We start from the raw sequence: 54905 nt of genomic DNA, 5'->3' as shown, positions 1-54905 counted from the left end.
GACGGCTGACGCGAAGTCGATCGCACAGGCGGTGGAGGCCCTGCAGAAGGCGAAGCGCCCGGTGCTGGTGATCGGTGCAGGCGCCAACCGCAAGATGACCAGCAAGATGCTGGGCGAATTCGTCGAGAAGACCGGAATTCCTTTCCTCACCACGCAGCTCGGCAAAGGCGTGATCGACGAGCGCCATCCGCGCTTCCTGGGCTGCGCGGCGCTGTCCTCGGGCGATTTCGTTCACCGCGCGATCGAGGACGCCGACTGCATCGTCAATATCGGCCACGACGTGATCGAGAAACCGCCGTTCTTCATGCATAACGACGGTACGCGGAACGACCGCGTGGTGATCCACGTCTCGACCAAGACCGCGGAAGTCGATCCGGTCTATTTCCCGCACATCGAGGTGATCGGCGATATCGCCAACGCCGTATGGCAGATCAAGGAAGCCATCGCGCCGTCGGCGAAATGGAACTTCGATGCCATGCTCGGCTATCGCCAGGCCGAAGTGGAGCATACTGAAAAGCTGGCTGCCGACGAGCGCTTCCCGATCTTCCCGGCGCATCTCGTGAAGCAGGTTCGCAGCGCCTTGCCTGACGATGCGATCGTCTGCCTCGACAACGGCGTCTACAAATTGTGGTTTGCCCGCGGCTATTGCGCGTCCAAGCCCAATACCGTGCTGCTCGACAATGCGCTGGCATCGATGGGAGCAGGGCTGCCGTCTGCCATGGCCAGCGCGATGGTCTATCCGCACCGCAAGATCTTCGCGGTCTGCGGCGACGGCGGCTTCATGATGAACAGCCAGGAGATGGAAACGGCGGTTCGCCTGGGCCTCAACCTCACCGTGCTGATCCTGAACGACAATGCCTATGGCATGATTCGCTGGAAGCAGGCCAACATGGGCTTTGCCGATTTCGGGCTGACTTACGGCAACCCCGACTTCGTGAAATATGCAGAGAGCTATGGCGCCAGCGGCCACAGGGTGGAGAGCGCGGCCCATCTCAAGACACTGCTGGCCCACTGCCGCGATACACCGGGCGTCCATGTGATAGATTGCCCGGTCGACTATTCGGAAAACGATCGCATCCTGAACAGCGAGATCAGGGAGCTTTCGCTGGCCCTCTGAATGAAAACGGGAAGGCAGGGCGCGCGCCTGCCTTCCCGCAGCGTGGCTTTTTCCCGATCAGCAGTCTTCGAGCAGCAGAAGTTCGATCTCCACGGTCAGGCTGGGCGGCGGACCTGCCCGGTGGTCGGCTTCGGTCACCACCGCGTCCGCCACCAGGTGGCCGGAAATGGTGAATTCATGGTCGGGCAGAGCCGCGATCAGGTTCTCTCCGTCCTCGATGGCGTCCTCGCCCGCGAAAGTCAGCGCCACCGTATGGCGAGAGCCGGCGAAAGTGGCGCTTGTCCAGGGGCGTTCGGCGTGGCGCAGGAACTCGGCGCGGGAACCGGCGAGTTTGAGCAGGGCCGCAATCAAGGGCAGCCATGGTCCGCGCGCCGCATAGCGCTGCGCACCGTCGCCCAGGGCCTGTCGAGCCGATGCGAGCATCGCGCGGTCATGGGCAAAATTAACGTGCATGTGGGCTCTCCAGGTAAGTCGTCATGAAAAGTCGGATGCGTGCCGCGGTCCCGGCGCGGGGCCGGCGCCCGTTGCGTAAATCGCCGACGAATCGCGGATCGTGTGCAGCGAGGCGCCCGAACTTGGTCCACGGCATCCGGGTGAGGCGCAGGAAGCGCTCTATCTGGCGTAAAAGCATGGAACTTTGGGCTCCGGTGAGTGAGATTCGCGACTCGTGTTCCTAATATGTTCCAACCGAATGGGGCTTGTCTAGGAAATTTCCTACGACTAGGATTACATTATGGAAAACGCCGAAATTCGCCGCCGTTTGCTGGAACTTGCCGAGGAACGCGGTGCGAGCCTCTCGTCCCTGTCGCGAATGATCGGAAAAAATACCACTTATCTTCAGCAATTTATAAGAAAAGGCAGTCCGAGGAAGCTGGAGGAGGGGGATCGCGGCCAGCTTGCACGGTTCTTCGGAGTGGACGAATCGGAATTCGGGAAATCGAAGGAAAAATCCTACGTAAGCGACCGAAATTCCTACGCCGGTGATTGGGTGGACGTTCCGCGTCTTTCGATCGGCGCCTCCGCGGGGCCGGGCGCCTTGCCGGACGGGGAGGACGTGTTCGGAACGATCCGTTTCTCCCCCCGCTGGCTGCGTTCGATGGGGCTGCGCCCGGAAATGCTGTCGGCCATCGTGGTCAGCGGCGATTCGATGGAGCCGGTGCTGCGCGATGGCGACGAGATCCTCGTGGACCGCGACTGGCGGCCGCTGCGGGACGGCATCCATGTCGTCCGACTCGACGATACGGTGCTGGTGAAGCGACTGGAGGCCGGGCGGGCCGGACGCATCGCCTTGTTGAGCGATAATCCGGCCTATCGGCCTATCGAATGCGATCTCCAGGAAATCGAGGTGATCGGCCGCGTCGTGTGGAAGGGCGGGCGAATCTGAACGGCTCGCAGGCCTGACGGGGAGGGGCGCAAGGTTGCATTCCTCCCGGCTTGCGGCCATTTCCGCAGCCATGACCCAAACCAGCGAGAAGCCTCAGGAACAGTCGATGCGTGTCGGCATCATTCCCGTCACGCCGCTCCAGCAGAACTGTTCACTGCTGTGGTGCACCAGGACCATGCGCGGTGCCTTCGTCGATCCGGGAGGAGACCTTTCCAAGCTGCGGCAGGCTCTGGAAAAGACCGGGGTGACGCTGGAGAAGATACTCGTCACCCATGGCCATCTCGATCACTGCGGCATGGCGGGAATCTTCGCGAAGGAAATGGGCGTCCCGATCGAGGGGCCTCACGAAGAGGATCGGTTCTGGATATCCAAACTGGACGACGACGGTCCGCGCTGGAACATGGAAGCCGAGACGTTCGAGCCCGATCGCTGGCTCGAAGACGGCGACAGGGTGACCGTGGGCGAGCTGGAACTGGATGTCGTCCATTGCCCGGGGCACACGCCGGGGCACATCGTGTTCCATCATGCACCCAGCAAGTTCGCGATGGTGGGGGACGTGCTGTTCAAGGGCGGCATCGGCCGGTGGGATTTCCCGCGCGGCAATCTTCAGGATCTGGTCGAATCGATCACCGCGAAGCTCTGGCCGCTGGGTGACGAAGTGACGTTCGTCCCGGGCCACGGACCTATCAGCACGTTCGGAGACGAGCGGGCGAGCAATCCCTATGTCGGCGACGCGGCGCTGGAGCACGGCTTGCCGGGCTGAGGGCTGTGCCATTCCTCACGCTATTATAGGAGGGCGGTGCCGGTGCACCGCCCCTTTTCGTTTTAGAACCACCCCAGGGCGATCAGCACGGCCACGGCGGACAGTCCGGCCAAGGTGAGGACGGTTACGAGAACGCCGACCATGCGCAGCGGGTTGGGCCTGTCGATGTCCATGCCCAGGCCATGGGACACGCGGCCCAGCATGAAGAGCGAGCCGACGATGGCCAGCCAGATGCCGCCCTTTCCGGTCATTTCGATCGCTGCGGCCAGGATCAGCACGAAAGGCGTGCTTTCCACGAAATTGAGCTGCGCCCGCATGCGCCGCGCGAGAGGATCGTGGCCTCCGTCGCCGAACAGCACCTTTTCCCGCATGCGCATCTGGCCGATACGCGCTATATGCCAGAAGGTAATCACGCCGGCCGCGGCCGCGAGGCACAAAGTTGTCTGCAGAATCATGGTTCGAATTCCCCCTAGGTGGATTTCACGTTCATGCTGCGGGGAGGAACGGGTTGCAACTCGTGCGAAATCGGTTATAGGCGCGCCTTCGCAAGCCGCCGGTCCGCGAACACGGTTTCCGGCGGCCTTTTTGACATTCAATTCCAGGAACAGGTGCCGAAATGGCTGTCCCTAAAAGAAAAACGTCCCCGTCCCGCCGGGGCATGCGCCGCAGCCACGATGCTCTGCAGGTCGAAGCATTCCACGAATGCCCGAACTGCGGCGAACTGAAGCGCCCGCACAACCTCTGCAACGCTTGCGGCCACTACAACGGTCGTGAGATCGTCGCGGTCGAAGCTTAAGACCAAGACGATTTTCGGAGGTTGCCCATGAGTTTGCCGCGTATCGCTGTCGATGCGATGGGCGGCGACGAGGGCGTGCGCGTCATGATTGAAGGCGCTGCTCTCGCGCGCCGTCGTCACGATCGCTTCAAGTTCCTGTTGGTCGGTGACGAGCCGCGGATCAAGGCCGCGCTCGAAAGTCATCCGAATCTCAGGGCAAGTTCCGAGATATTGCACACTGAAGGCGTCATCAGTGGCGAGGATAAGCCCAGCCAGGCATTGCGCCGGGCCAAGGGCACCTCGATGGGACGCGCTATCGAGGCGGTGAAGGCGGGTGACGCCGGAGCCGCCGTCAGTGCCGGCAATACCGGCGCTTTGATGGCGATTTCCAAGCTCGCGTTGCGCACGATGCCCGGCATCGATCGCCCGGCGCTGGCTGCCCTGCTGCCGACTCTGGAAGATCATGACCTGGTCATGCTCGATCTCGGCGCCAATGCCGAGTGCGATGCGCGCAATCTCGTGCAGTTCGCGATCATGGGCGCTGCCTATGCCCGCGTCGCCACGGGCCGCGAGCACCCGCGCGTGCGCCTGCTGAACATCGGCACCGAGGAAACCAAGGGCACCGAAGACTTGCGCGACGCTGCGGCGATGCTCAAGGCCTCGGCCGCCGACCTGTCGATCTCGTTCGACGGTTTCACCGAAGCCGACAAGCTCGGCCGCGGGGACATGGACGTCGTCGTGACCGACGGTTTTTCGGGCAATGTCGCGCTCAAGGCTGTCGAAGGCACGGCGCGCTTCGTGGCAGACTTGCTGCGCCGCGGCTTTTCGAGTTCGCTGCGCTCGAAGATCGGTTTCCTGATCTCGAAGCCGGCCACCGAGCTGCTCAAGCATCACCTCGATCCCAACAATCATAACGGCGCGGTTTTCCTGGGCCTCAACGGCATCGTGGTGAAAAGCCACGGCGGTGCGAACGCCGCAGGCGTCGCCAATGCCGTGGCGGTTACCGCGCGCCTCCTGGAGGAAAACGTGACCGAGCGGATTTCCGCGGACCTTGCCCGTCTGGGCGGGACGTCCCTGCGCAAGCCTCGCGTCCAGGAAGAGAGTGCCTGATGATTCGTTCGGTTCTCGTCGGTACGGGTTCGGCCCTGCCGCGACGCGCGGTCAGCAATGCCGAACTCGCCGAGCGCGTCGACACCAGCGACGAATGGATCGTCGAGCGTACCGGCATTTCCAATCGCCACATCGCCGCGCCTGACGAAACGACCTCTAGCCTGGCCACCGATGCGGCCCGCAAGGCCATCGAGGCGGCCGGCTTCGAGGCTTCGTCGATCGACCTGATCGTGCTGGCCACGGCCACCCCTGACCAGACGTTCCCGGCCACGGCCACGATCGTCCAGAACAACCTCGGCTGCCGCGGCGGAATCGCTTTCGACGTTGCCGCCGTCTGCTCCGGTTTCCTCTACGCAGTGGGCGTTGCCGATTCGATGCTCCGCACCGGCATGGCCAAGCGGGCACTCGTCATCGGTTCGGAAACCTTCAGCCGCATTCTCGACTGGGAAGATCGCACCACTTGCGTTCTTTTTGGAGACGGCGCCGGGGCGATCGTTCTCGAAGCGCAGGAGCAGGGCGAAGAGGGTTCGCGCGGTATCCTGGCGACGCGGCTTCATGCCGATGGCGCGCACAACGAACTGCTCTATGTCGATGGCGGTCCCTCGACGACCGGCACCGTGGGCAAGTTGCGCATGAAGGGCCGTGAGGTCTTCCGGCACGCTGTTGTGAACCTGGCCGAAGTTCTCAAGGAAGTCCTTGAGGAAACAGGACATTCTCCTTCCGATATCGATTGGCTGGTGCCGCATCAGGCCAATGCCCGCATCCTCGATGCGACGGCGCGCAAGCTCAATCTGCCGGCCGAAAAGGTCGTGATGACGGTGGGCCAGCACGCCAATACTTCAGCTGCCTCGGTGCCTCTGGCGCTCGACCAGGCCGTTCGCGACGGCCGCATCGTGCAGGGCGATCTTGTCGTCCTCGAAGCGATGGGCGGCGGTTTCACCTGGGGCGCAAGCGTCGTTCGGATCTGATTCGGTGCTCCGTTATGGAGGATCGGGTGAACTGATGTGGGGGAGCATTGCTTTTCCCGCATTTTTTCATAATATTGTCCGGGGGGTTGTCGCACGGAGGGGATGCGGGACTTATGCGCTCCACGGACACATTGACGAGGGCCGAAATCGCTGAAGCCATCCACAGGAAGCTGGGATTGTCCAGATCCGAGTCGCTTGCGATGGTCGAAGCTATACTGCAGCATATGTCGGAAGCCCTTTCGGAGGGCGAAAATGTCAAGATTTCCGGGTTCGGGACTTTCCTGCTTCGCGACAAGGGCGAACGGATCGGCCGTAATCCGAAAACCGGCGTGGAGGTGCCGATTACGCCTCGCCGGGTCATGACATTCCGGGCCAGTCAGATGCTGAAGGACCGCATTACCGACTGATCCGGTTCCGGCATCACGTTGGTTATACGGAGAATTCTGCCATGACTGCGATCGAAGCGAACCGTCCGGAAGCGACCATCGTCAATGATGGAGCGTCCGGGACGGGGGTCTTCAACGACGGCAAGGCGCACGATGCGCTGCGCACGATCGGTGAAGTGACGAAGGCATTGGGCATTCGCCAGCATGTCCTGCGTTACTGGGAAGAGCAGTTTCCTGCCCTTCAACCGATCAAGCGCAGCGGCAATCGTCGCTATTACCGGCCGGAAGACGTCCTGCTGATCGCCGAGATCGACCGACTGGTCAATCGCGAGGGCTATACCTTGCGCGGTGCGCGCATGGCTCTTGAGGAGCCGGCATCGGTGGAGACCGGCGCCGTGAGTGATCGACTCGCGGAGGCGGCGCCTGCAGGCGCGTCCGATTCCTTCATTCAGGAACTGCTCGGAATTCGCCTTCGACTGGCACGGGCGCTGGCCGCGGCCTGACAGGGCCGAGGCGGTACGCCGCGTTCCGGCTTAATCCAGCGCGCTGGGCCCCAGTTCGGGGTCGAGGTCGCGTGGGCGGGTGAGATGCACCAGCCGGCCTGTGCCTTCGGCGATCTCGTCCCAGGATTCGATGTCCAGTTCCACCACGGCATAAGCGGCGGTGGGAAATTTTTCCTCGACCACATCGCGCATCGGGCTGCTGCCGTCGTCCGGCACGAGATCGAAGATCAGGTCTTCGAGGCCCGGATTGTGCCCTATCAGCATGATCGAGCGCGGATCGCCCGCCTGTTCGCGCAGGAGGTCGATCAAGGTGGCGGAACTGGCAAGGTAAATCCGGCGATCCCAGGTGATCGGCGGCATTTCGCCCGCGGCTTCTCCGGCCAATTCGATCGTCTGGGTGACGCGAACGGCGGGGGAGGCGAGGATGCGCTTCCAGCCCACGGCGTGGTCGCGGATGTGCAGGCCGATCAGGGCGGCGCCCTTGCGGCCGCGCCCGTTGAGCGGGCGGTCGAAGTCCCGGAGGCGGGCATCGTGCCAGTCCGATTTGGCGTGTCTTAGGATTCCGAGGGTTTTCATCGAGGCTTTCGGTTCGCTGATCGGTCAAATGGGCGGTTGGCTGGGCGGGGCTTCGGCGGTGCCGGCTGCCTCGTCTGGTTTTTCGCTCCCCCCGGAACTGCTCCCTGCTGAACTGTTCTCTCCTGAACCATTCCAGCTCACGCGTTGCAAGGCTTCCTCCAGCGAAATGCGGAGCACCGGCGTGCCGGCCGGGAAGGCGCTGAGCAGCCGCGAGGGGAATGCCGAAGACAATACCACGAAGTGCCCGCGGTCGCCGCGGCTGCGGATGAGCCGGCCGAAAGCCTGGGCCAGCTTGGCGCGGATCAGGCTGTCGTCATAGGAGGAGCCGCCGCCGGCCAGCCGGCGCGCGCGGTGCAGGATGGTCGGGCGCGGCCAGGGAACCTGTTCCATGATGACCAGTCGCAGCGATTCTCCGGGAACGTCCACTCCGTCGCGCAGGGCATCGGTGCCCAGCAGCGAAGCGGCCGGATCGTCGCGGAAGATGTCGACCAGGGTGCCGGTGTCGATCGGATCGACGTGCTGCGCATAGAGCGGCAGGCCCGCGCGGGCGAGTCGATCGGCGATGCGGCCGTAGACAGCGCGCAGGCGCCGGATCGCCGTGAACAATCCGAGCACGCCGCCGCCCGCCGATTCGATCAGCCGCGCATAGGCCCCGGCCAGCGCCGGAATATCGCCGCGCGGGATATCGTTGACGATCAGCACTTCGGCCTGTGCGGCATAGTCGAACGGGCTGAGATGCTCCGAAAGCCGGGGCGCCACTTCGATATGGGCGGCGCCGGAACGGGCGATGGCCTTGTCCCAGCTCTCGCCGTCGCGCAGCGTCGCCGAAGTCATGACGACGCCGTGGGCCGGTTCCAGCACGACGCTGGCGAAGGGCTTCATCGGGTCCAGCCAATGGCGATGAATGCCGACGTCGTATTCGCGCGCCTCGGAACGATCGAGGGCGAGCCAATCGACGAATTCGGGATCGGCGGGTCCATTGAGGCGGCCCAGCATGGATTCCCAGGCGAGCAACAAGTCGACGCGCCAGGACAGGGACTGGCGCGCGCCTTCGATCCGGGCGCGGCCCTGGCCGTCCAGCCAGTCAGGTCCGTCCTCCAGCAGGGCTTCAAGGCGCAGCCCTAACCGGACGAGGGGCTGGCGCAGTTCGCCGAGCGCCTCGCGCGCTGCCTCGGTCACTTCCGCGAAGGCGCCCTCCAGCCCCGCCGCTTCGGTTTCGAGGCCGTAGCCGGCCTCCTGTCCGCCGCTTTCGTCGCGCGCGTAGACGGTGGCGCGTACCGCCGCGAGCAGTTCCTCGATCGGACCGGAAGGCTCACCTTCGGTCAGGCGCTGCATCCAGCCGTCGCCGGGAAGCGCTTCGGCGGCGGCGCGCGCGGCCTCGATCGCCTTGGCGCCGGCTTCATCGTAGCTGGCGACATCGGCGAGACGGGCGGAGAGGCCGCGCCGTCTGCCGCGCGAGGCTTTCTCGGGACCGATCACCCAGCGGCGCAGTTCGATGGCTTCGCTGCCGGTGAGGGCTGCCGCGAAAGTCGAGTCGGCGGCGTCGAAGACGTGATGGCCTTCGTCGAAGACGATGCGCGTGGGACGCGCGGCGTGATCGCGCCCGCGTGCGGCGTTGATCATGACCAGCGCGTGGTTGCCGATCACCAGGTCCGCCCCGGCGCTGGCGCGCGCGGCGCGCTCGATGAAGCATTTGCGATAATGCGGGCAGCCCGCATAGACGCATTCCCCGCGGCGGTCGGTGAGCGCGGTGATGCCGCGTTGGCGGAACAGCGTGCCGAGCCAGCCCGGCAGGTCGCCGCCGATCATGTCGCCGTCCTGGGTATAGGCGGCCCAGCGCGCCACGAGCTGCGCGAGAATCGCCGCGCGGCCGGCGAAACCGCCTTGCAGCGCATCTTCCAGATTGAGCAGGCAGAGGTAGTTCTCGCGCCCCTTGCGCACGACGACGGGCCGCGAGCCGTCCGCGCGCCGGTCCGGCCAGGCGCGGCGGCTTTCCTTGCGAAGTTGGCGCTGCAGGGCCTTGGTGTAAGTGGAAACCCAAGTGGTGCCGCCCGACAAGCCGCTCCAGAGCGAAGCCGGCGCGAGATAGCCGAGCGTCTTGCCGATGCCGGTTCCGGCCTGGGCCAGGAGGACGTGCGGCCGGCCCGAGGACTGGCGCGGGGCGAAGGCGGCGGCGGCCTCGGCAGCATAGGCCTGCTGGGTCGGTCTCTGCTCCGCGTCGCTGCCGGTCAGCTCCGCAAGGCGTTGCAGCACTTCGCCGCGTTCCAGCGTGACTTGCCGGGGCTGGGGCAGTTCCGGGCTCTCCTCCCATTCGGGCAGGCGCGTGAAGAGCCAGCGTTCGGCGCGCTCGGGCCGGGCGACACGCGGGTTGAGCAGGGTAGCCCAGGGCCAGCGCATGCGGGTGAGCGATTGCAGTGCGGTCCAGGCGCCTTCGCGCTCGGGCCAGTGGGGACTCTCGCAAATGTCGAGCAGGGCGCCGGCCGCTTCCTGAAGCAGGCGCGGCACGTCGGCATCGTCCTTCGGTTCTGCGAGGCCAAGCGCATGGGCAAGGCCCTTGGGCGTCGGCACCACGAACCGGGCCGGGTGCATGAAGGCGTAGAGTTCCAGCAGGTCGAGCCCCGAGAGATCGGGATAGCCGAGACGCGTGGCGATGAGCGGAGCGTTGAGAATCAGCAGCGGCGTGTCCGCCGCCGACATGACCGCCTCGCCCTTGGAAACGGGACGCGTTCTGCCGGCTCCGTCGCGCATCCAGGAACCGCCATGGCTGGCGTGAAGGGCGGGGAGGGGCAGGGCGGCCATGGTGATCGTCTTAGGCAAGGCGCGGACAAAAGGGAAACCTCTGAACCTGCCCCGCGGTCGAAAACCCGGCGCTCCGGCAGGAAAATACATCAAGATACATTTTAGCGTCTTGCGAAGATCGATTTAAGATATATCTTGTGGCCATCATGAGAAACAAGAGAGATGAAATGAGAAACATCAACAACCCTTACGGACATGGCGGCTTCGGCCGTGATCGCGGCATGCGCGATGGCATGGAACACGACATGGAGCGGGGCGGCGGCCGATGCGGCCATCGCGCTCATCGCGGTCATCGCCATGAAGAACACGGCATGCGCGGGCGCGGCGGCTTCGGCATGGCCCGCGGACCGTTCGGCCGCGATGGCGACGGGTTCGAAGACGGCTTCCCCGGTGGCCGAGGACGGGGTCGTGGTGGCCGCGGGGAAGGCTTCGGGGGCGGCTTCGGCGGCGGTTTTGGTGGCGGCTTCGGAGGTCGCCCCGGTGGCGGTCGCCGCAAGCGGCTGTTCGATCAGGCCGAACTCCAGGTGCTCCTGCTTGCGCTGATCGCCGAGGCGCCGCGCCACGGTTACGACTTGATCCGCGAGATCGAGACGCTGTCCGGCGGCGACTATGCGCCGAGCCCGGGTGTCGTCTATCCGGCGCTGACGTACATGGAGGAATCGGGGCTGATCGCTCCGACTGCCGAGGAAGGTTCGCGCAAGTCCTATGAAGCGACCGAGCAGGGCCGGACCCAGGCCGATGCCGATGCCGAAAAGGCCGCTGCGCTGAAGCTGCGTCTCTCGGCGCTGGCCGAAGCACGCGAGAAGGTCGATCCTGCCCCGGTCCGCCGCGCGATGCATGCGCTGAAGATCGCCATGTTCGACCGTCTCTCCAAGGACGGCGCCAATCGCGAGGTGATCCTGCAGATCGCCGATGCCCTCGACGAGGCGACCCGCAAGATCGAAAGGATCGAAGGTTGAGCACGATCGCAGCCCGCGTGCCCACGGAGAATGGCGGCAAGTACGTCCGCCAGCTCTGCAAGCACTGGAGCCACAAGCTCCAGACCGAAGTCGAAGGCGATACCGGCACGGTGACCTTCCCCACGGCCGTTGCCACCATGGCGGCCGACGGGGAGGGTATCTCCATCGCCATCACCGGCGAAAACCGCAGCGATGTCGAGGGTTTGACCGACGTGGTCGCCCGCCACATCGATCGTTTCGCCTTCCGCGAGGCGCCGCTGGCCTACGATTGGCAGTGGCGGGAAGATTGAACTCCACACCGCATCCCGGGGGCGATCCGGGGCTGCTGGTCCGGGCGCGCTTTGCCCTTCGCAAGGCGCCTCCAGGCCGATAGCGGCTGCCGATCGAGTCCGGGGCGCGGCAATTTCACAGGCCGTGCTTGCGCCTTCGCCCTTGCGAAATGCGCGCTTTTCGCCAAAGAGCGCTGCATGACTGAACAAGCCCTGATCGAAGCCGCACGCGTATCCAAGGCCTGGCCCTTCCAGGAGGCCCAGAAGCTGCTGAAGCGTTTTCCTCAGGGCAAACCCGGCGGCGCGCCCGTGCTGTTCGAGACTGGCTACGGTCCTTCGGGCCTGCCGCATATCGGCACGTTCCAGGAAGTTCTGCGCACCACCCTCGTGCGCCGTGCCTACGAAGCGCTGACGGGCGGCGCGCCCACGCGCCTTGTCGCCTTTTCGGACGACATGGACGGGCTGCGCAAGGTGCCGGACAATATCCCCAACGCCGAAGTGCTCGCCGCCAATCTCGGCAAGCCGCTCAGCCGCATTCCCGATCCTTTCGGCCATGAAGGCGAGCAGGGGCATGAGAGTTTTGCGCATCATAACAATGCGATGCTGCGCGATTTCCTCGACCGTTTCGGTTTCGACTACGAATTCGTCTCGGCCAGCGATCGCTACAATTCCGGTGCCTTCGATTCCGCGCTGACGCGGGTGCTGGAGTGCAACCAGGCCATCCTCGACGTCATGCTCCCCACCTTGCGCGAGGAGCGTCGCAAGACCTATTCGCCGGTGCTGCCGGTTTCGCCCACCAGCGGCGTCGTGCTGCAGGTGCCGGTCGAAGTGCTCGATCCCGCCACCGGCCTGATCCGTTTCACGGACGAGGACGGCACCGTGGTCGAACAGTCGGCCTTCGGCGGCAAGGCCAAGCTCCAGTGGAAGGTCGACTGGGCGATGCGCTGGTATGCGCTGGGCGTCGATTACGAAATGTGCGGCAAGGACCTGACCGACTCGGTCACCCAGTCCGGCAAGATCGTGCAGGTTCTGGGCGGCCGCAAGCCGGAAGGGCTGATCTACGAACTGTTCCTCGATGAGAATGGCGAGAAGATCTCGAAGTCCAAGGGCAACGGCCTGACCATCGAGCAGTGGCTGACGTACGGCACCGAGGAGTCCTTGGGGTTCTACCTGTTCCGCGAACCGAAGAGCGCCAAGCAGCTTCATGTCGGCGTGATCCCCAAGGCTGTGGACGAGTATTGGCAGTTCCGTGGCAATCTGGCCGGACAGGCGCTCGACAAGCAATTGGGCAATCCGGTCTGGCACCTGCTGCGCACGGCGGGCGGCAACCAGGGCGAAGCCACGGAAGGCGCGGGCGATACCGTGCCGGTGACGTTCTCGCTGCTGCTCAACCTGGTGGGCGTGCTGGGTGCCGATGCGACGGCCGACCAGGTCTGGTCCTACCTCGGTAACTATGTGGCCGACGCCACGCCCGAGGCGCACCCGGAACTCGGCGAGATGGTGCGGGCCGCGCTTGCCACCAACCGCGATTTCATTGCGCCCACCCTCCAGCGCCGCGCGCCCACCGCCAATGAGGCGGAAGCGCTCGCCGTGCTCGACGCCGAACTGGAAAAGGCCGGCCCCGAAGCCACGGCAGAAACGCTGCAGAACGTGGTCTACGAGATCGGCAAGAACGAGGCCTATCAGTTCGAAAGCCTGCGGGACTGGTTCAAGGCGCTTTACGAAACGCTTCTCGGTTCCTCGCAGGGCCCGCGCATGGGCAGCTTCATTGCGCTCTACGGCGTGCCGGAAACGCGCAAGCTGATCGCCGAGGCTCTTTCCGCGGCGGGCTGACGTCAGGGATCGAGGCGGCGATGCACAAGGATCCGCGAACGCCCGAGGAACTTGCCGAAGAGTTGCTCGGGCGCAATTTCGCGGAACTGGGAGGCGAGGAGCAGCGCGTGCTCTGCCGCATCGCCTCGGGTACGGTGATCGGGCTGGATGCCGACGAACTGGCCGCGACCCATGCCACCCGCGCGGACCGTCTGGCCGATCGGGTGGCGGCGGTGGGTGGCAGCTGGGGCTTCATCATGGCTTTTGCCGTGGTGCTGCTTGGCTGGATGCTGCTCAACAGCACGATCCTCCAGGCGCTGGGTATCAGGCCCTTCGACGGCTATCCCTATATCTTCCTGAACCTGATGCTCTCGATGCTGGCCGCGATCCAGGCGCCGGTAATCATGATGAGCCAGAACCGCCAGGCCGACAAGGATCGCATCACGGCGCGCCACGATTACGAGGTGAACCTCCGCACGCAGTTGGAGATCATCCGGTTGCACCGCCGTTTCGACCGGTTCGCCGAGTATTTCGAAGCGCGTCGCTCTGCCGAAGATGGCAAGGAATGCCAGGCGCCGAGCGGCAGTCAGTCCCAAGCCGACGGCGGCCATACCTGCGGATAGTCTTTCGAACGCCAGCCTCGCAGTCTCTCGCTGTGTCGGTCGGTACCAGTCGCGCGGGAGACAGTCGCGAAAGCGGCTGACACCTCCCTGCCAATGCCGATCGGCAACAGAGAAGTTAGCCTTGGACCTCAGCGCCAATGGCGCGCCCGGAACCACTTCGTCACGACATATTTGACCCCGCTCACCACCGGGCGCGCCGCGTGCATCGTCAGCGGGTTGGGTGTGCCGTCCGGAAGCGCATTGTTCCAGATCAGCAGCGATCCCGCGGCAGGCGCGACCTTCAGGTCGAGATGGACGAAATCCGTCGTTCCGCCTTCGTCCACTGCGTTCAGGTAGACCATCGCCGTCCAGCTGCGCTGGCCGCCGTTGCGGCTTTCGTGCCCCCAGTAGGGGGCATCGGTGTCGAACCAGTCCCAGTGATCGTGGTAGAATTCGCCCCGGTGGTAGCGCTGGCCCTGGGTGGACTCGCCGTGGCCGGGATCGATTCCGGTCAGCTTGCAGAGCCGGGCATCGAGCGAGCGGACGATCCGGTCGCGGGGGTTGATGTCGCCCGAGAAGCTGGTGCGGTAGCCGTCCCAGTCGTCCTCGTCGACGAGGCGCGAAGGGCAGGCGACGCCATCGATCAGGCCGATGACATGGCGGCAATGCGCCTCGCTGAGGAATTCGGCGGCCCTGTAGATTTCCGCACCTTCCACGGGAAAGCGAGAAAAGGCAGTGTTTCCGGCCAGGCGCTCGCGCACGGAGATGCCGATCCTGGCCAGGGCGTCGCAGTCAGGATGGGCGGAGTTCGGCATCGTCCGGCGAGAGTACCGGCGCCTTGCCGCGGATCAATCGCACTGCCTTAGGAAACTGTGGCTGACTTGCGAAAAGAGCCCCCGGATCGCGAAATCCGGGGGCTCCATCGTATTACCAGAAGAAGTCGTAGATCACGTCCACCACTTCGCCGGAGTAAGTGTCTACCAGCAGCACGTCGTCATAGTAGCGGACCCAGCGATAGGCACCGTAGACGGGCGGCAGGCGGTACTGCCAGGGATCGTCGAGCCAGTAGTTGTTGCCGTAAAACATCGAACCCAGCGTGAAGCCGATGCTCAGGCGGCGATAGGCGTAGCCGCGATAGGGCGCGTAGTAGCCGCCGATATGGTAGACCGAGCGGTTGCGGTCACGATAGCGCTGCCAGTCGTAGCGGTTATCGCGGCGCCAGTCGTTGCGGTCCCAGCGGCGGTTGTCGTTACCGGACCAGCGACGATCGTCGTCGCGGCGATCCCGGCCCCAGGCGTTTCGGTCCGGGCGATTGTCGTTGTTGTTCCAGCGGCGGTCGTTGTCGCGGCGGTCCTTGCCCCAGGCATTGCGGTCGGGCCGGTTGTCGTTGCGGTTGTCGTTGTTCCAGCCGGGACGGCCGTCGGGACGGTTCTCGCCCGGCCGAACGTCCGGACGATCCGGGCGACTTCCGCCATTCCAGCGACGGTCGTCGTTGCGGGACGACCCACGCAGGTTATCCGGCGTAGCGCCGTTGTTCCAGCGAACGTCGGAAGTCCAGCTCGGATTGCCGCGCACGACACCGCGATCGGGCCGCTGCGACTGGCCCGCCTGCTGGGGCGGACGGGCATCGTTACCGGGGCGACCACCCTGCGGCGCCTGTTGGGGCTGCTGACGCTGCTCACCGCCGCGCCAGGCCGAAGGGCGCTGGGCTGCCTGCGGACGCGGCATTTCCGGTCGAGCCTGCTGGGGTTGCTGACGGGCCTGTTGCGGCTGAGGCGCAGGGCGATAGGCGCCCCCGTTGCCGCCCTGGCGTTCTCCGCCGCTGCGGCCTTCGCTGCGGGCGCGCTCCTGCCGGGGTTCCGCCATGGCGGCGGCCGGAAGGGTGAGCGCGACGGCAGCGACTGCCATGGCGCCGAATGCGCCGGCCGAGAGAAGCCTTCTCGCCTTCAGTGTATGTTCCTTCTTCATTTTCCGGTCTCCAAAACCGGATTTGCCGCCCGGCGATGACGGTTCATCCTAATGCATACCCCTAGGGGAAATGCACTGTCGGAATGGTGAACCGGGATGTGGCTATTTGTTCATGTTCGATCGCGCTGAAATGAACAAAGCCGCCGACCGGCTTTCCCGGACGGCGGCTTTGGATCTTTCAGCCTTGCGCCATGAACCGGCGCGTCGGCTTCGAGCCTCTGCGGGTCAGCGCGTCAGCTTCTTGTAGGCCAGACGGGTCGGACGGTCGGCCGCATCGCCCAGGCGGCGGCGCTTGTCTTCTTCGTAGGCCTCGAAGTTGCCTTCGAACCATTCGACGTGGCTGTCGCCCTCGAAGGCCAGGATGTGCGTGGCCAGACGGTCGAGGAAGAAGCGGTCGTGGCTGATGACCACGGCGCAACCGGCGAAGTTCTCGATCGCTTCTTCAAGCGCACCCAGCGTTTCGACGTCAAGGTCGTTGGTCGGTTCGTCGAGCAGGAGTACGTTGCCGCCCAGCTTCAGCATCTTGGCCATGTGGACGCGGTTGCGTTCACCGCCCGAGAGCTTGCCGACGTTCTTCTGCTGGTCGGCGCCCTTGAAGTTGAACGCGCCGACATAGGCGCGGGTCGACATCTCGTGCTTGTTGACGGTCATGTAGTCATGACCCTCGGAGATTTCTTCCCAGACGTTCTTCTTCGGATCGAGGTGGTCGCGGCTCTGGTCCACGAAGCCGAGATGCACGGTCGAGCCGATCTCGATCGAACCCTCGTCCGGCGTTTCCTTGCCGGTGAGCAGCTTGAACAGCGTCGATTTGCCGGCGCCGTTCGGGCCGATCACGCCGACGATGCCACCCGGCGGCAGGATGAACGAGAGGTTCTCGAACAGCAGCTTGTCGCCGTAAGCCTTCGAGATGTCCTTGACCTCGATGACCTTGCCACCGAGGCGCTCAGGCACCTGGATGACGATCTGGGCCTTGCCGGGCTTGCGGCCGGCCTGGGCATCCTGGAGCTGTTCGAACTTGCGGATACGCGCCTTCGACTTGGTCTGGCGGGCGGCGGGGGTCTGCCGCATCCACTCCAGCTCGTCCTTGAGCGCCTTCTGGCGGCCGGATTCCTCGCGGTCCTCCTGCTCCATGCGCTTGGCCTTCTTCTCCAGGTAAGTGGAGTAGTTGCCTTCGTAGGGGAAGTACTTCCCGCGGTCGAGTTCGAGGATCCAGTCCACCACGTGGTCGAGGAAGTAGCGATCGTGGGTGATCATCAACACCGCGCCCGCGTATTCCTTGAGGTGGTTTTCCAGCCATTCGACGGATTCGGCGTCGAGGTGGTTGGTCGGTTCGTCGAGCAGCAGGATCGACGGCTTCTGGATCAGCAGGCGGGTGAGGGCCACACGGCGCTTTTCACCGCCCGAGAGCTTGTCCACCGGCCAGTCGCCCGGCGGGCAGCGCAGCGCTTCCATCGCGATTTCGAGCTGGTTGTCGAGCGTCCAGCCATCGACTGCGTCGATCTTGTCCTGCAGTTCGCTCATCTCGGCGCCGAGCGCTTCGAAATCGGCGTCTTCCTCGCCCATTTCCATGCCGATCTGGTTGAAGCGGTCAACCATGTCGGCGGTCGCGCGCGCGCCGTCCTTGACGTTCTCCAGGACGGTCTTGGTCGGGTCGAGTTCCGGTTCCTGCTCCAGATAGCCGACGGTGATGTTCTCACCGGCCCAGGCTTCACCCGTGTAGTCGGTGTCGATGCCGGCCATGATCTTGATCAGGGTCGACTTGCCCGCGCCGTTCGGACCGACGATGCCGATCTTGGCACCCTGGTAGAATTGCAGGTTGATGTCGGACAGCACCGGCTTCGGAGCGCCGGTGAAGGTCTTGGTCATGCCCTTCATGACGAAGGCGTATTGGGCAGCCATCGGTTTCCTCTGGAAATAGGATCTGGATCGGATAGATTTGCGGCCCGCTCTACAGGCGCGCGGGCCTGTTGCCAAGGGCAGCGGCCCCGGCGCCCCTGGCAGTCGCCATTGGCAGTGCCAGGCGCGTGACGCAGCGGGTTACATGTGAGAACAAGATTGTGCCGCGACGGCGAAGTTTCAAGCCGTCATAAAACGGCGGCCCGCCCTGTCGCGCCCGCATCGGGCCTCGACTGCTCCGCCGCGGCCGGAACCTCATCAGGCAATCGGGATGGACCGGTTGGCAGGAGCGGCAGGGCGCGTTACGCATCTGTCATGCAACGCAGATTCTCCCGCGCGGCGCTTCTCGCCGTCTCTCCGCTCCTCGTCGCCGCTCCGCTGCTGACGTGCCCCGCACAAGCCACCCCCACCGAGGGTTCGGGCGTCGCCTGGGAGATCGTGGAGGGCCTGACCACCGAGATCGGTCCCCGCCTCGCCGGGTCGCCGCAGGAGGGACAGGCGCGCGCCTGGGCCGAAGCCAGGCTGAACGCGCTGGGCTTCCAGAACGTCAAGGTGGAACCGTTCAAGACCCTCGCCTGGACGCGCGGCGAAGAGCACGCGAAACTCACAGCGCCTTATGCGCAGCCGCTGGCCATTGCCGCGCTGGGCATGTCGACGCCCACGCCGGCCAAGGGCCTCCAGGCCGAACTCGTCTATTTCCCGACGCTCGACGCGCTGCGCGCGGCGCCGGACGGCTCGCTGAAGGGCAAGGTGGCCTTCGTGGACCATGCGATGCGGCCGGCGCAGGACGGCTCGGGATACGGCCCCTATGGCGACGTGCGCCGCCGGGGACCGTCTATCGCATCGCAGAAAGGCGCTGCTGCCATCGTCATCCGATCGGCCGGTACGGACAACCATCGCAATCCGCACACGGGCGTCACCGTGTTTGCCAAGGGTGTGACCGGCATTCCGGCTGGCGCCGTCTCCAATCCCGATGCGGACCTGATCGCGCGCATCGCCGGGCGCGGCAAGCCGATGAAGATAGATCTGACCCTGCTCGGCAAACCGTTCCCGGATGCTCCCTCGGGCAACGTGATCGCCGACCTTCCGGGCAGCGACCCCTCGCTGCCCAAGATCGTGCTCGCCTGCCATCTCGATTCCTGGGACCTGGCGACCGGCGCCATCGATGACGCCTCGGGCTGCGGCATCGTCACGGCCGCGGCACTGGCCGCGCAGAAGGAGGGCAAGACCCTGCGCACGATCCGCGTGCTCTGGGCCGGAAACGAGGAAATGGGCGTCACCGGAGGCGGCAGCAAGGCCTATGCCGAGATGCATGGGGACGAGCCCCATGCCGTGGCGATGGAAAGCGATTTCGGGGCGGACAAGGTCTGGCAGTTCCGCCTGACGCTCGCCGAGAGCAACCAGGCGATGGCGGAACGGATCAAGGCGGCGCTCTGGCCGATGGGCATCGTCTATCACGAAGGCGCGGCCACGGGCGGCGCCGATGTCTCGGGCATCATCGCCAAGCAGGAGCTGGCCGTCGTCGATCTTGGGCAGGACGGCATGCACTATTTCGACTTGCATCACACGCCGGACGATACGCTGGACAAGGTCGATCCGGCGGCTCTTCAGCAGAACGTGGATGCCTGGACGGCCGTGCTGAAAGTGATCGCCAACGAGCCCGGCGCGATCGCGCGGGTGCCAGGTTCGAAGGGCGAAGGCTGACGGTTCGGCGAGGCGACGATCATCGTCGCCTCGCTATCGACCAGGCTGATCTCGTCCCGGCCTCGTTGCCCTCGCCAAGGCAAGGATCCCGTTTCTTTCCGACAGCTGGCGCGGCCTCCGATTTGGCGCATGCACCGCCGCTTTCCTACCTCATGCCGCCGATCTGCCTTGCGATCTCCACCAGCCGCCGTGCCTGCTCCAGATGCAGCAGTTCGGTCATCTTGCCCTCGACGCGGATAGCGCCCTTGCCCTGGTTTTCCGGCAGGGCGAACGCCTCGATCACGCCCCGCGCCCAGTCCAGGTCGGCTTCGCTCGGAGAAAACACCGTGTTGCAGGGGTCGATCTGGGCGGGGTGGATCAGGCTCTTGCCGTCGAAGCCGAACATCAGGCCCTGCCGCGCCTCGGCCTCGAACATGTCGAGGTCGCGAAACTCGTTGCAGACGCCGTCCAGGATCGACAGGCCATGGCTGCGCGCGGCGGCGACGGCCATGGCCAGGAACGGCAGGAACGGCGTGCGACACGGCGTGAGCTGCGCGCGCATTTCCTTGGCGAGATCGTTGGTGCCCATGATCCACAAGGAGAGCCGGGTGCTCCGGGCCATGGCGGCCATTGCGGGAAGGTTGCCGACGCTCTCGCAGGTCTCGATCATCGTCCAGAGCTGCATCTGCGGCGCCGCGCCGGACAGGGCGGCGTGATAGCGTGCAATGTGCTCGGGCGAATCCACCTTGGGCACGAGTACGGCGTCGGCCTGCGAAGCGGCGATAGCGGCCAGGTCCGCGGCGCCCCACTCGGTGTCGATGCCGTTCGCGCGAATGGCGACCTCGCGCTGTCCGAAACCGCCTTCCGCGACGGCGGCAATGGCGGCGGCGCGAGCGGCCTCCTTCGCTTCCGGCGCGACGGCGTCCTCAAGGTCCAGCACGACCATGTCGCAGGGCAGGGTGCGCGCCTTGGCGATGGCCTTGGCGTTCGAGGCGGGCAGATAGAGGGCGCTGCGCCGGGGACGCTCCGCGCCGTGGCGTGTGCCAGTATCAGAGGAAGAGACGGTCATCGGGCAGGGCTCCTCGCAGTTGGCGGAGGCATTGCGGAGCCGGGCAGGGAGGTCAAGGCTCACGGTGCTTGACGTCGGTCGAGACCCCCGCAGCGATGGAGGCGCCCGGGAAAAAATTCACCTTGAATGTTGCTACAGGGCTGACGGGTAGTGCAAACGTTTGAAAGTTCGTGTAGCAGCGCGCCGTCGTATTCGATCGTTCCTCCTCCTCCACGATCGAAGAACGCGCGGGCCGGAACTTTTCGGCTCACGCTGCGATAGCCCTTTACGGGTCGCACAGCCGTCCCGCGACCGCTTCACGAAGAAGCGGCGCGGGACGGTTTTTTAATGGGGGCCCGTTGCGGAAAGCCCCGGCCTCACAAAGTCAGCGGCGCTTCCAGCACTTGCTCCAGAATGCGCTCGCTTTCCTGCCAGAGTTTTTCCGCTTCGAAATCGTCCAGCGCCTGAGGGGCCGGCGTTTCCTCGGCAAGATCGTGGAAGTAGTGGCCGCCCTTGCCGCCCAGATCGGGATCGGTTGCCAGCCAGACGATCGTGCGGGCCGGCTGTTCCGGCGCGGCGCATTCGTTAGCGGCCATGTAGGCCTGCATGGCCTCGTCCCCGTGGCTGGCGAAGTTGGAGCCGACCCGGCCCGGATGCATGGCAAGGGCGACGATTCCCTTGTCGATCAGCCGGCTGTGCAGCGCCCGCGCATGAAGCAGGTTGGCGAGCTTGGCCTGGCAATAGGCCGTGCCGGGCTCGAAGGCGGCCTTCATCATGAGGTCGTACCAGCGCATGCCGGCGCAGGCCCGGTGGCCGCTGGAGGAGACGGCGATTATCCGCACTTGTCCCGGCGGGGCATCGCCGGCGGCGCGCTCGAGCAAGGGTTGAAGTTCCCGCGTGAGCAGGAACGGTGCCAGGTGGTTGGCCGCAAAGGTCGCCTCCAGTCCTTCCGAAGTCGCGTGATATCCGTCGCGGACACCGCCCGCATTGTTGACGAGCACGTCGACCCGGTCAGTGAGCGCGCGGATTTCTCCGGCCACGCGGCGGACCTCATGCATTTCCGAAAAGTCGCCGCGCAGCATGTCGACGCGGGCGCTTTCTGAGCCTGCCGCCCGAATTTCGGCCTCCGCGTCCTCACTGCGCTTGCGGTCGCGGCCCGTGCCGATGACGTGCCAGCCCATGCGGGCGAAAGCCGCGGCGCTGGCCCGGCCGATCCCGGAACTCGCCCCGGTGACGACGACGCATCGCCGGCGGACCTCGGGCTGATCGTCTTTCTGCGGCATCGTTCTGTTCTCCCTGATGAAATCCGGTTCGGCGCGGCGCTCTCAGCGTGGGAGAGCGCCCTTGAGGAACAGCCTCACGGCGAAGCGAACCCTTCGGTCCACATCCTGCGCCGGAAGCTCGTTCCCCGAAATCAGGAAACGTACGGGGGCGCTGACCACCATGCTCATGAACACCGTGGACGAAAGCATCGCGTCCTCGATGGCCAGGCGTCCGGCGCGGGTCTCTTCGTCCAGGATATCCGCTAGAAACCGCACGGTGGGGAGGGCGGCGATCTCGTAATAGGTCTGGAAGATGTCCGGAAAGCGGTAGGCCTCGGTATTGATGAGGCGCTGGAGTTTCACGCCCTCCGGCGACCCTGCGAGCTGGATGCGCAGCATGGCTATCCCCACGAGCGTCTCTTCCAGGGTATCTGCGCGGGTCGCCGCGATGGTTTCGGCACTGGCGGCGCGGCGTTCGGTCCCCCGCTGGATGGCGGCGCGGAACAGGGAGGCCTTGTCCGGATAGCGGGCATAGACGGTGCGTTTCGTCATGCTGACTTCGGCGGCCAGTGCCTCGATCGTCGTCGGCTCGAACCCTTTGTCGAGAAAATGGTCGAAGGCGCAGTCGAGCAGCTGCGCATGACGCGCCTGGGCCTGTTCGCGGGTGGGCCGACCGGCGCGGACGGGCGAGGGCGGGGCGTCGGTGGCAGCGATGCGCTTGGGTTGGATCGTCTCGGGCATCTGGCCATTCGAGCCGATCGCGCTTGCGCTGCCAAGAGGATCGTGAATAATGATACGCATGAGTTGTCATTAATCGAGTCGCGCGGATCTGTCCACTGGAGGCGGAGCGCACGGCGATCCGGGAGAGAACGAATGGGTGAAGCCGTCGACAGGCTCATGGCGCTGGTCGTCGATCCGCAGCGTTTCAGTTTCAGTGCCGAGGAACTGCGCGCAACGCAGGTTGCCGCGCTGGATGAGCGCTTTCAGGAGCGGAAGGATCGCATCAAGCTCTTGGCTCTGCGTGCCCGCGATGCCGGGATCGAGAAGATTGGGTCCGTGGCGGACATGGTGCCGCTGCTGTTCCCGCACACCGCCTACAAGTCGTACCTCGAGAGCTTCCTGATGGAGGAGCGCTGGGACCGGTTGACCAAGTGGCTCGGCACGATCTCGCCTTATCCGATCGAGGGGCTGGACCTCGAAGATGTCGAGGGCATCGACGACTGGATCGAGCGGCTGGCGGCGCTTGGCTATTTCATCTCCTGCTCCAGCGGCACCACTGGCAAGTCGGCCATGCTGATTGCCTCGCAGAAGGACATGGACTGGTCGAAGATCGATACGGTCAACGTCTTCGCCTGGGGCTCGGGCGTGGTTCCGGCGCAGGACCGCGTGATCGTCGGCTGTGCGCCGGTGGCGACCGTGCCCAAGAATGCGACGATCGCCCAGGCGCAGTATGAGGCATTCGCCGATCCCGCGGCGCCCCGCTGGCACTATCCGGTGCCGCCGATCACCGTGGGCTCGCTGACCGCGATGGTGGTGATGCGCAAGAAGATCGCCGATGGCACCGCCCGTCCGGATGAGATTGCCGCTTTCGAGGAAACCTCCGCCGCGCGCGCCAAGGCGGTGGCCGATGCCATCCCGGCGACGGCGCAGTTCATCATCGAGAACCGCCATCGCAAGCTCCAGCTTTCGGGCTTGTGGAGCGGGCTGTGGCAGGTCGCCAAGGCAGTTCGCGACGCGGGCTATGGCCGCCCAGACTTCGATCCGGACAACTCGATCTACGTCGGTGGCGGGCTGAAGCGCGCACAACTTCCCGATGATTATCAGGAATATGTGTTCGATACCTTCAACATTCCTGAGGATCGCCACTTCCAGAATTACTCGATGCAGGAACTGAACTCCGGCATGCCCAAGTGCCGCGAGGGCGGCCGCTATCACGTGCCGCCGTGGATCGTTCCGGTGCTGCTCGACAAGTCGGGCGACAATGCGTTGGACCACACTTCAGGTGAAATGGAAGGTCGCGCCGCGTTCTTCGACCTTTCCCTCGATGGTCGCTGGGGCGGAGTGATCACGGGTGACCGGATCTCGCTCGAATACGGCCCCTGCAAGTGCGGCAACCACGGTCCTTCGATCCGCGACAACATCGTTCGCTACGCGGATCTGGAAGGGGACGACAAGATCGGCTGCGCGGGCACGGTCGACGCTTATGTGCGAGGTGTAGCATGAACTCCGTAACGCAACATGCTGAAAATGAAGAACTCGTTTCGGCGCCGTTCTTCTTGCGGGGAGAGGTGCTGCACGGCACCGACGTGATCCAGACCTCGCGCGACCTTGGCGTGACGTTCGCGACGCCCAGGATACCCTTTGATCGCGCCGTGCCGCCGCGCACCGAAGTGCCGCCACTGCTGAACGTGCCGCTGGCCGAAATCATCGACTTCCTTGTCGAGACCGGCCAGCGCCTCATCGCGCCTGACAACGACCACATGCAGGAATGCATCGAGCGAATGTGTCGCACGCATATCCTGCCGCGTGCCGTGGTCGAGAACACCGCGCGCCATGCCGCAGCCTATCTCGACAAGCGCGTGCTGATGGCGGAGGTGGAGCAGAACTTCCCCGATCCGCGCGCGCTGGATGAGTGGGTGCCGAAGCAGGACTTCACCGGCCGCCGAAGTTTCGTGCGCGCCTTCGCGCCCCGCCTGATTCATGTGCTGCCGGGCAACTCGCCGGGCGTGGCGGTGAAGTCGGTGGCGCAGGGCTCGATGGTGAAGGGCGTGAACCTGTTCAAGATGAGCAGTGCCGATCCCTTCACCATGGTCGCGATCTTGCGGACCATGGCGGATATCGATGCGAACCATCCCATCGTCCGTTCCATGTCGGCGGTCTACTGGCGCGGCGGCGACGATGCGACCGAGCGTGTGCTCTATCGCCCGCAGTACTTCGACAAGATTGTCGCCTGGGGCGGGGGTGATGCAATAAACAACGTTATCAAGTACTTGGGTCCTGGTTTTCAACTCGTTTCCTTCGATCCCAAGACCTCGATCTCGATGGTCGGGCGCGAGGGGCTGGTGGATGAGGCGACGGTGGACCGCGTGGCGGACCTCTGTTCCACTGACGTCATGACGCTGAACCAGGAAGCCTGCGTCGCCAGCCGCTTCCAGTTCGTGGAGGGCAGCGAGGAGGAAGTGGACCGCTTCTGCGAGCGCCTCCACCACCACATCGCCCGTCGTGCGGCGGAGAGTGGCGACGTTCGCCCGCTCGATCGTGATATGCGCGAGGCGGTGGATACGATGACCTTGATGGACGACGAATACGGCGTCTGGGGGCGGACCGACGGCAAGGGTCTTGTCATCCGCTCTGAAGAGCCGGTCGACTTCCATCCGATCAACAAGACCGCCAACGTCGTGCGGGTGGACAGCCTTGATGAAGCGGTGAAGTGGATCAATGTCGCCACGCAGACGGTGGGTTTCTATCCCTTCGACCGCATGGCCGATTACCGCGACCGGCTGGCGGCGGGCGGTGCGCAGCGCGTGGTCCATCTGGGCGAGGCGGGGCCTTCGACGATCGGCAACCCGCACGACGCGATGTATCCGCTCCACCGCTTCGTTCACTGGATGGCGCACGAGGATGGCAAGCCGGATTGAGGCTCTCATATCGCCGGCGCGGATAGCGGGGTGGGCGGCTTGCCTGCCCCGCGCCTTGCGCTAGTCAGAATGGCAAATCGCCGTGATGGGGCAGGGGCCTCGGGCACGCGAAATCCTGGAGGACTGGAAGTACCATGGCCGTTGAAATCCTGCTCCCGAAGATCGGTTTCTCGATGCAAGAAGGCCAGGTTGCCGAATGGCTGGTCGGCGATGGCGCCGCCGTGACCGAAGGCGAGCCGCTGTTCTCGCTGGAAGCTGACAAGTCCACCAATGAGGTGGAGGCGCCCGCCTCGGGCACCCTGCGGATCGTCGCAGCGGTGGGTGAGACCTATGAGGTTGGCACGGTGCTCGGCTACATCGAATAAGCGGCAGGAACGGAGGCGCGATCGGGGCCGGGAAGGGACTGGACAGGTCCCTTTCCGAAGTTCAGATTGCCCGCCATGCGCAAGATCCTGCCCGCCGCCATCGCGGCTCTCGCCCTCGCTGTTTCCGCCGGTGCCGCTCAGGCCGCATTGCCCGTCGGAGCCAAGGCTCCCGCGTTCTCGACGCAGGGCGCGAAGGGCGGCAAGGTCATGGCCTTCGACCTCAAGGCGGCGCTGAAGAAGGGGCCGGTCGTGCTCTACTTCTATCCGAAGGCCTTCACACAGGGTTGCACGCTGGAAGCCCATGCGTTCGCCGATGCGACCCCCGATTTCGCCAAGTTGGGCGCCACCGTGGTAGGCATGTCGGCCGATGACCTGCCGACGCTGCAGAAGTTCTCGACCGAAGCCTGCCGGGACAAGTTCGCCGTCGCCGTCGCCACGCCGGCGATCACCAAGGCCTACGATGTCGCGATGAAGCGCGAAGGCGTGCCGGCCGGCATGACCGACCGCACCAGCTATGTGATCGCGCAGGACGGGCGCATCGTCATGGTCCATTCCGAACTCGACTACCGCGACCATGTGAAGCTCACCCTTGAGGCCGTGAAGAAGCTCAAGGGCTGAGGGCCGCGCTGATTGCAGCGGGCTGAGGCGGCCTGGAACCTCCACCGGGTGAACAACCGCACTCCAGCCTTGAACAGCACCCCCATAGGCGGGTAAGAGCGCCGTTTCCGCGCGCCACTTTGCTCGCGCGCTTTACATATGCCGTCGCTGCGCTATGCGCGCGCTGTCGCTTCTTGGGAGTTTCAAGTCATGCGTGCCGAAGGGCAGGCCCACATTGCGCGTATCGAGAAGGCCCTCGCGCTGGTCCGCAAGTTCCTCGATTGGGACCGCGCCCTGCGCCGGTTCGACGAGCTGAACGCGCGTGTCGAAGATCCCACGCTTTGGGACAAGCCCAAGGAAGCGGAAGCGGTGATGAAGGAGCGTCGCCGTCTTGAGGCTGCGATCGGTGCCGTGAACGATATCGGCCGCGAAATGCAGGACGCCATCGAGTTCGTCGAACTGGGCGAGATGGAGGACGACGAGGATACCATTAACGAAGGTATCGCCACGCTCGCCGCTCTTGCCGAACGCGCCGACCAGGACAAGGTGACCGCGTTGCTTTCCGGCGAGGCCGACAGCAACGACACGTATCTCGAAGTCCATGCCGGTGCCGGCGGGACGGAAAGCCAGGACTGGGCCGAAATGCTCCAGCGCATGTACACGCGCTGGGCGGAGCGTCACGGCTACAAGGTCGAACTGGTGGACTACCACTCGGGCGAAGCCGCGGGCATCAAGAGCTGCACCCTGCTGATCAAGGGCGAGAACGCCTATGGCTATGCCAAGACCGAAAGCGGCGTCCATCGCCTGGTCCGCATCAGCCCTTACGACAGTTCGGCGCGGCGCCACACCAGCTTCTCCTCGGTCTGGGTCTACCCGGTGATCGACGACAGCTTCGAGATCGACATCAACCCGGCGGACCTGAAGATCGATACTTATCGCGCTTCGGGTGCGGGCGGGCAGCACGTCAACACCACGGACTCGGCAGTGCGCATCACGCACGGTCCGTCCGGCATCGTCGTCGCCAGCCAGATCGACCGTTCGCAGCACAAGAACCGCGAAATCGCGATGGGCATGCTGAAGGCGCGTCTGTTCGAGGAAGAGATGCGCAAGCGTGAGGAAGCGGCCAGTGCCGAACACGCCAGCAAGAGCGACATCGGCTGGGGCCACCAGATCCGGTCCTACGTTCTTCAGCCCTACCAGCAGGTGAAGGACCTGCGCACCGGCGTCGTCTCGACGGCGCCCGGTGACGTGCTTGACGGCGCGCTCGACCCCTTCATGGCCGCCGCGCTTTCGCAGCGCGTGACGGGTGAGAAGGTCGAAGTGGAAGACGTCGACTGAGATCGGTAGCGGAATTCGAACCCGCGCTTCGGCAGCGATTTTGCCAAGCGCGGGGCGAACCGCTAAAGGGCCGCATGCGCTTGTCCTTCCCCCTTTCCTGCCGCTCCGCCCTGGCGGTGTCGACGCTCGCGCTCGGCCTGGTTCTGGGGGGGTGCCACCGCGAGCCGGTCGACGAATCGCGGGCCGAAAGCGCGCGCGCCTTTCCGGTGGCGGACCGCCCGGTTTCCAGGACACCCGACGGCGCCGTCGGCACCGAAGTCCAGCGTGATAGCCTGAACGAGGCGCAAGTCGTCATGGACCTGGCCAGGATCGAGCCGGGCATGAGCGTCGCCGATCTCGGTGCGGGTGAAGGCTACTACACGGTTCGCCTGGCCCAGCGCGTCGGCACCAAGGGCCGTGTGTTGGCCGAGGATATCGACCGCGCGGCGAACGAGCGGCTCGGCAACCGCGTGATGCGCGAGGAGCTGGAGAACGTCTCCATCAAGCTCGGCACGCCGGACGATCCGAAACTGCCGGAAAACAGCTTCGATCGCGTCTTCCTGGTGCACATGTACCACGAAGTGACGGAGCCTTACGCGTTCCTCTGGCATTTGCGGCCTTCGCTGCGCGAGGGCGGCCGCGTGGTCGTCGTCGACGTCGATCGCGCCAGCGACAGCCACGGCATTCCGCCGCAACTCCTTTTCTGCGAATTTGCGTCCATGGGCTTTCGTTTGACGGAATTTGTCCGTAAGCCGGAGCTCCAGGGCTACTACGCACAGTTCGAGGTCGCCGGTCCGCGTCCGGAGCCGGCAAACATCGTACCTTGCCGGATATCCGGCAACACCATGACGCAAAAGTAGTGCGTCAGTAGCACAGGGCGTATACAGGGCCGCTGAACCGGCGTGCCTCACGCCGGGGGAAAGACGAAAGAGAAAATGGGTTTCAAGGGTCTCAAGCCGATTGTCTATGGTGGACGCGAAGTCTGGCCGCTCGTTGAGGGCGGCAAGGGTGTTGCCGCGACCAACCACATGAGCTCGGGCGCCTGGGCGGCGGCCGGCGGCATCGGTACGGTCAGCGCCGTCAATGCCGACAGCTATGATGCCGAGGGCAAGATCGTCCCGCAAGTCTACAACGCCCTTACCCGCAAGGAGCGGCACCAGGAACTGATCGACTACGCCATCGACGGCGCTGTCGAGCAGGTTCGCCGTGCCTACGAGATTTCCGGCGGCAAGGGCGCGATCAACATCAACGTCCTGTGGGAAATGGGCGGCGCCCAGACCATCCTCGAAGGCGTTCTGGAGCAGACCCGCGGCATGGTCACGGGCGTGACCTGCGGTGCGGGCATGCCTTACAAGCTGTCCGAGATCGCGGCGCGCTTCAACGTCAACTACCTGCCGATCGTCAGCTCCGGCCGCGCTTTCCGCGCGCTGTGGAAGCGCGCCTATCACAAGGTGCCCGACCTGCTGGGCGCGGTGGTCTATGAGGATCCCTGGCTCGCCGGCGGCCATAACGGCCTGTCGAACGCCGAAGATCCGCTCAAGCCGGAAGATCCCTATCCCCGCGTCAAGGCGCTGCGCGACACCATGCGCGCGGAAGGCATTGCCGACACCGTGCCGATCGTCATGGCCGGCGGCGTCTGGTTCCTGCGCGACTGGGAAAACTGGATCGACAATCCGGAACTGGGCTCGATCGCCTTCCAGTATGGCACGCGCCCATTGCTGACGCACGAAAGCCCGATCCCGCAGGCGTGGAAGGACCACCTTCGCACCCTCGAACCGGGCGACGTGCTGCTGCACCGTTTCTCGCCGACCGGGTTCTATTCCTCGGCGGTGCGCAACCCGTTCCTGCGCAATCTCGAGGCGCGTTCGGAGCGCCAGATTCCTTACTCGAAGGTCGAGGCCGGAGAGCATACCGTGCGTCTCGACGTCGGCGTGAAGGGCAAGAACTTCTGGGTCGCGCCCAAGGATCTCGACCGCGCGCGTTCGTGGTCGGCGCAGGGCTTCACCGATGGCCTGCGCACACCCGACGACACGATCATCTTCGTCGATCCTGCCGAGCGCGATGATATCCGCAAGGACCAGGCCGACTGCATGGGCTGCCTGTCGCATTGCGGCTTCTCCTCGTGGAAGGACCATGACGACTACACCACCGGCCGTCTCGCCGATCCGCGCAGCTTCTGCATCCAGAAGACGCTCCAGGACATCGCTCACGGCGGCCCGATCGACGAAAACCTGATGTTTGCCGGCCATGCCGCCTACAAGTTCAAGCAGGACCCGTTCTATTCCAACGGCTTCACGCCGACGGTGAAGGAACTGGTCGATCGCATCCTGACCGGCGACTGATCGCCGCGGGAAACGGAGCGATAAAGAAAAAGGGCGGCTCTCGGGCCGCCCTTTTTTGTTTCCATCAACCGAAGTCCGACCTTCGGATCCGGCCGTCCTGCGTCAGGAGCCGACTTCCTGCCCGGCCACCGAGGCGGCGCGGCAGGTCCGGTCGCGGCCCGAGCGCTTGGCTTCATAAAGGGCCTCGTCGGCAGAGTGCAACGCGGCCTCGATGTCTTCGTCGTTCCAGCAGCAGAGACCGGCGGAGAAGGTGATCGGGCGCCCATCGACGGTGCCGATCGGCTCCTCGCGCATGCGGGCGGCGAGCCGGGCCAGTGTCCAGTCCGCTTCGTCCTCGATGCATTCGTGGAACAGGATGGCGAATTCTTCGCCGCCCCAGCGAGCCACCATGTCGGCGCGGCGTATCTGTGAAGAGAGCCGGTCCGCGAATGCGCAGAGCACCCGGTCGCCTTCGTCATGGCCGAGCCGGTCGTTGACTTGCTTGAAGAAGTCGATGTCGACGATGGCCAGGCAGCCTTTGCGCTGGTGGGCGGGCAGGGCCTGGACCTGCTCCAGGAAGCCGCGACGGTTGGCGATCCCGGTGAGGGGGTCTTCCAGTGCCGCGATGCTGAGGTCTTCCATCTGCGCGCGCGTGGCGGTGGCTGCGCGGTGGACGCCTGCGTAAAGTGTCTGGATCACGTCCCCCACTTCAGGGAGCGGTGCGCCGTCCTCTTCCTTCGGATTCAGGGCGGCCGCCAGGGCATGGATCGGGTCGAGCAGGGCCCCTATGCCGAACAGGGCGAGAGCGGTGCCCAGGACCGTCGCCAGGGTCAGCAGGACGAATTCGAACAGGGCGATCCGCCCGGTCGACAGGCCCCAGGCACAATAGCCGATCAGCGGAAGATGAGTGGCGAGGAAGCAGATGGCAAAGATGCGCAATCGCAGCGAGCGCGGAAATATGAAGGACGTTGCGAGGTAGAACTGCATTCAGGCATCCCGGTTCTCGTTAGAATTGCCGGAAAAAATTGTCGACGGTTCTAAACGGTTCCTAAAAATTCATCGTTAATTTGCGTACGCAAGATGAGCCGTGCGACCTCCATGGCCGGTCGTTTCGCTCCGTTCCCTGTGCACATAAGGACTGAGGCGGGAGTCCGCAGACCCCCGCCTCAATCGATTTCAACTCATTTAATTCAACGCATTGCCGAAAAGGCCGGAGCGTGGAGGGATTTTCAGCCACGCACCGTGTTGGCAGCGCTCAGCACCGCGCGGACACTGGCGGTCGCGACGTCCTCGTCGATGCCGACACCCCAGATCACGCGCCCATCGGGCGTCACGCATTCGACATAGGCGGCGGCGCGGGCGTCAGTGCTCTTGCCCATCGAATGCTCGGCATAGTCGCGCACGTCGAGGGTCACGCCGAAGCTTTCCGCCAGGGTCGCGGTGACCGAGGAGATCAGGCCGTTGCCGCGACCGGATACCGACTGCTCCTTGCCGTCGACGCCGATCTTGCCGGCGAAGACGCGGGTACCGTCGGCGGCCTTGGCTTCTTCCCAGTCGATCAGCTGGAAGTGCTGCGGATCGTCGATGCGATAGGCCTTGCGGAACACGTTCCAGATGTCGGCGGCCTGGAGTTCGCGGCCGAGTTCGTCGGCCAGTTCCTGGACGTGCTTCGAGAAGTGCGCCTGCATGCGCTTGGGCAGCTTGAGGCCCTGGTCCTGCTCGATAACCCAGGCGAAACCGCCCTTGCCAGACTGAGAGTTGACGCGGATCACCGCTTCGTAGTCGCGGCCGAGATCAGCCGGGTCGATCGGCAGGTAAGGCACGGCCCAGATCTCGTCGTTGCGCTTTTCCTGCGCCGCGAAGCCCTTCTTGATGGCGTCCTGATGGCTGCCCGAGAAGGCGGTGAACACCAGTTCGCCGCCGTAGGGATGGCGTTCCGCGACCTTGAGCTGGTTGCAGTATTCCACCGTCTGGATCACTTCGTCGATGTCCGAGAAGTCCAGCTGCGGGTTCACGCCCTGCGTGTACATGTTCATCGCCACGGTAACGAGGCAGCAGTTGCCGGTGCGCTCGCCATTGCCGAACAGGCAGCCCTCGACGCGGTCTGCGCCGGCCATCAGCCCCAATTCGGCGGCAGCCACGCCGGTGCCGCGGTCGTTATGGGTGTGCAGCGAGATCACGGCCGATTCGCGGTTCGGCAGGTTGCGGCAGAAATACTCGATCTGGTCGGCATAGACGTTGGGCGTCGCCGCCTCGACCGTCGCCGGCAGGTTGAGGATGATCGGATTTTCCGGCGTCGGCTGGAGAATTTCCATCACCGCCTCGCAGCACTCGATCGAGAAATCGAGTTCGGCCGTGGAGAACGTCTCGGGCGAGTATTCGAACTGCCACTGGGTGCCGGGATACTTCGCCGCCTGGTCGCGCATGATCTTGGCGCCGTTTTCAGCGATGCCGCGGATCTCGTGCTTTTCCATGCCGAACACCACCGTGCGCCACAGCGGCGAGACGGCGTTGTAGAGGTGGACGATCGCGGCGTGAACGCCTTCCAGGCTCTCGAAAGAGCGGGTGATCAGGTCTTCGCGCGACTGGGTCAGCACCTGGACCAGCACGTCTTCGGGAATGCGGTCGTTCCTGACGAGGCCGTTGATGAAATCGAACTCGGTCGCACCCGCGCTGGGGAAGCCGACTTCGATCTCCTTCAGGCCGACCTTGACGAGCAGGTCGAAGAAGCGGTTCTTCTTTTCCGCGCCCATCGGGTCGATCAGCGCCTGGTTGCCGTCACGCAAGTCGGTCGAGAGCCAGCGCGGCGCCTTGGTGATGACCTGCGAGGGCCACTGGCGGTTCGGCAGGTCGATCTGCGGGAAGGGACGGTACTTGACCGAAGGGTTTTTCAGCATGGTCATGGGTAATCTCGCTCGGAAATGATCTTCGTGTCGCTGGCTTGTTGCCATTGGCTAGCCTGCTTGCGTCTTGCCGGCCTGCGTTTGGCCGGTCTTTGCAGGTCCCCTTGAGCGCCGAGCGCGCCGCAGGACCGACGCGTCACCTCACGCCCAAGGGCGGATAAGTCGCAGGGTTAGGCCAAGACGAAGGGTCATGGCGCTGCCTATGGGCATTCGGGCCGCCGAAGTAAAGCGAAAAGGGCGCCCGCTTGCGGCACGGCCGATCCCGCGCGCAGCTATCCCGGTGCGCAACAAACTGTCGCGGTCAGGAGCCGGCGGGCGGATGGCGGTCGAGGAACAGCCGGTCGAGCACGCTCCAGGGCAGCATCCAGAACACCGCGACCAGCGCCGCGCAGGCGATGCCGAGCCAGGGGGAAAGAAATGTCAGCGGAAGGCCGAGCGCATAGACCACCGAGGCTGCGATGCCCTTGCGATGCGAGGCCTTGTGATAGCGCCGGCTCGCCACGTTTTGCGCGCCGGTCGCCGCGATCCGGCCCTGGAGCAGGATATAGGCAAGCGCCGGTGTCAGCATCGTCACCAGATAGAGCAGCGTGGCCTCGCGGCTGAAGTGGTGCTCTCCCAGGTAGGCGGTGGAGAAGGGGATGAGCGACAGGGTGAAGAGCAGCAGCATGTTGGACCAGAGCAGGCCGCTGGTCACCAACCGCGCATGGCCGAGCAGGCGATGGTGGTTCACCCAGTAGATCGCGACGTAGGCATAACTCAGCACATAGGCGATGAAAATCGGCCAGAGCGACCAGAGCGCGCCGAGGCCCTCGGTGACCGGGGTCTTCAACTCCAGCACCATGATGGTGATGATGATGGCGATGACGCCGTCGGAAAAGGCCTCGACACGGGTGAGGCCGTCCTCGCGGTCGATTTCGTCTGCTTCGCTCATCGGGCGTCCCTGTTCAGATCCTGGCCGTTTCAATTCGGCAAGGATGTCTGGCCGAGAAAGAGACTTGGCCGACAGGGACGCCCGGATCAAGATATCGCTTGGTATGGGTCAGGTGCAGGTGAAGCCCTTGATCTTGCCGTCCTCATCCACCTGGACGTTCAGGCGGTCGGGCCGATAGTCCATGGTCACGGCCATGCCGGGCTTCAGGACGCGCATCGGCTTGTCGCCGCGCCATGCGGTGATCTTGGCGATCACTTCGTCGCTCGCGGGCTGGCCCACGTAGGAGGCAAGCTGGTCGGCACCGCAGCTGGGTTCCATCGACGGCGGCGGCGGGCTGGCATCGGCCACATTGTCGCTCCCCGTGCCGGTGCAGCCGGAAAGAGCGGCTGCAAAGGTGAGGGCGGGGGCAATGGTCGCGAACAGTCTGGCCTTCATGCCGGTCTCCTTTCGGGGTGTCTGATCCCGCGATTATGGCCCATCCGCCGTGAACGGTCGATGACGCCCGCGTTACTGCTTTTCGAACGCGGCGTTGATGACGAGCACCGTCTCGTCCGAAACGACCGGGACGTACTTGGTCACGCCGAAGTCCGAACGCTTGATGATCGCGCGGGCCAGGAAGCCGACCGAATCCTTCTTGCTCATCGGGTTCTGCGCGGCGCCGAAGAAGCGTGCCATGATGGTGATCGGCTTGCTGACGCCGTGAAGCGTGAGGGTACCGTCGATCGCGGCGGCATCGGGACCGCGCGGCGTGACCGAAGTGGCGACGAACGTCGCGGTGGGGAACTTGGCGGCGTCGAGCCAGTCTGCGCTGCGCAGTTCCTCGGTCAACTTGTCGCTGGTGGTCTGGACCGAAGTGACCGGGATGGTGACGTTGAGCTTGGTGGCGGCAAGGTTCTTGGGGTCGAGCGTCATCGAGCCGCTGGCGCCGGAGAACGTGCCCGCGAAAGGCGAGATTCCCATGTGGGAGACGCTGAAGGTGACCTGGGTGTGAGCAGGCTCGACGGCGTAAGTGCCCGCCTTGACATCCGTGGGGGCGCCGGCGCCGTGGAGCATTTCCATCCGTTCGCGGCCGCCGCCCGGGCCGCCGGGGCCCGGCTGGGCGATGACGGGGGCCGCGAGAGCGGCTGCGGCGGCGAGGACGAGGGGGATATGGATGCGGCGCATTGGGTATGCTCCCGAAAAAGAAGAGGCGGCGCATTTCTGCGCCGCCTCCGAACCTTCGTCAAACGCGAAATGCGTAAGAGAAATCAGTTCTCTGCCTTGAACCTCAAGGCTTAGTTCTTCGCCTTGTCGACCAGGGCGTTGGCGCCGATCCAGGGCATCATGGCGCGCAGCTTCGAGCCGGTTTCCTCGATCGGGTGACGCTTGGCGGCGATGCGCGAAGCCTTCAGTTCCGGCTGGCCGGCGCGGTTGTCGAGCACGAAGTCCTTCACGAAACGGCCCGACTGGATGTCTTCCAGAACGCGCTTCATTTCCTTCTTGGTTTCTTCGGTGATGATGCGCGGGCCGGTCTTGATGTCGCCGTATTCGGCGGTGTTCGAGATCGAGTAGCGCATGTTGGCGATGCCGCCTTCATACATCAGGTCGACGATCAGCTTCAGCTCGTGAAGGCATTCGAAGTAGGCCATTTCCGGCGCGTAGCCGGCTTCCACCAGCGTTTCGAAGCCGGCCTGGACCAGCGCGGTGGTGCCGCCGCAAAGCACGGCCTGCTCACCGAACAGGTCGGTTTCGCATTCCTCGCGGAAGTTGGTCTCGATGATGCCCGAACGGCCGCCGCCGACGCCCGAGGCGTAGGCCAAGGCCACGTCCTGCGCATTGCCGGTCACGTCCTGGTGGATCGCGACGAGGCAGGGCACGCCGCCGCCCTTCACGTATTCGCCGCGAACGGTGTGGCCCGGGCCCTTCGGCGCGATCATGATGACGTCGATGTCGGCGCGCGGTTCGATCAGGCCGAAGTGGACGTTGAGGCCGTGAGCGAAGGCCAGCGCCGCGCCGGGCTTCAGGTTTTCATGAATGTCGGCAGCATAGATCGCGGCCTGGTGCTCGTCGGGCGCGAGGATCATGAGCACATCGGCCCATGCGGCCGCTTCGGCGTTGGCAAGCACCTTGAAGCCGGCGCCTTCGGCCTTCTTGGCAGAGGGCGAGCCGGGACGAAGCGCGATGGCCACTTCCTTGACGCCCGAGTCGCGCAGGTTCTGCGCGTGGGCATGACCCTGGCTGCCGTAGCCGAGGATCGCGACCTTCTTTTCGGTGATCAGGTTGATGTCGCAATCGGCGTCGTAATAGACCTTCATTGTACTACCCTTTCGACGGCCCGTCCCCGTGAGGCGGGGCCTAATTGATTTGCGCCGGTGGCGCATGGTCGGTTGGTTCCGGTTTCTGGCCGGAGGATATGGGTTAAGCCTCGTGCGGCCCGCGGATCATTGCGACGATGCCGGTACGGCCGACTTCGACGAGGCCGAGGTCGCGCATCAGCTGCACGAAAGTATCGATCTTGTCCGGCGCGCCGGTCAGTTCGAAGATGAAGCTGCCGGTGGTGGTGTCCACCGCCTTGGCGCGGAAGATGTCGGCCAGGCGCAGCGCCTCGACGCGCTTCTCGCCCAGGCCCGCCACCTTGATGAGCGCCAGTTCGCGGGCGACGTGAGGGCCTACCTCGGTGAGGTCGACCACCTTGTGCACCGGCACCAGGCGTTCGAGCTGGGCGTGGATCTGGTCGATCTGGCTCGGCGGGCCGTGCGTGACGATCGTGATCCGGCTCACCGCGTGGTTCTCGGTGATGTCGGCCACGGTAAGGCTGTCGATGTTGTAGCCACGCGCGGTGAACAGGCCGGCGATCTTGGCGAGAATGCCCGCCTCGTTATCGACGGTGATGGTGAGGACGTGGCGTTCCTCGGCCTCTTGCTTGATGTGCATCATGATATGTCTTTCGGATCCTGCGCGCGCGTTCTCAGACCAGAGCCTTGGCTTCGTCGTCCATGGTGCCGGCCACGGTGTCGCCGTAGAGGATCATTTCGGTATGCGCCGCGCCCGAGGGGATCATCGGGAAGCAGTTCGATTCCTTGGCGACCAGGCAGTCGACGATGACGGGACCGTCGTAGTCGATCATTTCCTGGATGCCGGCATCGAGCTGGCTTTCGTTCTCGATGCGGATGCCCTTCCACCCGTAAGCTTCAGCCAGCTTCACGAAGTCCGGCAGGCTGTCCGAATAGGACTGCGAGTAGCGGCTCTCGTAAGTGAGTTCCTGCCACTGGCGGACCATGCCCATCCACTCGTTGTTGAGGATGAAGATCTTCACCGGCAGGCGGTACTGGGTGGCGGTGCCCAGTTCCTGGATGTTCATCTGGATCGAGGCGTCCCCGGCGATGTCGATGACCAGGCTGTCCGGATTGCCGAGCTGCGCGCCGATCGCGGCGGGCAGGCCGTAGCCCATCGTGCCGAGACCGCCCGAGGTCAGCCACTTGTTCGGACCGAAGAAGTGGAAATACTGCGCCGCCCACATCTGGTGCTGGCCGACTTCGGTGGAGATCACCGGGTCCTTGTCCCTGGTCAGCTCGAACAGGCGCTGGACCGCCAGCTGCGGCATGATCGCCTTCTTCGAAAGCGGGAAGGACAGGCTCTTCTTGCCGCGCCATTCCTCCACGCGGGCCTTCCACGGCGCCAGGTCCTGACCCTTGCGGTCGCCCCAGAGCGTCAGGATCTGGTCGAGCACGGTGGCGCAGTCGCCGATGATCGGCAGGTCGACGCGAACCGTCTTGTTGATCGAGGCGCGGTCGATGTCGATGTGGATCTTGGTCGAATTCGGCGCAAAAGCGTCGAGACGGCCGGTCACGCGGTCATCGAAACGGGCGCCGACGCAGACGATCAGGTCGGCCTGGTTCATCGCCAGGTTGGCCTCGTAGGTGCCGTGCATGCCCAGCATCCCCAGCCAGTCGGCATGGTCTGCGGGGAAGGCGCCGAGGCCCATGAGGGTGGACGTGACGGGCGCGCCGGTCCTGGCCTGAAGCTCACGCAGCAGGGTCGTGGCGCGCGGGCCGGAGTTGATGACGCCGCCGCCGGTATAGAACACCGGCGCCTTGGCCTTGGCCAGCAGTTCGACCGCCTGCGCGATCTCGTCCGCCGTGCCTTCGGTGCGCGGCGAATAGCGCTGGCGGCGCTGCGCCGGGGCATCGTTCCAGGCGGCGGAGGCGATCTGGACGTCCTTGGGGATGTCGATCAGCACCGGGCCGGGACGGCCGGACGTGGCGATCTGGAACGCCTCGTCGATGATGCCTGCCAGTTCGGCCGGGTCCTTCACCAGGTAGTTATGCTTGGTGCAGTGGCGCGAGATGCCGACCGTGTCCGCTTCCTGGAAAGCGTCCGAGCCGATCAGCGCCGTCGGCACCTGGCCGGTGATGATGACCAGCGGAATCGAATCCATGAAAGCATCGGCAATACCGGTGATGGCATTGGTTGCGCCCGGGCCCGAGGTGACGAGAACGACGCCGGGCTTGCCGGTCGAACGCGCATAACCTTCGGCTGCGTGGGCCGCGCCGGCTTCGTGACGGACCAGGATGTGCCGAAGTCGCTCGTCGCCGAATAGAGCATCGTAGATCGGTAGCACGGCGCCGCCGGGATACCCGAATACGAATTCGACCCCCTGCTTGACCAGGCTTTCGACCAGGATGTTCGCGCCGCTGCGCTCTTCAGTCACAACACATTCCTTTACCGATTCGTGGGCGTTTCCCGAGGGAAGGGCTGCCCTTCGAATATTGCGCGCCACGAAGGTCACGCATTACCAAAAAACCATAGCGCGCCCTTGGGCGAACTATAATGAAACCGACCCGACACGACGGGCGCCGTGCCGGGTCCTCCCTCTCCTCCCTGCATACTTTCATCAGCAGGTGAGGGCGCTCTAAGGGGCCGAAAATATTACGTCAACCCTATAACGTGAAATAATCTATCTTGAAGGGTTTTTTGGTCGAAATATTCGAACTCGATCCTTGCCCAATCTTGCGGGGGCTGGTGGCGCAACCAGGTGAACTGACGCTTGGCGTAGTTGCGGGTGGCCTGCGATCCCCGGGCCACGGCCTCCTCCAGCACACTTTCCCCGCGCAGAACGGCGGCGAGTTCCGGCACGCCGATGGCGCGCATCACCGGCAGGTCGGGATCGAGGCCGCGGGCGAGCAGCCTCTCCACTTCGGTGACGGCGCCGCGCTCGATCATGCGCGCGAACCGCACGTCGCAGCGGCGGTAGAGGGCCTGGCGTTCGGGAAGCAGGATCGCGGCGTGAAGCGAGACATCGCTGCCGATGCCGCCGCTGGTCCGGGCCTGCCAATGAGCAATCGGCAGGCCGGTAGAGCGGACGACTTCCAGGGCGCGGGCGATGCGCGCGCTGTCTGCGGGGGCGAGGCGCGCGGCGCGTTCGGGGTCCTCGCCCTGCAAGGCGGCATAGGCCTCGGCAACGGGGAGGGCGCGGACCGCGTCGCGCACGTCCGGATCGATTGCGGGGACGGGAGCGATGCCGTCCAGGAGCGTGCGTATATAAAGGCCGGTGCCGCCCACCAGCACGGGCACGGCGCCCTCGGCATGGACTGCGGCGATGGCCGCGCGCGCGGCGCGGGCCCATTCGGCGGCGGAGCAGGTCTCGGCCCCGTCCCAGGCGCCGAACAGGCGGTGCTCGATGCCGCCCATTTCCTCCGCCGTGGGGCGGGCGCTGAGCACGGTCAGGTCGGCATAGACCTGCGAACTGTCGGCATTGACGACCACGGCCCGCCGACCGCGCCGTTCCAGCTCCTGTGCCAGCGCCACGGCACAATCGCTCTTGCCGCTGGCGGTTGGCCCTGCGATGAGCGCGAGGGGTGGCTTTTCGCGGTCGCCAGTGGAATTTTCATACGCAGCTTCAAGGGAATTCGCAGTGCTCATTGCGCGGCTGATAGCAGAACCGGACCACCTCTCGGCAAGAATCGATGCGGCGCGGGCCGAAATGCAGGAAAGCGGTGTGCGGCTCGCTTCGGCGGCGATGCTCGATTTCTGCGGCAAGACCATGCAGCTTGCCTCGCCCGACGATGACGCCGCCGCGCTGCGCAAGGCCCTGGATGACCATTTCGCGCCGACCGACGGCCTGGTCTGCGATCATGAGCCGACGATTCCCGGGCTGTTCATCTCCGACATGGATTCGACCATGATCGGCCAGGAATGCATCGACGAACTGGGTGACTTCGCGGGCCTCAAGGAGCGCATCGCCGAGATCACCGAGCGGGCCATGCAGGGCGAACTCGACTTCGAGCAAGCCCTTCTGGAACGAGTCGGACTGCTCAGGGGCCTTTCGGTCGGCGCCATCGAGGAATGCCTCGCCAGCCGCATCCGGCCGATGCCGGGCGCGCGCACGCTGGTGGAGACGCTCAAGAAGTTCGGCTGCCGCACCGTCCTGGTGACCGGCGGCTTCCACCACTTCGCCGATCCGGTCGCCGCGCAGCTCGGTTTCGAGCATGTGGTCGGCAATCGGCTGGAAGTGGCCGACGGCAAGCTGACGGGCGGCCTTGCCGGCCCGATCGTCGACAGCGCGGTCAAGAAGGCGACGCTGCTGGCCGAGATGGCGGCGCTGGGCGACGACGTCACCAGCCTTGCCACGGGCGACGGCGCGAACGACATTCCCATGCTGGAAGCCGCGACTTACGGTATCGCCTATCACGCCAAGCCCAAGGCGCGCGCTGCGGCGAACGGCTGGGTCGACCGCGGCGATCTCACCAGCGTGCTGCGGCTGCTCGGCATCGACGAGCAGGAATGGGTTCGCATCTAGGAAAGGCGACGATGATGGCCGGCGATGAAACTTCTTTTCTCAGTCGGCTGTCTCACCCGCGCTATCTGCTGTTCCTGGCCGCGCTTCTGCTCTCGCCCTGGCCGCTGCTGTCCGTGATGCGCAAGGTCGAGGCGGTCGTGACCGCGTTCGATCTTGCCGTGATCGTCTTCACCCTGAGCTGCATCCCGCTATGGCGCGGCGGCACGGCCGATGTGATGCGCCGTCAGGCCAAGCGCGACGATGCGGGGCAGGTCCTGCTGCTTCTGCTGACCGGGCTGATATCCTCGATCATTCTCGCCGCGCTCGGCACTCTGGTGCTCGACAACCAGAGCCTGGTGCCCGGCGAGATTGCGCTGCTGGTGGTGACGCTGCTGGCCTGCTGGACTTTCGCCAACCTCATCTACGCCTTCCATTACGCGCGGCTCTATTATTCCTCCCGCGACGGCGGAGATCACGAAGGCCTGGACTTCCCCGGCGGCTGCGTGCCCGATTTTGCCGACTTCGTGAACTTCGCCTTCGTGATCGGCATGACCTGCCAGACCGCGGACATCGAGATCACCGATTCGGACCTGCGACGGGTTTCCACCTTCCACGGCCTGTTCGCTTTCGCCTTCAACCTCGGCATCCTGGCATTGACGGTAAACGTGCTGGCCTCTTCCACCGGGGGCGGTTGACCGAGCAGAAAAAAAGGGCGCCCGTCGGGGCGCCCTTTTTCCGGTTCCGTTCCGGGACGAAGAGCGATCAGCCCTCCATCCAGTCCCTGAAGAACGCTTCGTTGGCGTCGCGAAGATCGCTGACTTCGTTGCCGGCGACCTTGGTGCCTGCAACAGTGCCGATGCGGCGCGCGCCGGGCAGTTCGGTGCCGGCGGGGGCGGTGACGAGGTAGCGGCTCTGGTCTTCGCCGAAGGCCTCGGCCGTGCTCAGTTCCACGTCGAGATTGCAGCCGAGGCCGCTGGCAAGCGCCATTTCGGCCAGGGCCACGAGCAGGCCGCCGTCGCTGACGTCATGGACCGCGGTAACCTTGCCCGCGCCGATCCACTCGCGGATCGCGGCGCCGTTCTCGGCCTCGACAGTGAGATCGACCCTTGGTGCTTCGCCGGCTTCCTGGCCCGCGATCTCGCGCAGCCAGAGCGACTGGCCGAGGTGCGAACCGAGCTTGCCCTCAGGCGCGCCGAGCAGGAAGATCTCGTCGCCGACATTCTTGAAGGCGACAGTCGCCATCTTCTCGTGGTCGGCCAGGATCCCCACGCCGCCGATCGCCGGGGTCGGCAGGATCGCCGAGCCGCCGCCGGTGGCCTTCGATTCGTTGTAGAGCGAGACGTTGCCCGAGACGATCGGATAGTCGAGCGCGCGGCAGGCATCGCCCATGCCGTTCAGGCAGCCGACGATCTGCGCCATGATTTCGGGGCGCTGCGGGTTCGCGAAGTTCAGGCAGTTGGTGATGGCAAGCGGAAGGCCGCCCACCGCGCTGATGTTGCGATAAGTCTCGGCCACGGCCTGCTTGCCGCCCTCATAGGGGTCGGCATAGCAGTAGCGGGGCGAGCAGTCGGTGCTGATCGCCAGCGCCTTGGGCGTGTTGTGGATGCGCACCACGGCCGCGTCGCCGCCGGACTTCTGCATCGTGTCGCCGCCGACCTGGCTGTCGTACTGTTCCCAGATCCACTTGCGCGAGGCGAGGTCCACCGTGCCCATCAGCTTGAGCAGGTCGGCGCCGATGTCGGCGCTTTCCGCTACCTCGCCCAGGGCCGGAACCTTGGCCCAGGCCTTGTATTCTTCAGGCGAAACGTAGGGACGCTCGTATTCCGGCGCGTCGTCGGCCAGCGGGCCGAGCGGGATGTCGCAGACCACTTCGCCATTGAATTCGAGAACCATGTGGCCGGTGTCGGTCACTTCGCCGATCACGGCAAAGTCCAGTTCCCACTTCTTGAAGATCGCCTCGGCCATCGGCTCCTTGCCGGGCTGGAGCACCATGAGCATGCGCTCCTGGCTTTCCGAAAGCATCATCTCGTAAGGCGTCATCGCCTCTTCGCGGCAGGGCACATTGTTCATGTTCAGGCGAATGCCGGCACCGCCCTTGCTGGCCATTTCGACCGACGAGGAAGTGAGGCCGGCCGCGCCCATGTCCTGGATCGCGACGATGGCGTCGGTGGCCATGAGTTCGAGGCAGGCCTCGATCAGCAGCTTTTCGGTGAAGGGATCGCCCACCTGCACGGTCGGGCGCTTCTCGTCCGAATGCTCGTCGAAATCGGCCGAAGCCATGGTGGCGCCGTGGATGCCGTCGCGGCCGGTCTTGGAGCCGACGTAGACGATGGGGTTACCGAGGCCGGTGGCGGCCGAGTAGAAGATCTTGTCCGTATCGGCGACGCCCACGGTCATGGCGTTGACCAGGATGTTGCCGTCGTAGGCCTTGTGGAAGTTCGTCTCGCCGCCCACGGTGGGCACGCCCACGCAGTTGCCGTAGGAGCCGATGCCCTCGACCACGCCCTGCACCAGGTGCTTCATCTTCGGATGCTCGGGGCGGCCGAAGCGCAGGGCGTTCATGTTCGCGACCGGGCGGGCGCCCATGGTGAAGACGTCGCGCAGAATGCCGCCGACGCCGGTGGCCGCGCCCTGGAACGGCTCGATGTAGCTTGGGTGGTTGTGGCTTTCCATCTTGAAGATGGCGGCCTGTCCGTCACCGATGTCGATCACGCCGGCGTTTTCGCCGGGGCCGCAGATGACCCAGGGGGCCTTCGTGGGCAGCTGCTTCAGGTGGAAGCGGCTCGACTTGTACGAGCAGTGCTCGGACCACATGACCGAGAAGATGCCAAGCTCAACCAGGTTGGGCTCTCGGCCGAGCGCGTTCAGGACCCGCTCGTATTCCTCGGAATTGAGGCCATGCGCCTCGACGACATCGGGAGTGATTTCGGACATGCGACGCGCCTTAGCGCCGAGCGTGGCGCTTCGCTAGACGTAAAAACAAGGCCATTTCGCCGTGCCCCTCGCCGTTTGCCGAAGTGCCGTCCCCCAGTCCCGCCTTGACCGCCGAACGCGGCCGCTCCATTGCGGTGGGCATGACTGAGAACAGTGCTGAAATTGGCGCCCCCAATAGTGCCGGCCCAGATATTGCGGGCATGAGTTTCGAAGATGCGCTGCGTGCGCTGGAGGACGTGGTGCGTCGCCTCGAAAGCGGCGATGTGCCGCTCGACGACTCGATCACGCTCTACGAACGCGGCGAAGCGCTGCGCCAGCATTGCCAGAAGCGGCTCGATGCCGCGCAGGCACGGATCGAGCGCATCGTCGCCGGGCCGGATGGGGCTCCGGCAGGAACCCAGCCGTTCGACGCGGCGGATCGCTGATTCGTGAGTGAGGTCGCCGTGACCGATCCGATCCTTTCCGAAGGCCTCGCCCGCATAGCCGAGGAAATCGACGGCGCCTTCGATGCGCTGCTGCCGGTTCCCGACGATGCCCGGGCACGGCTGGTGGAGGCCATGCGCTACGCCGCGATCGGCGGCGGCAAGCGTTTGCGGCCGCTGCTGCTGGCCGGAGTCGCGGAAATGTACGGCGTCGTGCGCGAGGCGGCGATTCGCGCAGCCATCGCCATCGAATCGATCCACGTCTATTCGCTGATCCATGATGACCTGCCGTGCATGGACGATGACGCCCTGCGCCACGGCAAGCCCACGCTTCATCTCGCCTTCGACGAGGCCACGGCCGTGCTGGCGGGCGACTCGCTCCATGCCTTCGCTTTCGAGGTGCTGGGCGATCCGGCCACGAGCGCGGATCCCTTCACCCGCATCGAACTCGTGCAGGCGCTGGGTCATGCCAGCGGTGCGCAGGGCATGGCCGGCGGGCAGATGATGGACCTCGTGGCCGAGACCAGCGAATTCGACCTCCAGACCGTCACGCGGCTGCAGCAGCTCAAGACCGGCGCGCTGCTGGGCGCGGCGGTGGAGATGGGTGCTATCCTCGGGCGCCTGCCGCCGGAAGGTCGCGCCCACTTGCGCGGCTACGCGCGGGACATCGGCCTCGCCTTCCAGATCGCGGACGACCTCATCGATCATGAGGGCGACGCTTCCGTCGCCGGCAAGGCCGTGGGCAAGGACGCCACGGCGGGCAAGGAGACGTTCGTCTCGCTGCTCGGCCCGGATCGCGCCCGCGAACAGGCCCGCATGCTGGTCGAACAGGCTATCGGCCACCTGGCGCAGCACGGCAAGGAAGCCGACCTGCTGCGTGCCGTGGCGCGCTATATCATCGAGAGGGATCATTGATGAGCCTTGGTGAACGTATCGGGGTCTATCCCGGCACTTTCGATCCCATCACGCTGGGCCATGCTGATATCATCCGGCGCGGCGCCAAGCTGGTCGATCGCCTGATTATCGGCGTGACGACAAACCCTTCGAAGAATCCGCTGTTCACGCCCGAAGAACGCATGGCCATGGTCGAGCGCGAAGTGGCGGCGCTGGGGATCGAGAACGTCACCGTGGTAGGCTTCAACGCGTTGCTGATGAAGTTCGCGCAGAAGCAGGGGGCCAGCGTCATCGTGAGGGGGCTGCGCGCCGTCGCGGACTTCGAGTACGAGTACCAGATGGCGGGCATGAACCAGCAGCTCAATCCTTCCATCGAGACGGTGTTCCTGATGGCGGACGTCAGCCTCCAGCCGATCGCCTCCAAGCTGGTCAAGGAAATCGCCATGTTCGGCGGGGAAATCGCCAAGTTCGTGAGCCCCGCCGTGCGCGAGGACGTGATGGCGAGAGTCTCCCGCAACGGTCTCCTCGGCGACTACTGAGAACCTCGCAGAACCCTCCACGCGGTCCTTGCGACAAATTCATTCATTGTCACGTCAGCAGCGGGGCACTATCGCCCCTGGCCTGAACGGCTTCCTTCCTGTGAGTATTCGATGACGTTTCGCCTGACCCTTACCGCGACGATGATCGGCCTGGCGCTGGCGGCTACGCCTGCTCTGGCCAAGAAGAAGGAAGATCCGACCCCGACGCCGCCGGTGGCAGCGCTGCCCACTTTCGTCGATCCCGACGTCACGCACCAGCCCGAGAACGTGCTCCTGCTCGATCTCTCGGACGGCGGCCGCGTCGCCATTCGGCTCATGCCGGAATGGGCGCCGCATCACGTCGAGCGGGTCAAGACGCTGGCGGCGCAGGGCTTCTACAACGGTCAGATATTCCACCGCGTGATCGACGGCTTCATGGCGCAGACCGGTGATCCGACGGGCACCGGGCAGGGCGGCTCGCAGCTTCCGGACCTCACCGCCGAATTCAACGCGATGCCGCATGTTCGCGGCACCGTCTCGATGGCCCGCACCAACGAGCCGAACAGCGCCAACAGCCAGTTCTTCATCGTGTTCTACCCGCGCTTCTCGCTGGACCGTAAGTACACGAACTTCGGCCGCGTGATTTCGGGCATGCAGTACGTCGACGCGATCCAGCGCGGCGAGCCGCCGCAGAACCCGACGAAGATCGTCCAGGCTTCGCTGGCTTCCGAGCACAAGGCACCGCCGCCGGTTGCTCCGGTCGCCCCGGCGCCGCAGTCGATCACGGCCGACCAGCTCAGCAAGTCGAAGTCGAACTGACCTGACGCGAAAAATGGATGACGCCGCGTGTGAGCGCCCCTAGAGGGCGCTCCATGCGCGTTGACCTTTTCGACTTCGACCTTCCGCCTGAGAATATCGCCCTGCGTCCTGCACGTCCTCGCGATTCGGCGCGGATGCTGGTGGTGCAGGGGCGCGCTGCAGGCCCGATGGTCGAACGCGTCGTGCGCGATCTTCCCGGCGAACTGCAGGCCGGCGACGTCCTGGTCTTCAACGACACCCGCGTCATTCCCGCCCAGCTCGAAGGGCGCCGCGGAGAAGCGCGGATCGGCGCCACCCTGCACAAGCGCATGGACTTGCGCCGCTGGCAGGCTTTCGTCCGCAATGCCAAGCGCCTGAAGGCCGGCGACCGCATCGAATTTCCTGCCGACGTCACGGCACTTGCCGAAGAACGGCACGATGACGGCAGCTGGACCTTGCACTTCGAAGGCGACGAGCCCGTCGAAGTCCTGCTCGAAAGGGCAGGGCGCATGCCGCTGCCGCCCTATATAGCCGGCAAGCGCGAGACCGACGAGCAGGACGCCAGCGACTACCAGACCATGTTCGCGCGCGAAAAGGGCGCCGTAGCGGCGCCCACCGCGGCGCTGCATTTCACGCCCGAACTCATCGAGCGGCTGGACGCGGCAGGCGTGAAGCGCGAGACGCTCACGCTCCATGTCGGCGCAGGCACCTTCCTCCCGGTCAAGGCCGAGGAGACCGCGGACCACCGCATGCATGCCGAATGGGGCCGGATCGACGCAGAGACTGCGAACCGTCTCAACGCCGCGCGCGCGGCGGGCGGCCGGGTCATCGCGGTCGGCACCACCAGCCTGCGCCTGCTCGAAAGCGCGACCGGGGAGGACGATGTGATTCGTCCCTTCGAAGGCGATACCGCGATCTTCATCACCCCGGGCTACCGCTTCAAGGCGATCGACGGGCTGATGACCAACTTCCACTTGCCGAAGTCCACGCTGTTCATGCTGGTCTCGGCGCTGATGGGACTGGAGCGGATGCAGGAAGTCTACGCCCATGCCATCGGTGAGGGTTACCGCTTCTATTCCTACGGAGATTCCAGTCTACTTTTACCCTGAGGGGACTTGGAACTGTCACCGGTTTCGCGCATCACGCGCTCCATGGAACCCATTCTCGAAATCAGCGGCCTGACCAAGACTTACGCCGGGGGCTTCACCGCGCTCCAGGGCGTGGACCTCACGATCAACAAGGGCGAGATCTTCGCACTGCTCGGCCCCAATGGTGCCGGCAAGACCACGCTGATCGGCGCCGTCTGCGGCCTGGTCCGACCGAGCAGCGGGACGATCCGCGCTTTTGGAGAGGACATGACTCACGGCTGGCGCGCACTGCGTGCCCGCATCGGTCTGGTGCCGCAGGAACTGGCGACCGACATGTTCGAGACGGTCCTCCATTCCGTCAACTATTCGCGCGGGTTGTTCGGGCTGGCGCCCGATGCCGCGCGGATCGAGGAAATCTTGCGCGCGCTCAGCCTGTGGGACAAGCGCAAGTCGCAGATCCGCGCGCTTTCCGGCGGCATGAAGCGGCGCGTGCTGATCGCCAAGGCGCTGGCGCACGAACCGGACCTGCTGTTCCTGGACGAGCCGACCGCCGGCGTCGACGTGGAACTGCGACGCGACATGTGGGCGCAGATCGCCCAACTCCGTGACCGCGGCACCACGATCATCCTCACCACGCACTATATCGAAGAGGCCGAGGAGATGGCCGACCGCGTCGGGATCATCCAGGCCGGCAGCATCCGCATGGTCGAGGACACCCGCTCGCTGATGAAGCGGCTGGGCCGTACCGAGGCGCATATCGGCCTTCCCGTGCCGCTGCCCGCCATTCCCGCGGCCCTGGCGGACTACAATCTCACGCTCGCGGACGACGGGCTGGAACTGGTCTATCGCGGCGGCGACGGTTCGGGCGGCGGCAAGGCGCAAGTGGCGCAGCTGACCAAGGACCTCGTCGCGAACGGCATCGACTATACCGCCATCGACATTCGCGAATCGAGCCTCGAAGACATCTTCGTCGACCTTCTGGAAGGAGCGGCGGCATGATCGCCTTCAACGCACGCAGCACCTGGACCATCTACAAGCGCGAGGTCATGCGGGCCCTGCGCACGGCCATGCAGTCGATCCTCGGGCCGGTGCTGACGACCGTGCTCTACTTCGTCGTGTTCGGCGCGGCGATCGGCAGCAAGATGGATTCGGGCATGGCCGGGGTGAACTACGGCGCCTTCATCGTGCCGGGCCTGCTGCTGCTGACCCTGCTCAGCGAAAGCACCTCGAACGGTAGCTTCGGCATCTACATGCCGCGCTTCACCGGCGCGATCTACGAGCTGCTTTCGGCGCCCGTCGGCGTGGCCGAGACGCTGATCGGCTTCGTGGGTGCAGCGGCCACCAAGTCGCTGATCCTGGCGGCTATCATCCTGACCACCGCCACGTTCTTCGTCGACTATACGGTGGCCCATCCGTTCTATGCGCTGGGCTTCATCCTGCTGGTTTCGGCGAGCTTCTCGCTGTTCGGCTTCATCCTGGGCATCTGGGCGGACAGTTTCGAAAAGCTGGGCATCGTTCCGGTGCTGTTCATCGTGCCGCTGACATTCCTGGGCGGCACCTTCTACTCCATCGACCTGCTCCCCGAGCCCTGGCGGTCTGTGGCGATGGCAAATCCGGTCGTCTATCTGGTCAACGGACTGCGCTGGTGCTTCTATGGCAGTTCCGATTTCCCGATCGGCCTGTCGCTGGGCATGACGCTGGGCTTCCTGGCGCTGTGCATCAGCTTCATCGCCTGGATCTTCCGCACGGGGTGGCGCCTGCGCGCCTGAATCGGTAATATCGTGACATGACAATGCGTTCGGCTGTTTGTTTTAGTGTGCCTGCTCTGTTCATCGCCGTCTCGGCGCAGGCCCAGGAACCCCTGTCGGTTCAGTTTCAGCCCTATCATTTCGAGACTTTCCCCGAGCTGGAACTGGTGCCGCTGTTCCCCGTCGAGGAACTGCCGGTGCGCCTCGAACTGCCGGACTATGTCGCTCCGCCGCCTTACATCGCCGCGTCGCCGCCGCGCCTGCCGGGCAATGTGAAATCGATGCTCGAAGCGGCGGTCAAGACCAAGGATTCCGCCGTCGTCGGTGCCGTGGTGAAGGCCGCGCTCTCCACGCAGCCTTATGACAAGGACGAGATCCGCGCGATCCACCAGGCGTTCCTGGATGCGAACGCCCAGGAGATCGCGGACAAGGCGAACGCTGAAAGGGAGCGCATCCGCCGCGCCGCGCTGCTGGAGCTGTGGACGGGCAAAGTCGAACTCGGTGCCTTCCGCGCAACCGGCAATACCAGCAATTTCGGCTATACCGGCGCGGTCAAGCTCGACCGCAAGGGCCTCAACTGGCAGCACACCGTGCAGCTCAATGCCGATTATCAGAAGGACCGCGGGGTCGTTTCGCGCGAACAGTACGGGGCCAGCTACCAGCCGCGCTACACACTGAACGACGGCCTCTTCACATATGGCCGCGTGCAATACGAAAAGGACCGGATCCAGGGCTTCCTCGACCGTTACTCGCTGTCCGGCGGTCTCGGCTACCGCGTCCTGAAGCGCGACAATGTGACGCTCTCGCTGGAAGTCGGACCGGCGCTTCGCCGCACGCGCTACGTAACCGTGCCGCAGGAAACGACATGGTCGGGACTGACATCGATCGATTTCGACTGGCAGGTCGGGCCGACGATCAAGCTGACACAAGATGCCTCGTCCTACATCGAGACCGGCAACAGTACCTTCACATCGGCCACCGGCCTCGAAGCCGGCATGGCCAAAGGGCTGAAGGCGCGGATGTCCTATTCGATCGAGCATGAAACCTCGCCGCCGGACGGATCGCTGCGGACCGACACCATCTCGCGCTTCTCACTGGTCTACGGCTTCTGAAGGCTGTAACGGGCGGCGCATGAACCCCCGTTTCGAATTCTCCATCCACGCCACCGACGGCAAGGCCCGCACCGGCGTCATCAAGATGCGTCGCGGCGAAATCCGCACGCCCGCCTTCATGCCGGTGGGTACCGCTGCCACCGTGAAGGCGATGAAGCCGCAGGACGTGCGCGCCACCGGCGCCGACATCATCCTGGGCAATACCTACCACCTCATGCTGCGCCCCGGCGCCGAGCGCGTCGCGCGGCTTGGCGGATTGCACAAGTTCATGAACTGGGATCGCCCGATCCTGACGGACAGCGGCGGCTATCAGGTCATGAGCCTCTCGGATCTGCGCAAGATCACGGAGAACGGCGTGACCTTCGCTAGCCACCTCGACGGATCGCGCCACTTGCTGACGCCCGAGCGCTCGATGGAGATCCAGCGTCTGCTCGGCTCGGATATCGTCATGTGCTTCGACGAGTGCCCGAAGATCGACCAGCCGCGCGACGTGATCGCGCGCTCGATGGAAATGTCGATGCGCTGGGCGAAGCGCAGCCGCGACGGTTTCGACAGCGGCGGCGAACATGCGGCCAATTCGGCGCTGTTCGGCATCCAGCAGGGCGCGCTCGACGAAGGTCTGCGCAAGGCGAGCGCCGATGCGCTCACCGACATCGGCTTCGACGGCTATGCCATCGGCGGTCTTGCCGTGGGCGAAGGGCAGGAGGCGATGTTCGCCACACTCGAATTCGCACCGGGCCAGCTTCCCGCCGACCGCCCGCGTTACCTCATGGGCGTGGGCAAGCCAGACGATCTGGTGGGCGCCGTGGAGCGCGGGGTCGACATGTTCGATTGCGTCCTGCCCAGCCGCTCGGGGCGCAATGGCCAGGCCTTCACTTGGAACGGCCCGCTGAACTTGCGCAATGCCCGCCATGCTGAGGACAACAATCCGCTGGACGAGCGCTGCAAGTGCCCGACTTGCGGGACCTACAGCCGGGCCTACCTCTACCACCTCGTCAAGTCCGGCGAGATCCTCGGCGCCATGTTGATGACCGAGCACAATATCTCGTTCTACCAGCAGCTCATGCAGGGCATGCGCGAGGCCATCGCCGCAGGCACTTTCGCGCAGTTCGCGGCCGATTTCCGCCGCGATTATTTCGGCGGACGCGACGGGTAGCCTGAAAGGGGCGTGCCGGTCTCCTTCCGGCATGATGGGAGCTTGGGGCGAGGCGGAGGTGATGTTCGGGGCTAATCCTAAGAGGCCAGCCCAATTCGTCGCTCTCCTAAGCCGCCACACATCCTTCGTCATTGCGAGCGTAGCGAAGCAATCCAGAGTCGCGTAGAGCCGCCCCTGGATTGCTTCGCTACGCTCGCAATGACGATGTGTATTGGGCAACCGACGACGATGTGTATTTGGCAACCGACATAGTATCAGCAGGCGCCATCACATTTTGCGAAGATCGCATCGCGTTGGCAGACGGCGGTGCGTTGGTGGCGCATCGCGCGGACGCGGCTTCGAGTATCCGGAATAACCCGGCGCTACCGATCCAAGGCTGTCAGCGAGGCCCAAAGGCCCGCATACTCACCGCCCTGGATCAGGCGGGCTCCAATCCTTCTTCCAGATCTTCGTGGAGCGCGCCGATCTCTAGCTTGGTGCCGACGTACGTCACAAAGCGTCCGGTTCTGGAATCGAGGAATCCGGCACCGATCTCGGCCGCGAACTGCTTGGCGGTTTCGAGGTCGGGGTACCATTTGCCAGTGCGATTGGGAGTGATGAAACGATATCGGGACATGATGCAGGTCTAATGCACAAGTTCCATGTCCGTTCCCTGACAGAACCAACGATTCGGCGCGGTTTTTCAGCGTTTTGGCGCAGCAAAAATAAGACTGCGCAGGGCAACAAAAAGGGCGGCTCCGCGAGGGAGCCGCCCTTCCTATTTCTGGCCGATAGGCCCGAAACTTAGCGCGAGTAGAACTCGACGACCAGGTTCGGTTCCATCTTCACCGGATAGGGCACTTCGTCCAGCGAGGGAACGCGAACGAAGGTCACCTTGTCGGTGCCGTCCTGAGCGACGTAGTCGGGGACTTCACGCTCGGGCAGGTTCTGGGCTTCGATGATCAGCGCCATTTCCTTGGCCTTGTTGCCCAGGCTGATGACGTCGCCGACCTTCACGCGACGCGAAGCGATGTTGCACTTCACGCCGTTGACGCGGATGTGGCCGTGCGAAACGATCTGGCGAGCCGCAAAGATGGTGGGCGCGAACTTCGAACGGTACACGACCATGTCCAGGCGCTGCTCGAGCAGGCCGATCAGGTTCTGGCCGGTGTCGCCCTTCATGCGCGAGGCTTCCTGGTAGGTAGCCTTGAACTGCTTCTCGGTCACGTCGCCGTAGTAGCCCTTGAGCTTCTGCTTGGCGCGGAGCTGCAGACCGTAGTCAGACAGCTTGCCCTTGCGGCGCTGGCCGTGCTGGCCAGGGCCGTAGCTGCGGCGGTTGACCGAGCTCTTCGGGCGACCCCAGATGTTCTCGCCCATGCGGCGGTCGAGTTTGTACTTGGCGCTTTTACGCTTCGACATAAGTCGTTCTCCTTTTCTGCTGCCGCTGCCACGGTGGAAGCGGTCCATGTTTTCCCGGGGCGCACCATTCCGCCTAATATGCGGAATGCGGCCGCCGCTTCACCGGGGTGCGGGGCCGAATGGACAGACCTGTCAAGAAGGCAGGCGCCATGTGAAGGGGTGCCCCATACGGGCTCGGGCAGGAATGTCAAGCGAGATGGCGTTTTTGGACAATCCGCAGCAGCGGTGCCGCTACCCGGCGACAGCCGGGCAAAAAATCAATCTCGCGGGCGACGCTTGTTTCCGAGGGCAGAGAGCACACCGCGAAGGGTGCGCACTTCGAGGTGATTCCAGCCCGGCTTCGTGAGAAGATTGCGCAAGGTCAGCCGGTTGGCCGCCGCACGCGTTTCGGGCCAGAAATAGTTCTTGGGTTCGAGCAATTGCTCGAAGTGGCCGATGAGGCCTTCCAATTCGTCTTGCGGGGCAGGGGGAAGCAATTCCTCCTGCGTGGGCTGCGCGAGTTCGCCGGACGCCGCGGCGCCCTTCGACCATTCGTAAGCGCAGAGAATTACCGCCTGCGCCAGGTTGAGCGAGGCGAATTCGGGATTGATCGGCACCGTCAGGATCGCGCGGGCGAGCGCGACGTCCTCGGTCTCCAGGCCCGAACGCTCCGGCCCGAAGACATAGGCCGAGCGGGCGCCGGTGGCTTCCGCTGCGGCGTGGATTTCACGCGCGGCCTGCTCGGGGGTGACGACGGGCTTGGTGACGCCGCGCTTGCGCACGGTGGTGGCGTAGACATTGGCGCAGTCTGCCACGCCTTCGGCCAGCGTCTCGAAGACTTCCGCCTGCTCCAGGACGACGTCGGCGCCTGCCGCAGCCGGACCGGCCGAGGGATTGGGCCACCCGTCGCGCGGGGAGACGAGACGCATTTCCACGAGGCCGAAATTCAGCATGGCGCGCGCGGCCTTGCCGATGTTCTCGCCCAGTTGCGGGCGGACCAGCACGACGACCGGCTTGTTCACGTCAGTCATTCTTGCTGCCTTCCATGGCGCCCGGACCCGCGACATCGCGGACTGTTCCGGCAAATTCCTCGAAGTCACGCGCTTCGTTGAAGGCGCGGTAGACCGAGGCGAAGCGGATATAGGCAACGGAATCGAGCTGGCGCAGGCCTTCCATCACCATTTCCCCGATCTCGCGCGAGGATACTTCCGATTCCCCCAGGGTCTCGACCTGGCGCTGCACGCCGGAGACCAGTTGGTCGATCTTCTCGCGCTCGATACCGCGCTTGCGGCAGGCGAGCGTGGCCGACTGCTCGATCTTCGCGCGGTCGAACGGCTCGCGGGTGTCGTCGCTTTTCACCACGGTGATTTCGCGAAGCTGCACGCGTTCGAATGTGGTGAACCGCGCGCCGCAGCTGGAACACTGGCGGCGGCGGCGGATCGCGGTATTGTCCTCGGTCGGGCGGCTGTCCTTGACCTGGGAATCGTCGTGAGCGCAAAAAGGACAGCGCATTCAGTCAGCTACTTTCAAAACTTGAGAGACTTTCAGGGGCGCACGCGCTTGTAGAACTGGTATCCCGCACCGACCGCAAGGCCGAGCGGGATAGACACGAACGGCAGCACGGCGGCCGCGACCGCACCCGCCGCGCCCCAGATCAAGACCGGCTTGGTGGAGGGATGGCCCATGCCATCCTGAAGCATTCCGGCCAGCTCATGGCGGGCGTCGGACATGAAATCACCGGTGTCGTTGGGGCGGTTCGGGTCGGTCATGGCACTGGGGCTCCTGAAATCAGTCCTCGTAGATCGGGAATCGATCGCACAGCGCTTCAACGCGCGCACGCACGTTCTGCTCCACCTGAGCGTCGCCCGCTTCGCCGCACTTGGCAAGGCCGTCGAGCACGTCGGCGACCATGTTGCCGATTTCGCGGAATTCTTCCGGGCCGAAACCGCGCGTGGTGCCGGCCGGCGAACCGACGCGGATGCCGCTGGTCTTCATCGGCGGCAGCGGATCGAAGGGGATGCCGTTCTTGTTGCAGGTGATGCCCGCACGTTCCAGCGCCTCGTCCGCGTCCTTGCCGGTCACGCCGAGCGGCGAGAGGTCGATCAGGGCGAGGTGCGTGTCGGTGCCGCCGGAGACGATCGCTGCGCCG

At 64.8% G+C, this 54905-nt stretch carries 58 protein-coding genes (2 of these 58 running past the window's edge); 31 read left to right on the top strand and 27 right to left on the bottom strand.

The genetic code is table 11. The features are described 5' to 3' along the window. On the top strand, nucleotides 1–1117 hold the 3' portion of the coding sequence (locus tag AC1VV3_RS03190; protein WP_431567431.1) for an acetolactate synthase large subunit. Its footprint begins 557 nt before the window's first position; the window shows 1117 of its 1674 coding nt (coding positions 558–1674); its start codon lies off the left edge, out of view; the stop codon is at nucleotides 1115–1117. A gap of 57 nt (nucleotides 1118–1174) precedes the next feature. Here the strand turns inward: AC1VV3_RS03190 and AC1VV3_RS03185 are convergent, their stop codons facing one another. Further along, nucleotides 1175–1570 (bottom strand): hypothetical protein, encoded by a 396-nt coding sequence (locus AC1VV3_RS03185; protein WP_431567432.1) that lies wholly within the window; start codon nucleotides 1568–1570, stop codon nucleotides 1175–1177. Between the two features lie 280 nt (nucleotides 1571–1850). On the opposite strand from AC1VV3_RS03185, the gene AC1VV3_RS03180 reads away from it, so the two are divergent. Together AC1VV3_RS03180 and AC1VV3_RS03175 are read left to right on the top strand one after the other, a co-directional pair. Next, nucleotides 1851–2501: a S24 family peptidase gene (locus AC1VV3_RS03180; RefSeq protein WP_431567433.1), complete on the top strand. Its 651-nt coding sequence runs from the start codon at nucleotides 1851–1853 to the stop codon at nucleotides 2499–2501. A gap of 70 nt (nucleotides 2502–2571) precedes the next feature. Then, nucleotides 2572–3264 carry an MBL fold metallo-hydrolase gene (locus tag AC1VV3_RS03175; protein WP_431567434.1) on the top strand — a complete coding sequence of 231 codons (693 nt, stop codon included), beginning with the start codon at nucleotides 2572–2574 and terminating at the stop codon, nucleotides 3262–3264. Nucleotides 3265–3326: 62 nt separating this feature from the next. Here AC1VV3_RS03175 and AC1VV3_RS03170 read toward each other — a convergent pair whose 3' ends face one another. Next, on the bottom strand, nucleotides 3327–3719 hold the full coding sequence (locus AC1VV3_RS03170; protein ID WP_132262994.1) for an MAPEG family protein: 393 nt from the start codon (nucleotides 3717–3719) through the stop codon (nucleotides 3327–3329). Nucleotides 3720–3880: 161 nt separating this feature from the next. Here AC1VV3_RS03170 and rpmF point away from each other — a divergent pair, with 161 nt between their 5' ends. The 5 genes from rpmF to AC1VV3_RS03145 all read left to right on the top strand — a co-directional run bounded on the left by rpmF (nucleotide 3881) and on the right by AC1VV3_RS03145 (nucleotide 7006). Further along, complete coding sequence (gene rpmF / locus AC1VV3_RS03165; RefSeq protein WP_132262993.1) at nucleotides 3881–4060, top strand: 50S ribosomal protein L32; 180 nt, start codon at nucleotides 3881–3883, stop codon at nucleotides 4058–4060. Nucleotides 4061–4087: 27 nt separating this feature from the next. Further along, nucleotides 4088–5149, top strand: a complete 1062-nt coding sequence (gene plsX / locus AC1VV3_RS03160; RefSeq protein WP_132262991.1) for a phosphate acyltransferase PlsX — start codon at nucleotides 4088–4090, stop codon at nucleotides 5147–5149. Further along, nucleotides 5149–6117, top strand: coding sequence for a beta-ketoacyl-ACP synthase III (locus tag AC1VV3_RS03155; RefSeq protein ID WP_132262989.1), 969 nt, complete (start codon nucleotides 5149–5151; stop codon nucleotides 6115–6117). The genes plsX and AC1VV3_RS03155 overlap by 1 nt, the downstream gene beginning before the upstream one ends. A 113-nt stretch (nucleotides 6118–6230) precedes the next feature. Then, complete coding sequence (locus AC1VV3_RS03150) at nucleotides 6231–6524, top strand: integration host factor subunit alpha (RefSeq protein ID WP_132262987.1); 294 nt, start codon at nucleotides 6231–6233, stop codon at nucleotides 6522–6524. Between the two features lie 41 nt (nucleotides 6525–6565). Further along, on the top strand, nucleotides 6566–7006 hold the full coding sequence (locus AC1VV3_RS03145; RefSeq protein WP_431567435.1) for a MerR family transcriptional regulator: 441 nt from the start codon (nucleotides 6566–6568) through the stop codon (nucleotides 7004–7006). Between the two features lie 30 nt (nucleotides 7007–7036). On the opposite strand, the gene AC1VV3_RS03140 is transcribed toward AC1VV3_RS03145, so the two are convergent. The 3 genes from AC1VV3_RS03140 to AC1VV3_RS03130 form a co-directional block, all read right to left on the bottom strand. Beyond that, nucleotides 7037–7582 (bottom strand): SixA phosphatase family protein, encoded by a 546-nt coding sequence (locus AC1VV3_RS03140; protein WP_132262983.1) that lies wholly within the window; start codon nucleotides 7580–7582, stop codon nucleotides 7037–7039. A gap of 24 nt (nucleotides 7583–7606) precedes the next feature. Beyond that, nucleotides 7607–10381 (bottom strand): ATP-dependent DNA helicase, encoded by a 2775-nt coding sequence (locus AC1VV3_RS03135; protein WP_431567436.1) that lies wholly within the window; start codon nucleotides 10379–10381, stop codon nucleotides 7607–7609. Nucleotides 10382–10482: 101 nt separating this feature from the next. Continuing rightward, nucleotides 10483–10680: a hypothetical protein gene (locus AC1VV3_RS03130; RefSeq protein ID WP_431567437.1), complete on the bottom strand. Its 198-nt coding sequence runs from the start codon at nucleotides 10678–10680 to the stop codon at nucleotides 10483–10485. Between the two features lie 12 nt (nucleotides 10681–10692). Between AC1VV3_RS03130 and AC1VV3_RS03125 the strand changes: the two genes are divergently transcribed. The 4 genes from AC1VV3_RS03125 (at nucleotide 10693) to AC1VV3_RS03110 (ending at nucleotide 14044) form a co-directional block, all read left to right on the top strand. Continuing rightward, nucleotides 10693–11340, top strand: coding sequence for a PadR family transcriptional regulator (locus AC1VV3_RS03125; protein ID WP_431567438.1), 648 nt, complete (start codon nucleotides 10693–10695; stop codon nucleotides 11338–11340). Next, a complete protein-coding gene (locus AC1VV3_RS03120) occupies nucleotides 11337–11630 on the top strand; it encodes a DUF2218 domain-containing protein (RefSeq protein WP_134092975.1) in 294 nt (97 codons plus the stop codon). Before AC1VV3_RS03125 ends, AC1VV3_RS03120 begins: the two co-directional genes overlap by 4 nt. Nucleotides 11631–11807: 177 nt before the next feature. Continuing rightward, a complete protein-coding gene (locus AC1VV3_RS03115) occupies nucleotides 11808–13442 on the top strand; it encodes a lysine--tRNA ligase (RefSeq protein WP_431567439.1) in 1635 nt (544 codons plus the stop codon). 20 nt (nucleotides 13443–13462) lie between these two features. Continuing rightward, nucleotides 13463–14044, top strand: coding sequence for a DUF1003 domain-containing protein (locus AC1VV3_RS03110; protein ID WP_134092974.1), 582 nt, complete (start codon nucleotides 13463–13465; stop codon nucleotides 14042–14044). Nucleotides 14045–14172: 128 nt separating this feature from the next. Here AC1VV3_RS03110 and AC1VV3_RS03105 read toward each other — a convergent pair whose 3' ends face one another. From AC1VV3_RS03105 to ettA, 3 genes are all read right to left on the bottom strand, one after another. Next, the gene (locus AC1VV3_RS03105) at nucleotides 14173–14838 is read right to left on the bottom strand and encodes a 2OG-Fe(II) oxygenase (RefSeq protein ID WP_134092973.1); all 666 of its coding nucleotides are present in this window, start codon (nucleotides 14836–14838) and stop codon (nucleotides 14173–14175) included. A gap of 112 nt (nucleotides 14839–14950) precedes the next feature. Next, nucleotides 14951–15991 carry an RcnB family protein gene (locus tag AC1VV3_RS03100; protein WP_431567440.1) on the bottom strand — a complete coding sequence of 347 codons (1041 nt, stop codon included), beginning with the start codon at nucleotides 15989–15991 and terminating at the stop codon, nucleotides 14951–14953. Nucleotides 15992–16216: 225 nt separating this feature from the next. Beyond that, nucleotides 16217–17890 (bottom strand): energy-dependent translational throttle protein EttA, encoded by a 1674-nt coding sequence (gene ettA, locus AC1VV3_RS03095; RefSeq protein ID WP_132262972.1) that lies wholly within the window; start codon nucleotides 17888–17890, stop codon nucleotides 16217–16219. Nucleotides 17891–18202: 312 nt separating this feature from the next. Here ettA and AC1VV3_RS03090 point away from each other — a divergent pair, with 312 nt between their 5' ends. Further along, entirely contained in the window at nucleotides 18203–19591 is a 1389-nt protein-coding gene (locus tag AC1VV3_RS03090; protein ID WP_431567441.1) for a M28 family peptidase, read from the top strand. Between the two features lie 145 nt (nucleotides 19592–19736). Here the strand turns inward: AC1VV3_RS03090 and AC1VV3_RS03085 are convergent, their stop codons facing one another. From AC1VV3_RS03085 to AC1VV3_RS03075, 3 genes are all read right to left on the bottom strand, one after another. Beyond that, nucleotides 19737–20639, bottom strand: a complete 903-nt coding sequence (locus tag AC1VV3_RS03085; protein ID WP_431567442.1) for an HpcH/HpaI aldolase/citrate lyase family protein — start codon at nucleotides 20637–20639, stop codon at nucleotides 19737–19739. A gap of 356 nt (nucleotides 20640–20995) precedes the next feature. Further along, nucleotides 20996–21901, bottom strand: coding sequence for an SDR family NAD(P)-dependent oxidoreductase (locus tag AC1VV3_RS03080; RefSeq protein ID WP_431567443.1), 906 nt, complete (start codon nucleotides 21899–21901; stop codon nucleotides 20996–20998). A gap of 42 nt (nucleotides 21902–21943) precedes the next feature. Next, nucleotides 21944–22681, bottom strand: coding sequence for a TetR/AcrR family transcriptional regulator (locus tag AC1VV3_RS03075; RefSeq protein WP_243654066.1), 738 nt, complete (start codon nucleotides 22679–22681; stop codon nucleotides 21944–21946). A 72-nt stretch (nucleotides 22682–22753) separates the two neighbouring features. Between AC1VV3_RS03075 and AC1VV3_RS03070 the strand changes: the two genes are divergently transcribed. From AC1VV3_RS03070 to AC1VV3_RS03040, 7 genes are all read left to right on the top strand, one after another. After that, complete coding sequence (locus AC1VV3_RS03070; protein WP_431567444.1) at nucleotides 22754–24103, top strand: hypothetical protein; 1350 nt, start codon at nucleotides 22754–22756, stop codon at nucleotides 24101–24103. Next, on the top strand, nucleotides 24100–25518 hold the full coding sequence (locus tag AC1VV3_RS03065; RefSeq protein ID WP_431567445.1) for an acyl-CoA reductase: 1419 nt from the start codon (nucleotides 24100–24102) through the stop codon (nucleotides 25516–25518). The genes AC1VV3_RS03070 and AC1VV3_RS03065 overlap by 4 nt, the downstream gene beginning before the upstream one ends. 134 nt (nucleotides 25519–25652) lie before the next feature. Beyond that, nucleotides 25653–25883: a biotin/lipoyl-containing protein gene (locus AC1VV3_RS03060; protein ID WP_132262960.1), complete on the top strand. Its 231-nt coding sequence runs from the start codon at nucleotides 25653–25655 to the stop codon at nucleotides 25881–25883. 75 nt (nucleotides 25884–25958) lie between these two features. Beyond that, nucleotides 25959–26501, top strand: coding sequence for a peroxiredoxin (locus AC1VV3_RS03055; protein WP_132262958.1), 543 nt, complete (start codon nucleotides 25959–25961; stop codon nucleotides 26499–26501). A gap of 189 nt (nucleotides 26502–26690) precedes the next feature. Then, entirely contained in the window at nucleotides 26691–27818 is a 1128-nt protein-coding gene (gene prfB, locus AC1VV3_RS03050) for a peptide chain release factor 2 (protein WP_132262956.1), read from the top strand. Between the two features lie 74 nt (nucleotides 27819–27892). After that, nucleotides 27893–28657: a class I SAM-dependent methyltransferase gene (locus AC1VV3_RS03045; RefSeq protein ID WP_132262954.1), complete on the top strand. Its 765-nt coding sequence runs from the start codon at nucleotides 27893–27895 to the stop codon at nucleotides 28655–28657. A gap of 75 nt (nucleotides 28658–28732) precedes the next feature. Next, nucleotides 28733–30139: an NAD(P)H-dependent flavin oxidoreductase gene (locus AC1VV3_RS03040; protein WP_132262952.1), complete on the top strand. Its 1407-nt coding sequence runs from the start codon at nucleotides 28733–28735 to the stop codon at nucleotides 30137–30139. Nucleotides 30140–30241: 102 nt separating this feature from the next. Here the strand turns inward: AC1VV3_RS03040 and AC1VV3_RS03035 are convergent, their stop codons facing one another. The 9 genes from AC1VV3_RS03035 to miaA form a co-directional block, all read right to left on the bottom strand. Further along, nucleotides 30242–31105, bottom strand: coding sequence for a GGDEF domain-containing protein (locus tag AC1VV3_RS03035; RefSeq protein ID WP_431567446.1), 864 nt, complete (start codon nucleotides 31103–31105; stop codon nucleotides 30242–30244). 242 nt (nucleotides 31106–31347) lie between these two features. Continuing rightward, nucleotides 31348–33021, bottom strand: coding sequence for a 2-isopropylmalate synthase (leuA, locus tag AC1VV3_RS03030; RefSeq protein WP_482961952.1), 1674 nt, complete (start codon nucleotides 33019–33021; stop codon nucleotides 31348–31350). Nucleotides 33022–33322: 301 nt separating this feature from the next. Continuing rightward, complete coding sequence (locus tag AC1VV3_RS03025; RefSeq protein WP_134092966.1) at nucleotides 33323–33952, bottom strand: TMEM175 family protein; 630 nt, start codon at nucleotides 33950–33952, stop codon at nucleotides 33323–33325. Nucleotides 33953–34060: 108 nt separating this feature from the next. Continuing rightward, nucleotides 34061–34387, bottom strand: a complete 327-nt coding sequence (locus AC1VV3_RS03020; protein ID WP_134092965.1) for an I78 family peptidase inhibitor — start codon at nucleotides 34385–34387, stop codon at nucleotides 34061–34063. 72 nt (nucleotides 34388–34459) lie between these two features. Continuing rightward, nucleotides 34460–35116, bottom strand: a complete 657-nt coding sequence (locus AC1VV3_RS03015) for a YceI family protein (protein WP_132262942.1) — start codon at nucleotides 35114–35116, stop codon at nucleotides 34460–34462. Between the two features lie 110 nt (nucleotides 35117–35226). Continuing rightward, entirely contained in the window at nucleotides 35227–36246 is a 1020-nt protein-coding gene (gene ilvC, locus AC1VV3_RS03010; RefSeq protein WP_054441697.1) for a ketol-acid reductoisomerase, read from the bottom strand. 103 nt (nucleotides 36247–36349) lie between these two features. Next, nucleotides 36350–36868, bottom strand: a complete 519-nt coding sequence (gene ilvN / locus AC1VV3_RS03005) for an acetolactate synthase small subunit (protein ID WP_054441698.1) — start codon at nucleotides 36866–36868, stop codon at nucleotides 36350–36352. A gap of 31 nt (nucleotides 36869–36899) precedes the next feature. Beyond that, complete coding sequence (gene ilvB, locus AC1VV3_RS03000; protein WP_431567447.1) at nucleotides 36900–38642, bottom strand: biosynthetic-type acetolactate synthase large subunit; 1743 nt, start codon at nucleotides 38640–38642, stop codon at nucleotides 36900–36902. A 218-nt stretch (nucleotides 38643–38860) separates the two neighbouring features. Next, on the bottom strand, nucleotides 38861–39853 hold the full coding sequence (gene miaA, locus AC1VV3_RS02995; RefSeq protein ID WP_431567448.1) for a tRNA (adenosine(37)-N6)-dimethylallyltransferase MiaA: 993 nt from the start codon (nucleotides 39851–39853) through the stop codon (nucleotides 38861–38863). On the opposite strand from miaA, the gene serB reads away from it, so the two are divergent. Then, a complete protein-coding gene (gene serB / locus AC1VV3_RS02990) occupies nucleotides 39846–40730 on the top strand; it encodes a phosphoserine phosphatase SerB (protein ID WP_132262934.1) in 885 nt (294 codons plus the stop codon). The two genes, miaA and serB, sit on opposite strands and share 8 nt — an antisense overlap. 14 nt (nucleotides 40731–40744) lie before the next feature. After that, complete coding sequence (locus AC1VV3_RS02985) at nucleotides 40745–41404, top strand: DUF1345 domain-containing protein (protein ID WP_431567449.1); 660 nt, start codon at nucleotides 40745–40747, stop codon at nucleotides 41402–41404. Between the two features lie 67 nt (nucleotides 41405–41471). On the opposite strand, the gene purL is transcribed toward AC1VV3_RS02985, so the two are convergent. Next, the gene (gene purL / locus AC1VV3_RS02980; RefSeq protein ID WP_431567450.1) at nucleotides 41472–43643 is read right to left on the bottom strand and encodes a phosphoribosylformylglycinamidine synthase subunit PurL; all 2172 of its coding nucleotides are present in this window, start codon (nucleotides 43641–43643) and stop codon (nucleotides 41472–41474) included. A gap of 140 nt (nucleotides 43644–43783) precedes the next feature. Here purL and AC1VV3_RS02975 point away from each other — a divergent pair, with 140 nt between their 5' ends. From AC1VV3_RS02975 to tgt, 9 genes are all read left to right on the top strand, one after another. Then, entirely contained in the window at nucleotides 43784–44068 is a 285-nt protein-coding gene (locus AC1VV3_RS02975) for an exodeoxyribonuclease VII small subunit (protein WP_132264115.1), read from the top strand. 3 nt (nucleotides 44069–44071) lie between these two features. Beyond that, nucleotides 44072–44980 (top strand): polyprenyl synthetase family protein, encoded by a 909-nt coding sequence (locus tag AC1VV3_RS02970; protein WP_132262930.1) that lies wholly within the window; start codon nucleotides 44072–44074, stop codon nucleotides 44978–44980. Next, nucleotides 44980–45498 carry a pantetheine-phosphate adenylyltransferase gene (gene coaD / locus AC1VV3_RS02965; RefSeq protein WP_132262929.1) on the top strand — a complete coding sequence of 173 codons (519 nt, stop codon included), beginning with the start codon at nucleotides 44980–44982 and terminating at the stop codon, nucleotides 45496–45498. Before AC1VV3_RS02970 ends, coaD begins: the two co-directional genes overlap by 1 nt. A gap of 111 nt (nucleotides 45499–45609) precedes the next feature. Next, nucleotides 45610–46296, top strand: a complete 687-nt coding sequence (locus AC1VV3_RS02960; RefSeq protein ID WP_132262927.1) for a peptidylprolyl isomerase — start codon at nucleotides 45610–45612, stop codon at nucleotides 46294–46296. A gap of 53 nt (nucleotides 46297–46349) precedes the next feature. Then, nucleotides 46350–47384, top strand: coding sequence for a tRNA preQ1(34) S-adenosylmethionine ribosyltransferase-isomerase QueA (queA, locus tag AC1VV3_RS02955; RefSeq protein ID WP_431567451.1), 1035 nt, complete (start codon nucleotides 46350–46352; stop codon nucleotides 47382–47384). Between the two features lie 42 nt (nucleotides 47385–47426). Continuing rightward, a complete protein-coding gene (locus tag AC1VV3_RS02950; protein ID WP_132262923.1) occupies nucleotides 47427–48362 on the top strand; it encodes an ABC transporter ATP-binding protein in 936 nt (311 codons plus the stop codon). Further along, nucleotides 48359–49132, top strand: a complete 774-nt coding sequence (locus AC1VV3_RS02945; protein WP_132262921.1) for an ABC transporter permease — start codon at nucleotides 48359–48361, stop codon at nucleotides 49130–49132. Before AC1VV3_RS02950 ends, AC1VV3_RS02945 begins: the two co-directional genes overlap by 4 nt. Before the next feature lie 47 nt (nucleotides 49133–49179). After that, nucleotides 49180–50223, top strand: coding sequence for a DUF481 domain-containing protein (locus AC1VV3_RS02940; protein ID WP_431567452.1), 1044 nt, complete (start codon nucleotides 49180–49182; stop codon nucleotides 50221–50223). A gap of 19 nt (nucleotides 50224–50242) precedes the next feature. Continuing rightward, nucleotides 50243–51379 carry a tRNA guanosine(34) transglycosylase Tgt gene (gene tgt / locus AC1VV3_RS02935; protein ID WP_431567453.1) on the top strand — a complete coding sequence of 379 codons (1137 nt, stop codon included), beginning with the start codon at nucleotides 50243–50245 and terminating at the stop codon, nucleotides 51377–51379. A 418-nt stretch (nucleotides 51380–51797) separates the two neighbouring features. Here tgt and AC1VV3_RS02930 read toward each other — a convergent pair whose 3' ends face one another. The 6 genes from AC1VV3_RS02930 to glyA all read right to left on the bottom strand — a co-directional run. After that, the gene (locus AC1VV3_RS02930; protein ID WP_134092953.1) at nucleotides 51798–51995 is read right to left on the bottom strand and encodes a hypothetical protein; all 198 of its coding nucleotides are present in this window, start codon (nucleotides 51993–51995) and stop codon (nucleotides 51798–51800) included. A 167-nt stretch (nucleotides 51996–52162) separates the two neighbouring features. Continuing rightward, complete coding sequence (gene rpsD, locus AC1VV3_RS02925; RefSeq protein ID WP_021235709.1) at nucleotides 52163–52777, bottom strand: 30S ribosomal protein S4; 615 nt, start codon at nucleotides 52775–52777, stop codon at nucleotides 52163–52165. A 257-nt stretch (nucleotides 52778–53034) separates the two neighbouring features. Next, a complete protein-coding gene (locus AC1VV3_RS02920; RefSeq protein ID WP_482961951.1) occupies nucleotides 53035–53787 on the bottom strand; it encodes an RNA methyltransferase in 753 nt (250 codons plus the stop codon). Then, nucleotides 53780–54268 (bottom strand): transcriptional regulator NrdR, encoded by a 489-nt coding sequence (nrdR, locus tag AC1VV3_RS02915; RefSeq protein ID WP_132262913.1) that lies wholly within the window; start codon nucleotides 54266–54268, stop codon nucleotides 53780–53782. The genes AC1VV3_RS02920 and nrdR overlap by 8 nt, the downstream gene beginning before the upstream one ends. A 32-nt stretch (nucleotides 54269–54300) precedes the next feature. Beyond that, nucleotides 54301–54525, bottom strand: coding sequence for a hypothetical protein (locus tag AC1VV3_RS02910; RefSeq protein WP_132262912.1), 225 nt, complete (start codon nucleotides 54523–54525; stop codon nucleotides 54301–54303). Between the two features lie 19 nt (nucleotides 54526–54544). Then, a protein-coding gene (gene glyA, locus AC1VV3_RS02905; RefSeq protein WP_431567455.1) for a serine hydroxymethyltransferase crosses the window boundary here: on the bottom strand, nucleotides 54545–54905 show its end. 938 nt of this gene lie beyond the right edge of the window; the window shows 361 of its 1299 coding nt (coding positions 939–1299); the start codon falls outside the window, past its right edge; it ends in the stop codon at nucleotides 54545–54547.

The organism is Novosphingobium sp. BL-S-34 (assembly GCF_056857015.1).
The sequence above is the reverse complement of the archived record's forward strand: the minus strand, read 5'-3'. Positions and strand labels throughout refer to the sequence as shown.

Excerpts from the sequence above, each read along its gene's own strand:
- AC1VV3_RS03185 (WP_431567432.1), bottom strand. The coding sequence starts at position 1,570 with ATGCACGTTAATTTTGCCCATGACCGCGCGATGCTCGCATCGGCTCGA.
- AC1VV3_RS03180 (WP_431567433.1), top strand. The coding sequence starts at position 1,851 with ATGGAAAACGCCGAAATTCGCCGCCGTTTGCTGGAACTTGCCGAGGAA.
- AC1VV3_RS03175 (WP_431567434.1), top strand. The coding sequence starts at position 2,572 with ATGACCCAAACCAGCGAGAAGCCTCAGGAACAGTCGATGCGTGTCGGC.
- AC1VV3_RS03170 (WP_132262994.1), bottom strand. The coding sequence starts at position 3,719 with ATGATTCTGCAGACAACTTTGTGCCTCGCGGCCGCGGCCGGCGTGATT.
- rpmF (WP_132262993.1), top strand. The coding sequence starts at position 3,881 with ATGGCTGTCCCTAAAAGAAAAACGTCCCCGTCCCGCCGGGGCATGCGC.
- plsX (WP_132262991.1), top strand. The coding sequence starts at position 4,088 with ATGAGTTTGCCGCGTATCGCTGTCGATGCGATGGGCGGCGACGAGGGC.
- AC1VV3_RS03155 (WP_132262989.1), top strand. The coding sequence starts at position 5,149 with ATGATTCGTTCGGTTCTCGTCGGTACGGGTTCGGCCCTGCCGCGACGC.
- AC1VV3_RS03150 (WP_132262987.1), top strand. The coding sequence starts at position 6,231 with ATGCGCTCCACGGACACATTGACGAGGGCCGAAATCGCTGAAGCCATC.
- AC1VV3_RS03145 (WP_431567435.1), top strand. The coding sequence starts at position 6,566 with ATGACTGCGATCGAAGCGAACCGTCCGGAAGCGACCATCGTCAATGAT.
- AC1VV3_RS03140 (WP_132262983.1), bottom strand. The coding sequence starts at position 7,582 with ATGAAAACCCTCGGAATCCTAAGACACGCCAAATCGGACTGGCACGAT.
- AC1VV3_RS03135 (WP_431567436.1), bottom strand. The coding sequence starts at position 10,381 with ATGGCCGCCCTGCCCCTCCCCGCCCTTCACGCCAGCCATGGCGGTTCC.
- AC1VV3_RS03130 (WP_431567437.1), bottom strand. The coding sequence starts at position 10,680 with ATGGCGATGACCGCGATGAGCGCGATGGCCGCATCGGCCGCCGCCCCG.
- AC1VV3_RS03125 (WP_431567438.1), top strand. The coding sequence starts at position 10,693 with ATGCGCGGGCGCGGCGGCTTCGGCATGGCCCGCGGACCGTTCGGCCGC.
- AC1VV3_RS03115 (WP_431567439.1), top strand. The coding sequence starts at position 11,808 with ATGACTGAACAAGCCCTGATCGAAGCCGCACGCGTATCCAAGGCCTGG.
- AC1VV3_RS03110 (WP_134092974.1), top strand. The coding sequence starts at position 13,463 with ATGCACAAGGATCCGCGAACGCCCGAGGAACTTGCCGAAGAGTTGCTC.
- AC1VV3_RS03105 (WP_134092973.1), bottom strand. The coding sequence starts at position 14,838 with ATGCCGAACTCCGCCCATCCTGACTGCGACGCCCTGGCCAGGATCGGC.
- AC1VV3_RS03100 (WP_431567440.1), bottom strand. The coding sequence starts at position 15,991 with ATGAAGAAGGAACATACACTGAAGGCGAGAAGGCTTCTCTCGGCCGGC.
- ettA (WP_132262972.1), bottom strand. The coding sequence starts at position 17,890 with ATGGCTGCCCAATACGCCTTCGTCATGAAGGGCATGACCAAGACCTTC.
- AC1VV3_RS03090 (WP_431567441.1), top strand. The coding sequence starts at position 18,203 with ATGCAACGCAGATTCTCCCGCGCGGCGCTTCTCGCCGTCTCTCCGCTC.
- AC1VV3_RS03085 (WP_431567442.1), bottom strand. The coding sequence starts at position 20,639 with ATGACCGTCTCTTCCTCTGATACTGGCACACGCCACGGCGCGGAGCGT.
- AC1VV3_RS03080 (WP_431567443.1), bottom strand. The coding sequence starts at position 21,901 with ATGCCGCAGAAAGACGATCAGCCCGAGGTCCGCCGGCGATGCGTCGTC.
- AC1VV3_RS03075 (WP_243654066.1), bottom strand. The coding sequence starts at position 22,681 with ATGCGTATCATTATTCACGATCCTCTTGGCAGCGCAAGCGCGATCGGC.
- AC1VV3_RS03070 (WP_431567444.1), top strand. The coding sequence starts at position 22,754 with ATGGGTGAAGCCGTCGACAGGCTCATGGCGCTGGTCGTCGATCCGCAG.
- AC1VV3_RS03065 (WP_431567445.1), top strand. The coding sequence starts at position 24,100 with ATGAACTCCGTAACGCAACATGCTGAAAATGAAGAACTCGTTTCGGCG.
- AC1VV3_RS03060 (WP_132262960.1), top strand. The coding sequence starts at position 25,653 with ATGGCCGTTGAAATCCTGCTCCCGAAGATCGGTTTCTCGATGCAAGAA.
- AC1VV3_RS03055 (WP_132262958.1), top strand. The coding sequence starts at position 25,959 with ATGCGCAAGATCCTGCCCGCCGCCATCGCGGCTCTCGCCCTCGCTGTT.
- prfB (WP_132262956.1), top strand. The coding sequence starts at position 26,691 with ATGCGTGCCGAAGGGCAGGCCCACATTGCGCGTATCGAGAAGGCCCTC.
- AC1VV3_RS03045 (WP_132262954.1), top strand. The coding sequence starts at position 27,893 with ATGCGCTTGTCCTTCCCCCTTTCCTGCCGCTCCGCCCTGGCGGTGTCG.
- AC1VV3_RS03040 (WP_132262952.1), top strand. The coding sequence starts at position 28,733 with ATGGGTTTCAAGGGTCTCAAGCCGATTGTCTATGGTGGACGCGAAGTC.
- AC1VV3_RS03035 (WP_431567446.1), bottom strand. The coding sequence starts at position 31,105 with ATGCAGTTCTACCTCGCAACGTCCTTCATATTTCCGCGCTCGCTGCGA.
- leuA (WP_482961952.1), bottom strand. The coding sequence starts at position 33,021 with ATGACCATGCTGAAAAACCCTTCGGTCAAGTACCGTCCCTTCCCGCAG.
- AC1VV3_RS03025 (WP_134092966.1), bottom strand. The coding sequence starts at position 33,952 with ATGAGCGAAGCAGACGAAATCGACCGCGAGGACGGCCTCACCCGTGTC.
- AC1VV3_RS03020 (WP_134092965.1), bottom strand. The coding sequence starts at position 34,387 with ATGAAGGCCAGACTGTTCGCGACCATTGCCCCCGCCCTCACCTTTGCA.
- AC1VV3_RS03015 (WP_132262942.1), bottom strand. The coding sequence starts at position 35,116 with ATGCGCCGCATCCATATCCCCCTCGTCCTCGCCGCCGCAGCCGCTCTC.
- ilvC (WP_054441697.1), bottom strand. The coding sequence starts at position 36,246 with ATGAAGGTCTATTACGACGCCGATTGCGACATCAACCTGATCACCGAA.
- ilvN (WP_054441698.1), bottom strand. The coding sequence starts at position 36,868 with ATGATGCACATCAAGCAAGAGGCCGAGGAACGCCACGTCCTCACCATC.
- miaA (WP_431567448.1), bottom strand. The coding sequence starts at position 39,853 with ATGAGCACTGCGAATTCCCTTGAAGCTGCGTATGAAAATTCCACTGGC.
- AC1VV3_RS02985 (WP_431567449.1), top strand. The coding sequence starts at position 40,745 with ATGGCCGGCGATGAAACTTCTTTTCTCAGTCGGCTGTCTCACCCGCGC.
- purL (WP_431567450.1), bottom strand. The coding sequence starts at position 43,643 with ATGTCCGAAATCACTCCCGATGTCGTCGAGGCGCATGGCCTCAATTCC.
- AC1VV3_RS02975 (WP_132264115.1), top strand. The coding sequence starts at position 43,784 with ATGACTGAGAACAGTGCTGAAATTGGCGCCCCCAATAGTGCCGGCCCA.
- coaD (WP_132262929.1), top strand. The coding sequence starts at position 44,980 with ATGAGCCTTGGTGAACGTATCGGGGTCTATCCCGGCACTTTCGATCCC.
- AC1VV3_RS02960 (WP_132262927.1), top strand. The coding sequence starts at position 45,610 with ATGACGTTTCGCCTGACCCTTACCGCGACGATGATCGGCCTGGCGCTG.
- queA (WP_431567451.1), top strand. The coding sequence starts at position 46,350 with ATGCGCGTTGACCTTTTCGACTTCGACCTTCCGCCTGAGAATATCGCC.
- AC1VV3_RS02950 (WP_132262923.1), top strand. The coding sequence starts at position 47,427 with ATGGAACCCATTCTCGAAATCAGCGGCCTGACCAAGACTTACGCCGGG.
- AC1VV3_RS02945 (WP_132262921.1), top strand. The coding sequence starts at position 48,359 with ATGATCGCCTTCAACGCACGCAGCACCTGGACCATCTACAAGCGCGAG.
- tgt (WP_431567453.1), top strand. The coding sequence starts at position 50,243 with ATGAACCCCCGTTTCGAATTCTCCATCCACGCCACCGACGGCAAGGCC.
- AC1VV3_RS02930 (WP_134092953.1), bottom strand. The coding sequence starts at position 51,995 with ATGTCCCGATATCGTTTCATCACTCCCAATCGCACTGGCAAATGGTAC.
- rpsD (WP_021235709.1), bottom strand. The coding sequence starts at position 52,777 with ATGTCGAAGCGTAAAAGCGCCAAGTACAAACTCGACCGCCGCATGGGC.
- AC1VV3_RS02920 (WP_482961951.1), bottom strand. The coding sequence starts at position 53,787 with ATGACTGACGTGAACAAGCCGGTCGTCGTGCTGGTCCGCCCGCAACTG.
- nrdR (WP_132262913.1), bottom strand. The coding sequence starts at position 54,268 with ATGCGCTGTCCTTTTTGCGCTCACGACGATTCCCAGGTCAAGGACAGC.
- AC1VV3_RS02910 (WP_132262912.1), bottom strand. The coding sequence starts at position 54,525 with ATGACCGACCCGAACCGCCCCAACGACACCGGTGATTTCATGTCCGAC.